Raw genomic sequence first — 41,771 nt, forward strand, 5'->3', positions numbered from 1 at the left:
ATTTTCCCGGCTTTAAGACCATAGGCGACAAATTCGGGCCATTCGACTTAACGTTCATTGAGACAGGTGCCTACAACGATGATTGGCCGGACGTGCATATGACACCGGAGCAAAGCGTACAGGCCCATATCGACTTAAACGGTAAAGTAATGATGCCCATTCATAACGGCACCTTCAATCTGGCTTTTCACCCTTGGTACGAACCACTAAACCGAGTCAGCGAAGCCGCCGCTGCTCAGCAAGTAGAACTCACCACTCCAGTAGTCGGGGAGGTACTAGCACTAGGCGATCAACTTCCCAGCACGCACTGGTGGCAGTCGCTTGAATAAGCGCCCTTGTTCCACATAGGCTATTAGCCTTAACCATTTATCATCCGATTGCAGGAGGTTACGTTTGGCATACTCTGTCACCTAACGATGGGTTCATCCCCTTTTGGCTGGCGGCCCTGTCGTGTTATCCGGCTGGGCTACCATCGTTCTGCGCGCTGGCATCGAAAACTGTGAGCAGTTTCAAAATTTGTTGTGTATATTCGTTTTGTATTTGAATCAAATCGTCGGCAACCTCTGCACTGTATATTAACCCACAATGTTGCTACTCCGCTTTCACACTGTATTGCGCTCCGGGCCAGAACTCATTAATCTCATCCGCCTGTTGCTGCGCACTAAAGCGCTCCCAGACGACACCATTGATGTCTTTATCATGGCTAAATCTGCTTGCCGTATTGTCTTCCCAGCCTAAGTGTCTAAGTTCTCCCGGCTTGCATTGCGTATCTTGACGAACAGATATATTTAAACTGTCTGTGCGCCACAGAGCATACTCACCCTTTACATGCACGTCGGGAGAAGCGCCTATACGGGCGCTGTAATCATCTACCGTTGCGTCTATATTGTCGGTTGACATAGCAACATGGAATTTTTTCATATCGTCTTTCTCATAATCGTCTTGTTTTGGCATTTGGGTCTATAATACCAAACCGGAGGTGTCACTATGCGAGTCTTTTTAATACTTTGGTTATGTGTATTCAGTACCGCCCGGGCCAACCAACCGGCTAACACACTAAATGCACCCATACACTCGGCCAGCGAAGTAATAGAGGCCACACTTAACCACTTCAATACGTCCACAGATAAGGTGATAGTTTTTCATGTAAGCTTTGATTACATAAAGCAAATTTGGCATATCGAATTAACCCCAAAAGACCCACCTTGCATTGATTGCTTTCCGAGTATCTACATCAGAAATAAAAATCCTATTAGCATAGAGACCATTCCCCATGGCTAGCTTGATCACCCTAATTGCAATTGCAATAGTAGCGTTTGTTTTTCTAAAACGACTAGGTATTATACAAACGCCAGCTCAGCGCGAGCACTTAATTGCTACCTATCGCTTCCCTCCACGATTACATAAAAAAGTGTTAGACACTTATCCGCATTTGTCTGACGATCAGGCCAACAAAGTTATTGACGGGTTGCGGGAGTATTTCCAACTGTGTAACACCGCCGGCAGGCGCAGCGTGGCTATGCCATCACAGGCGGTGGATGTCGCTTGGCACGAATTCATTTTGTTTACGCAAATGTACAGCTATTTCTGCAAAAAAGCACTGGGGCGTTTTTTACATCACACCCCGGCCGAGGCCATGCAAACCCCCACCCAAGCGCAAGCTGGTATTAAAACAGCCTGGAAAGTTTCCTGCCGGCGTGAGGGTATTAGTCGCAATAATCCTGAGCGCTTGCCTTTACTGTTCGCGATGGACGCCGAACTTAATATCGAGGACGGATTTCACTATTCGCTCAACTGCGAACAAAATGGCAGCGGCTACTGCGCCAGCCATATCGGTTGTGGCTCTGGTGGTTGCTCGGGCGGGTGTGGTTCAGGCAGCGGCAACGATGGCGGAAGTAGTTGTGGTAGCGGCTGCGGCGGTGGAGACTAGTCGCGCAAAAATACTCAAAAAAACGGGGGCCAGGCGCGGCCCCGTCTTTGTTTATTGATCTACGTTAGCTTTCACACTTAACGCAAATGGCATAAGTGGTAAGCCCGCGCTGTTATACACATTTGCCTTAGCGGGAAAGTCTGCCCACGCATAACGCACCTCTACAGGCTCTTTAACCTTATCGCTGCGCACGCGAATCGTATTTCCGTCTATCTCAGCCTCGGCCCAGACAAACTCGCCGTCGGCACCCGCTATGGCAAAACCGCAGGGCTCACCGCCTTTCGCGGTTAACCCTTTACCGGCGTAAGCCACGACAATCTCCACAACGCCATTTTCGTCAACGCTCATTTGAAAAGGTGCTGCGGCCTCTGCCAGCAATTTGGTCTCGCCGTAAACGCGCTCTCGAGCTAACAAAGCCAGACGTTCACCCACGTCTTTTTTATTCAGTGGATGAATGTCATTCCAGTCTCCCAAATCGATCGTGACTGCCATAGCGGTGTTGGGCTCGGCCAACACTTTAGCCTGTGCCGCGCGCATGGCCGCCCACCCCTCTTGCACTGGCTCGTCAACCGGCTCACCAAAGCCTGGTAACTGTGCGTATATAAACGGCAGCGTGGCTTGGCCAAACTCTTCTCGCCACTGGCGAATCATGGTGGGCAAAAGGGTGGCATACTCATCGGGCTTGCCTGCGTTCGATTCACCCTGATACCAGAGTACGCCCTTAAGCGGCATAGGTGTGATGGGTGCCAACATTGCGTTGTACAATCCAACCGGCTGACTCATATCCCAAAACTGACGCGAAGGAGCAGGTTCTATTGATGCCCCCACACGCGCCAACCATTCGCCCTGCAGCGATATTTCCAGGTCGGCCACTTCCAATTGGTAGGGTTTATCTTTTACCAAACCGCCGCCACCTGCGTTTGTCACTGCGCGAACCACCACGGTATTTGCACCGGCTTTTAGTACCCCTGCGGGAACTTTATAGCGGCGCTGTGGATATTTGTAAGTGGTATTACCCACCTGCTCGCCATTGACAAATACCGTATCGGCATCGACCACACGGCCAAGACGCAACATGGCCGCTTTACCCGCCGCCCGATTCGGTAACTGAATGGTTTTACGCAGCCACATTACGCCGTTAATGTCCGGCAGATTATTTTCCACCCAGGAGCCTGGCATCGTCACCTTGGTCCAGTGACTCTCGTCGACATCAGTGGAGGACCACGTTGGCTCCGCGTGCATGCCTTTATCCTGTTTGTGCAGGCTTTCATACCAGGGCGCGCCACGGGCACTGTCTTCGGCCTTAATATTGTCCACATACCCAGGGGCGGCGTTGCGTTCGGCTTGCTCAACATAATGTGGATAATTTTTCAGAGCCCGCATACTCATCCATGCCTGCGCACCAGAGCCGCCATAGGCATTCAAAATAATACCGACGGGTACATCTTGCGTCTTTTCAATATGACGAGCAAAAAAGTAGCCCGCGGCGGTGAAGTTCAACGCATTATCGGGGCCCGCAGCCAGCCACTCGCCGCCGTCCAGGTCCTGTTTGGGACCATCGTAAACCGCGTTTTTAGGCACCTGAAAATGGCGAATACGAGGATTGTCTGAACTGGCCAACTCACTGGCGTACACTTCGTTAACGTTGGACATCTTCATTTCCATATTGGATTGTCCAGCCGCCAGCCAGACATCGCCAAAGTAGATGTCGCTCAACTCAATACGATTGTCTCCCTCCAGAACTAACCGATGAGGTCCACCGGCGGCATAGCTTTCGCCTTCCCAGTGCCAACGGCCGTCGCTTTTAGCGCTAATGCTCGCCAGCACTTCACCATTCAACCGAATACTAATGTCTTCCCCAGGCGTTGCACGGCCCCAAAGGGTGAGCGGCATTTCTCGCTGCAAGACAGCGCCACTACTGATTAATTTAGAGGGGACGATATCGGCAATCGTTGCCACGCTTACGGTTGTGAGCGTTATGCCCAGAGCGAGAGAAGATAATATTTTCATAGCGAGTGGTACCGCAGGTTATGATTTATAGTCCTAGCGACTATAAATACACGTTATGTGTATTGCAAGGGCAACTGTAGCCACCTACAGCAACCAAATACCCAGCGCGCTGATCAACACCCAAGCCATTAAGTTCAGTACCAGGCCGGTCCGCGCCATATCGGCCACGGTGAGTCTGTCGGCACCAAACACGATTGCATTCGGTGGTGTCGCCACCGGCAACATAAACGCACAACTGGCGGCGATGGCCGCGGGCATTATCAACACCTCAGGCGGCAACTCCATACTCAGGGCAAGCACGCCCATCAAGGGTAAAAACACCGCCGTTGTCGCCGTGTTACTGGTCACCTCGGTGAGAAAAATTATTAACCCAACCACCATGAAGATAAGCACGATAACGGGCCAGTGTTGAGCGATCTCCAGCATTCCCGCCAGTGCCTGCGCCAAACCGCTGGTATTCATTAAACTGGCGAGAGCCAGGCCGCCGCCAAACAAGAGTAAAACGCCCCACGGTAAACGCTGGGTATGACTCCAGTCCATTATCGGGCCTTTGCTATCGCCACCGGCCGGCACCAAATGCAGAGCAACGGCCGCAGCAAGGGCAATGGCTGTATCAGACAAGCGGCCAGCGAAAACCGCCTCATTGATCAAAGGCCGGCACACCCAAAGCAAAGCGGTGATCATAAATATTGTTGCCACTCGCAACTCAGCGCTGCTAATCGGGCCCAGTAGTTGCAGCTCATGTTGTAAACCTTTGCGCGAAGCCGACACCGGATCACTGTCGCCACTGCTCACAGTTTCAGGCTTTAATCCTCGACTCAACCAAAGCCAGCATGCGCAGAGTAGGAGCACACTAAAAGGCAACGCCATGGCCATCCAGCCGACAAAACTTACGGTGATGGCATATTGCTCTTGTAGATAAGCGGCCATTAACGCGTTGGGCGGTGTTCCTATTAAGGTAGCAACACCGCCAATACTCGCGCTGTAGGCAATACCCAACAGCAGTGTCTTGGCAAAGTGCGTGGAGTGCGGAATGTCCCTGTCATTGGCGCTATCACCAACCACCGAAAGCGCAATCGGTAATATCATAATCGCCGTAGCGGTATTACTCACCCACATGCTTAGCAGTGCTGTCGTCACCATAAACGCAGCGAGCTGCTTTTTGGGACTCTGACCAAAAACAATCAATAAGTACAGAGCCACCCGCCGATGCAAGCGCCAGCGCTCCATTGCCAGCCCTAAAACAAAGCCGCCAAGAAACAGAAAAATAATCGGGTGCCCATACTGAGCGCCCACCGTTTTAATCGTCGAGATTCCGAGCAGTGGCGCAACCAATAGCGGCAGTAAAGAGGTCACGGCCAAGGGCATAACCTGGCCAATCCAAAAGGCGGCCATGGCTGTGGCAAGGCCGGCCGTGTACCACGCTTCAAGCGTTAAACCCGCAGGTGGGGATACAATTAGTACCAGTAAAAAACTGACAAGCCCTATTACTGTTGCCCAAACTTTGGAGGTATTGCGCACGTTTTCTCCACGTTGCTAGTTATTGCTTTAAAAGAATAATAACACGCTGGCTGCTAGCCTTAATTCTTCCAATCAGGAGCAGCCACTTGCCGATTAGACCTCAGAGCAAAAGTGCTCTGGTAGAATTAAACTATTCAGCCTGTGCCTTCAGGTTCATTTTCTCAAACTGACTCGGCCCTTCGGGTCGCCGATCTGCAAATGCCCAGGCTAAGGCACGAATAAACCCTTCAAACTGCATGCCTACGTGCCGCATCCCCTCTACCTTTGCCAATGAGAGTTCAAGGCCGTCATAATCCCTGGCTTCAAGTTGCTTTGTGTAGCGCTGAAGGGCTCGCACATACGGCACGTACTCATCCGAGCCATAGGTAATGTACGCCTGAGCCTTAAGATTTTTATTTTGCTTAGCATAACCCGTGTCGATTGAAGCCAATGTTTCATTAGCCCATAGCGCCGATGGTGAAATCGCCGCGTAGTGACTAAATGTATTGGGTTTTTGATACATAGCATACAAAGTGAAAAGACCGGCCAGCGAATGCCCTGTAAGCACCCTTCGACTTGCATCAACCCGGTAATTATTCCCAACCATAGGCACGATTGAATTCGAGATAAGATCAAGCAGAGAGCTTGCGCTACCGCCAGCTTTAAAACCTGAATCGTAGGCTGGCGTTAAGTCCGTCAAACGCTTTTGTTCAATATTTTCTACCTCCCCCGGATAGCCAATACTGACAAAAATCAACTCAGGCAGCATGTTGTCAAACCGCAGATTAACGTACATACGGGTGACAAGGTCCCGAGTCCAATAACCATCAAGTAGGTACACAGCCGGGTACAAAGCACTGGATTCGCTGTCATAGGACTCGGGCAGGATAACATCTACCTTAAGCGATATATCGTCTCGCTCAAAGAAGTATGTATTGCCCTTCGCGGCAGGTTTGGCAAAGCTCATTAAGGGAAGCAACAATAAGCCAAATACCACCATTGTCCACTTACCGTATTTCATCGAGCCTCCAAAATAGCTCATAATTACAAGAAAAGCCTTCATCCGCTCACCTCTACCAATACTCTGTCTACAATATCGAGCGCAGTGGTAAGATTGCTTACGTCTTTATAGATAACACCATCATTACCTGAGTGATGGCCATGCCCAACCAATTCCATAACCGTTACCGTTTCCGCTTTCGATAAGTCAACGCGCGCCCGATAAATTACCGAGGGCTGAGCGCTGAATCCGTTGCCAGAGTAAATCAAGTCATCAGGAAAGCGATCGCTGCTGTAGTACTCATTGAAATCAAACGATTGATTCACTTCCAGATAAACGTCAACCAGACGGTGGCTTGAATTTTTTAGTGAACGACCAACCATAAAATTATCCGCAAGTGTTGCTCCGGTATAGGCGTCCAACTCAGCAATTTCGCCCGGCGACAAGAAACGGTCGCTGTCTTTATCGCCTTTCAATTTGTGCAAAAATACAGGCAGTGACTCTTGCCTGAATCGGTCCGGAGCTTTGCCATCAGACTTCCGTTCTGAAAAAATACTAAAAAATTCTTCGTCACTGTAATCCAGCACATTGCTGTTCAGTTGGCCACTGGAGTCAATTTTTTCAACCGTATTGTCGAACCGATTCGTTGCAACACTTTGGCTGACATATAGTGGCTGTATAAACTCACCCTCGACAGATTCCAGCCAAATGGCATACTGCGGCCAGCGCATTGCGGGGCCTTTTTTAAGCTCTACGCTTATTTGACTGTTGTTATAGTCACCCACCACCTGATAGTTTATGGAATCCGGAGGACGGCCTTCGAACCTGTCGTTAATCCGAAGTTGAATACCCCACTGATGAAAACGTTGCATTGGTGTGAACTCAATCCAAGACAAAATCAAAATCAAACTCATAACGACTATGGAGATCTGTGGTGCGAGACCATACTTGTCAGATTTTTTCAAAAGACCAACAGGATTAAGATACTTCTTAATGGAAGTGAAATTATTGAACAAGTGCCAAAATGCACTCGCCAGGAATACAAACCCTATTACACTATGAATAATGGCCGTTGTGTTGTTATAACTCTGGCTAAACATAAGTAATGACGTCACCAGAATGACAATCAACGCAAATGCGATGCTGGTGGTAGCAACTATTCTTCTATATACAACTTTGCTCATTCCATTAACCACGCAACATTCTTTTGAGAGTGTTATCCTTGTCCACCATATGATGCTTGAGCGCACCGGCAACGTGTAAAACAACAACGCCCGACAAGATCCAACCCGATAAACTATGAATCTCTTTGCCAATATCAGACCAATAGGCGCTGTAAGCTTGAGCTTCACCATTAATATAGTTGGATGGAATCACTTCTAACCCAAACACCGGCACACCGAAACCACCCAAACCCGAATACATTATTCCAGAGATGGGTAGCACCAACACCGCCACCAGAAGCAACCAATGCACAACACGTGCAGTAACTTGCTCGAATTTTGTGTAGTCACCAGAGGCTTCCGGCCAACCCTGTATGAGTCGATACAACACGCGAAACACCAATATAACGAGCAAAAGCATACTAATGGTTTTGTGCCAATCGTATAGCCAGTACGCATGGCCATCGGACATATAAAACCCCATAGGTATTAGAAGCAATATGGTGAATGCGACGCTCCAATGCAGTACGCGTGCACTAAGCGTCTTTTTCGATGTACTAGGATTCATGACTTGTCTCCATTGCCGATTCTTTACGGATTAAAGGGTTACCACGCCAAAGTACCTGACTTTCATTAAGCTCGATCAAATACGGTGTAGCGTAAACCTCAAAATGGTCGTGCAGTGCCATATCCCCGTCGATAATGATTGGAATTTTTATGTTGTGTTTTGACACAAACGTCTTAATTGACGCTTTATCGACATAGAGCGTATTGAAGACCATAAACGTTTTAGGGAATTCACTACTCACTTCGCTATTTACGTTGCTTAAGTATTCTTCACAACCGGGAAATTGAGGCATTGGGCATAAAGCGTCAAAAAATATCAGCTTCACCTTGCCTTGAGACAGATCATCGGGCAAGTTATGTGAATGCTTAGTCTCTTCACCCCCAATTGCATTGAACGAAAAGGTTAGGGCATATAAAGCGATTAAAACTAACTTAAAAATATTCACTACTTTTCTCCTTTCTCGTTGAGATGCAGAACTTCCTCTGTACTTCCCTTAAACAAAATCTCACCATTTTTCACTAGAATGTGGGTAGGTGTTTTTCGCACTTTAAACTGACGCATGACCGAAAGATTTTCATCAGCGATAAACTTCTTGATTTCTGATTGGGAACTCAGAAAATCTTGAATTTGTTGATCGGTAATATTGAATTTTGGTGCAATCCAAATTACGTTCTGGCCGCCCTTCGATAGCGCAGAAATATTTTTTGAGTTCGCAACCGGCCCTTTATCACTGTAACCATCTTGCCAAACATCAAAAAATACCAAATGTACAGTCTGATCTTTTACAGCCAAAGCGCTAGTGAGATCATCCTTGTGTAATGGCTCTATTGCCACTACAGGGAAGGTTACAAATAAACTCAACCAAATAAGTAATTTCATTGCGCAACCTCCTCGATTGTTTTGCTAGCGGCGGCTTCGATTCTTGCATCGAGCTCATCGGTCGCCAAAAACGATCGGTAAACCACCCTACCCTCAGCGTCAATCAATATGTGATTCGGGGTACCCATCACACCGTAAGCCGCAACAATCTCTCCGGACTCATCGATGATCGTAGGTAAGCTGATATTGCGATCGCCATACAATTGATTAATATTTTCCACCGAGTCATTAATACCTACGTTAACCATCACGACTTCGACCTCATCACCAAACTCGTTGAATATGGACTGAGCGTGAGGTAGCTCCCGTTTGCAGTAGCTGCACCATGTGGCCCAGAATTTTAGATATATTGGCTTTTTGCCAAGAAAGTCATTCAACTCAATCTTTTCCCCGGTAAGCGTGGTACCGCTAAACGGTATTGCCTCTGCCCCTGGTTGTAGTGCGCTAGCCGGTGCGGCTATTGCAGCGTATAGACTGATAGCACCAACAGCGCGAAAAATAGCGTTTGAAATATTCATTAAAAAATCCTCCAGTTTTGAATACTTAAGAAAGCTAGGTAGAGACCGGCGGCCACCATCAGCAGTGACAGGATCGTTTTGATGGCGAGCATCCAAGACCCGGCTTTTGGTAATCTGCCTAAGGCACCCGAGCAGGTGCCTGCCACCAGCAACAGTGCGCTCATACCCAGCGAGAAAAGAAACATTAGGGTTCCACCTGCGAGCCAATCGCCATTGGCTGCCACGTACATAAGCAACATACCCAGCACCGGCGAGGTACATGGCGCCATCACAAGACCGCTCAGGGCGCCACCCCCGAATAGCGAAACAGGGCCTTTAGCCGATGTAGAGAAACTCGGCGCAAAACTGGGTAATACCAACCAGCCCTGCATCCAAGCTGCGAACAGCCAACACACTAGCGCCATTAAACCGAGGGTAAGTGGGTGACTGGCGACAGCGCCAAACAGTTGCCCAGAGAGTGCCGCCAGTATCCCCAGTAGTGCGTAGGTCGCCGACACCCCAATAACGTAAATCAGTGCATTTATGAAAGAGTTACCTCGCTCCATACTTGCGTTGCCGACCATAGCGACCGTGATAGGTAATAAGGGATACACACAAGGTGTCAGGCTGGTTAATAAACCAGCAACGAAAACCAGGGCAAAAATACCGATAGATAGATCACCACTGGTCAGTAAATTTTGTATCTCGAATTCCACGAGGTTTGTCTCCGCCAGTAACTGTTGAATAGATTTATACCCAAAAGCCCGATGAGACTTATCAAATTCAGGTAAAATCGAGGTCAAATCGTCGTTTGGCGGGATTATGTGAATAAATTCAGAGGGTTATAATGCTCGTATGAAATGCTACGAGCTTCTTTGATATGAGTATTTGGCAGTTTGAACCCTTTACCTACGACACACGCAGCGGTGAACTCAGCGCGCGCAACCAGTCGGCCGTCGTACTCCGTCATAAAGTGGCACAGCTGATTTCCTACCTGATCGAGCATCGTGAACGGCCTGTCAGTAAAGAAGAACTGCTGGATAAATTGTGGCAACACGGTGACTACCGCGAGCGTTCGCTCACCCAAAGCATTCGCGAGTTGCGCCAGGCACTGGGCGATAACGCGACGAACCCCGAATTTATCCGCACCCTACCCGGGCGCGGTTACCAATGGATTGCCAATGTTAGTCCGGTGCGTGAGGCGCAAACTCAAGCTAAAGCGAAACGGACGATACCCATGGTGGCGGTGGCAGCCTTGTGCACTGTCATTTTTGGAGTGGCACTATGGTGGTATCAATCCACGCCGAAAGAAAACAGCAACCCCTCGTCAACGACGTCGTTGATAGTATTGCCATTTACCAACCACACCGGCGACGCAGCACTTGATTGGCTGCAGCTAGGCTATGCCGATATGCTGGCGAAAACGCTGGCGCGCACCGGCCGAGTACAAATCACTCCGCCCTCAACCGCCGCTGAACTATTGGCCGGAGCCGGTCTCGACTGGCCAACGCTGCCTGTGTACATTCAAAGCTTATTGCAGGAACAGGGCACAGATGCGGCACTGATCGCCAGTGTCCGCCTGCACAAGCAAACCCAAGTTATCGATTTTCAAGTTCTGAATCGCAGTGGCAAGGTTCAGCAGGGTTCTTTGACCTACCCATCGTTGACCGACGCAACAGCGGAGGTCGCGGGCCAGCTGTTACAGCTAATTGCGCCCGACAGTGGCAACATCGTACCTAAGTTGACTCTCGCCGGGGATTCACCCGAGATCGCACTGGCCAGACGAGTGCTTGCCGAAGGCATTAGTGCACTGCAGACTGATGGCCCGGCCCGTGCCGACGAGCTTTTCCAGGCCGCCGATTTACTGGTTAAAGGTGACCCCTGGATTACCGCCTGCCGCGCGAAATCTGAACTGCTTAAAGGTCAATGGCAGAGTGCTCGCGAACGCTTACAGGACTTGCGAGCCCAGCCTAACCAAGCACCGCTCAAAGCCTTTGTTGAGTTCTGGTCGGCACAGTTAGCGTTTCGCGAAGGTCGGGTAGACAGCGCGGATGCGCATCTGGAAGTTGCGATCAATCAGGCTTTAGACTCGCACACCATAGATATACTTGCCGACGCCTACCACCTCAAAGCGGAAATCGCCTGGCTGCAACAGCGTTGGTCGGACTACCAGCACTGGCGTGACCTCGCTTCACAGGTGCTACCGAATAACGATGATATGGCAGTGGAAGCCAATCGCTTGCTGTACCTGGGCAACCCGGTGGGCGAGGGGCTGGAGCGGCCAGAAATCAGCGCTCAGCAACAACAAGCTCGCATAAAACAACTTAAACGTGCACTGGCGTTTTACCAAGCGCTGGGCAACAAACCGCAAACGGCCACCAGTCATTTGGCCCTGGCCCGCAACTACACCCTTGCGCTGGAGCAACGTGAACAGCATCTCAACCGGGCGCTTGCCCTGTTTAAAACGCTCGGACAACCTTACGAGCTGGCCGAAGCGCAAATTTACGCTGCGTTTTTCTATCTGCAAGAGCACCGCGGTCAGGAGGCGTTTGATGTTATCACTCAGGCGCAAGCCACCACAGCACCGCTGGAGAATTACCGCAACCAGCACACGCTGACATTTTATCGGGCTTTTGCACTGCTTGATCAGGGTCTGGATCAATCCCATCGCGGCCTCCATACCGGTAACGCGCAAATACTGGAACAGGCCGTGGAAACATTCGACACCTTGCTGCAAGCGCCGGTCACTTCGATGCTGCGTGCACAGGCATTGGTACTGCAAGGGTGGGGGTTTGCCGACCTAAAGCGCCACTCACAGGCACTGACTAACTATCGCGAGGCCATGACCCTGAGTGAGTCAACCAATCTAACAGCCACCTTTGGCTACGCCGTTTACTCGGCCATGCACTCGCACCTAATGCTGGGCAATTATGACGCGGTTATTGCGCTCGGCGATGAACCCGTTTACACACGCCAGCAGCTTGCCTATCTAGCTCGCGCCAATTATGAACTCGGGGACTTCAAAGCGGCGACAAACACCCTTGCGACCATGAAGCGCGACTTCGCGGACCTTTGGAGCAAAACCGATGAAAAGCGGCTGAGGCAATACGGGCAAGCCGATGCCGCCAGTGCGCGGGTAACCCTTTCGGCCGAGTTGCCGGCGCACGGCATTTACTGTGAATCTGATTGGCTGGTGGCGATGAATGAACCGTAAGGAAAGGCGGCAATTTTATTGAATGGCGCTGGCGTCTTCTAGGTTTGGGCTCTGCACCAGCTGGGGCTGAATAGTATTCTCTAACCGATAGACTTGTGACCAATGCTGTTGGATCAGCGCAATTGCCGCATGCTTTTGTTCAGAAAAAAAGCGTTGCATCTCTCCACTTTCGACCATGTTTGCCAATCCCACCTGCAAACGCTCAATCAGATCTGGACGGCAGGAACACACCATAAAGTGAACTGAGATTGGGTAAACCATCAAGATGCTCTCACTCGCCACTATATTAGGGTATTTATCCTGATACGCGACAAAGGTAGGCTCAATCTCCTCGACGCCCAAGGGGATGTAGTCGAAGCGCTTAGCCATCAACATCGGAAACAGTGCGCCGAAGGTTGGTGCCTCGAGCACCCTCAATCCGTTGGCTCGCAGAATTGCAGCATCGGGCCAATCGCGCCCCATTCCCGCCGTTAGCCCCTGTAAGTCGTCGAGCGACTTTAGCGCTTCAAAACGATCTTCATCCTGTCTTCGAATCAAAAAATTGCGATAGCCCAATAAACCGTACTGTAATGGCTGTCGAATAATGGTGATTTTGGGATTGGCTATCTCTTTATGCCAGATAGTGGTCGCCTGAAAATCGAATTCCCCTGTTTGGGTAGCGTGACGGGCACGCAAAGTGGGAGTTTCCCGATCAAATCGGGTGAGACGCCAGGGGCCAAACTCGTCCTCACTAGCCGTCAGAGCATGCTCAGCGAGGCTTAGATAGTATTCCGCTCTGCCTGGGGCGCCGTTTCCGGTCCAGAATTGGTAAGTCGATTCCTGTGCACTCCAAGCGAAATCAGACCCTAGTAACCACAGCACAATGCAGAAAGCAGCCCGCGATCTGACGCTGAATGTATTTTGCGTCATACAATCAGTTTAGTTCAAAAAGAGCGGGCCTCATATTAGAAATATAGTTTTTAAGCAGCCTGCTAGGGAACAAAATTAACTTCTACCGACTCCTTATCAATATCAAAGTGTGTCTGCTGCGAGTTTGTCGCTCGCATAACAAAAGACCAGGGCTCACTGATTTTCTCAATAGCCGGGCCTTTAAACTGGGCAAAGAGCGCGTGCAAACGGCCACTAGAGTGGATACGCTCAAGCCCCAAGGCCAACCGTTCTGCCAACTCTGGGCGACAACCGCATACCAAAAAATAAACAGGCAATGGGTAAACCAACATAACCGCGTGAGACTGGACTATATCGGGGTATTTGGGTTGGACACTTGTTAAGGTCGCGTCTATTTCCTCAACACCCAGGGGTATATAGTCAAACCGCTTGGCGACCAGCATCGGAAACAATTGCTGGAAGGTTGCGGATTCCACCACCGCCAGCTGATTTTCCCGAAGTACCTGTACATCGGGCCAGCCTTGCCCCAAACCTGCTTTGAGTTTTCCGAGTTGTGAAGGCGATGTGATTTTCGCAAACCTCGCCTCATCTTCCTTTCTGATCAACAGGTTACGATAACCGAGCAGGCCAAACTGGAGAGGATGCGGTACAATCAAGCGACCACTTTCGGTAAATTCGCTGGGCAGTACCGTAGTGGCATGAAAATCGAACTCACCACGATCCATTGCTCTGCGCGCTCGCAACACCGATATTTTTCTGTCGTATTGCGCGACTTGCCATGGTCCGTACTCTGGCTCGGTAAGTGCCAGAGCCTCTGCGGCGACTGCAAGATAATAGGCTTGGCTGCCGGGTACACCATTGCCCAACCAGTAGCGGTAGGTGGACTTTTCAGCCAAAGCGTACGTACTGCCCACAAGCAACAGCAGCAATAAATAGGTATGCAGCGGTATAGTTCTTGTTATGGTACGTGCCATATACACAGTCTAGTAGAAAGTGAATAATGCGCCAGTGATTATTACTCTGTTAACCCACCCGCATGAATTTAGCAAAACCACCAATACCGGTCGGCTGGCTTGCACACGCTTAACCATCCAGGCAGCAACGGCTTGCTACCGGGTACCGTGGCAACGTAAGCAACCAAACCAAGATTTGCTGGCACGATTGAAAAAACACTCTAGCGGGCTGATGTATCCCTCTCCCGACGCCATTAAATTAAGTACTAAAGCAAGTCCGTCGCTGCCAGAACATATAGTCATAATTGACAGCACCTGGCAGCAGGCAAGGAAGATTTACAATCACAGCCCGTATATACAGGAGCTGCCATGTTACGCATTGACTGATACGGAAGCGTCGCGCTTTACAATGAGGCGAAATCAGCTGGAAGGAGGTCTATGTACTCTGGAAACGGTTGCTGCGTTGGCAAAATTGAATAACTTACCGCAGCTGGCCGAGTCGCTGTACCGTGATCTCGACCAGCTGCAAAGCTGAAATAATAACGTTAGCGAATGCGGCGCCAGTGTTCACGCTCAACCACTTTGCCGTCTTCTTTACGCTCTGTATACCAGTCATCCCCTTCTAGCCGAAAACTAAAAACGTAGGTGGTACCTTCGGCAACATCGTAAGACAAAAGCTGCGGTATTTCGGTATATTGGTTCCCTACAATTTGATACTCACCTGTACTGGCCGCCCAAAATTCACCTTGCTTTTTTGACACGAACGCAAAGTCGGTGCCGTTTAGCATCTTGCGTGAACGAATGCCGTCAATGTCGTATTTAATCTCTTCGTCTTTGGTAATGACCCAACCGTCGACCAACTCCCACGTACCCGCTAACGTGTCAGGTGCGTCTTGTGCCGCCGACCAGGAAGAGAACAAAATAAATACAGTAAAAATAAACCAAGAAAAATGTAGCTTTGTCATAAATACTCCTAAGTAATATTCGGCTTGGCTTAAATAACAATCCGAATCCATTTCCGCGCAAAAGCGGTATTGTTAAGTTTGGAGTATCTCTATCAGGCAAAATAATTTTATTGTTTTACGGGCAAGTCCCGCTTTATAGCCGGGCCAATTCTGGCACAGAGGAAGGTAAGCCGCCACCAAGACTCGCAAGCTTTACATTTTATGACAGAGCCGGCTTGCGACTAGCGGAAAAAAACCGCCGGGGGTTAACCCGGCACAAGGGGGATGGGACATTAAAAAGTACTGATGTTACTGGCACCACTGGTGTGAATATCCGTACTCGGCGCGCCACCATAACGCAAGTTTGATGCACCCGATAAATTCACCTTAAGGTGGTCTGATGCGTTCAGCGTCATATTGGAAGCACCAGAGGCATGAACACTCACATCACTCGCCACAACATCTTTAGCCACGAAGTGACTGGCCCCGGACGCCTCAATGCGAAGCGACTGAGCGGTGCCCGTACCGTTAGCCTCAATACGCGAAGCGCCGGACAAGTGAGCTGACATCCGCTCAATAGCGACATCGCCCAGGGCAACATTAGAGGCTCCGGACAAGCCAATATGCAGCTCTTCAGCCTCTATAGACCCAATGTTAAATTCTGAGGCACCAGATGCTTTAACGCGCAACTCTTCGGCATTAATATCACCCGCTCGCACTTTGGTTGCACCGGATATCTCCATCGAAGCGAGATTCTCAAGCTCAGCGACAACGGTAACTTTGACACTGTCGCTGTGGCGCCAAAAATCCCAGAAGCCGCTATTGCGCTTAATAACAAACTTACTTCCGGAAACGCTTATATCGACTTTATCTTTGTCTTTCTCATCAAACTCGACAACGGCTTCATTGTTGTTCCCTTGCGTCAGCACAACCTCAACATCACCCGCAAAATACAGATCATCCACACCGTCTAAATCTACGGTTTGCGTCGAGGTAGCCGCGTGAATGCTCGTTGTTAAAAGCAATATTGCCGTAGCTGTCAGTCCCGTTAAGGTCTTCATAATCGTTCTCCATACTTACTCGTTACTGAGTATTTCGCTCTTATCAACTAGACGCGAGCTAGAGCCATAAAGTTGCAGTACAGAGATATTTATTCAGAAGGGATGAGGTCTGGGTTGGCAAGTTCAAAGATACGCACATCGGCGGCGTTCACAATCTCGAGATATTCTGACTTATGGCGATTAAATAAATCTCTCAACTCACCTTCTTCACGCAATTTAGCCAAACCCCACTTTAGGCGCTTGGCCAACTCTGGTTGATTTGCACTAACCACCAGATACACTGGCAATGGGTACTTAATAAGAAGATTGGGGACAACCGAAATCCCGCTGTATTTTTCCCCGTAACGCGCCATCGTTGGCTCGATTTCTTCGATACCCAAGGGCACATAATCAATACGCCCGGCCAACAGGTTGGGGAACAGATGAAAAAATTCAGAAAAACCTTCAACACTGAAATTATTTGCCTGATATATCCCGATCTCAGGCCAGCCACGACCTTGTCCTGCCACCAATTTGGCGAGTTCTTGGCGGCTAATATCTTGAAACTTTGCCAGGTGTTGAGTTTGAACCAGCAACTGGCGGGTACCCAACAGGCCAAATTGAATAGGCTCACGCACTACAATAACGCCCAGGGCATTCTCGCTGGCGGAAAAGGTGGTGGCTACAAAGTGAAAACGCTTGCCCTCGGCCAATACCCGTCGGCTGCGCACCGCGGGAAGGTGGGTCGTATCGGAGATTAGCTTATAGCCTCCGAATTTTTCCGTAGAGCGGCGCAAAGCCGCGTCCGCCACGGCCATTTGATACTCATTGCGCCCGGGGGTATCGGCGCCCATCCAAAAGATGTACTCGGGTACAGGCTGTGAATCGCTATTTTCAGCGTCAGCAAATGGCGCCCCAAAGCACACAAGCGGCAAAAGCCAAAATAGACGAGCGTACATTCAAATCCCCAACCCACAGCACTGTAGGATCTAAGTATGGTCAGTTTTTATCGCGAGTGCCAACCGATGCCTCCAAACCTAGATAAACCGGCGTAGCGAGCGCCAGGGGAAGTAGGTAAAACACACAGCGATAGGCAAACAGGCCACCTAATATTTGCGCTTTATCCAATTTGGCCGACAACAAAGCGACGAACACGGCCTCAAGCACACCAAGCCCACCGGGTATATGCGTAACGGCGCCGGCCACTGCGCTGACCAACAGCACTGCATACACTAATGCAAAGGATACTTCGCCCCAGAAAAATGTATAGATGACCGACGCCATCAATGTCCAGTGCAGGCACGCCAGCAGCAACTGAACCGCGGCCAAACGAACCGACGGTACGGTGACGTTTAATGACTTTATCCGATACTCATGCCCCTGCCGAAATACACACAAGCCAAGGTAAGCCAGCACCACAACCACAAAAACAACCCCCAGAGCCTGTAGCATCTGATCGGATATAGCCCAGTTGGCTGGCACATCAATCTGCCCGGAAGAAAAAAGAATGCCCGCTAACAATAAGTAGCCGAGCCAGTTAGTGGCAACACTAATGCCTATTATTTTAGTGACCTCACTGGCGCGAACATCAAAGCGAGAGTACAACCGATAGCGAAACGCGACGCCTCCGACAAGCGAGCTCAAATTGAGGTTAAACGCGTAGCTAAGTATAGAGACCAACCAGGTTTTGGCCGGATGCAGCTTTACACCGAGTAAATAGCGCCCTATTAAATCGTAACTGGCATAGGCGCTGAAGCAGCATAAAGCAAGTGCAGCGGCGATCACAAAAGTTACCGGTTCGTTGGAGCGAAACGCCTCAAGTACTTTACCCCACTCAATGGTCATTGCCTGCTTACCGATCAAGTAGGCCAGCAAGCCAAAGAACGCAAGTGTGAATAACTTTTTAAGAACTGGCCACGTATTTGAGTCGCGCACGCTGGAGGCTACATTTTGCAACGGCTGTACCACAGTTCTCGCTAACACACTCATTATTCAACCTCTGCTTTGCTGTCATACTCAGTGGATTTAACAACACGCTTGGCCCGTTTTGACTCCGGATATTGACGTTGTAGATCCGGGTCCTTAGTGCGGCCATTCGCCGTATCGTGATCCACTTTAAGCTCTCTAATCTTTGGCGTATGGGCCGGGAATAAACCCGACAGTGCAGGAAAGCGGCGCAAAGCATGGTAGGTTAAAAAGTCCTTCACCAACCAATACCATGGACGGTGTTTTACCCAACTTTTTTCTATTTTTACACTACGTTCAACTAAGTCATTGAGTTTATCCGATAGCTGCCTATTGAAGCTGGCACTGTCAACCAGAATATTTGCTTCTAAATTAAACGCTAAACTTAAGGGGTCGAGATTACTCGAACCAATAGTTGACCAGGTGTCATCTATAACGGCAATTTTTGCATGTAGGGGGCGCTCTCGAAATTCGTAGAGCTGAATGTCATTACGCAGAATAAGATCGTAAAGTGTGCGCGCAACGCTGAGCGAAAACGGAATATCCGGGTCACCCTGAATGACCAATCGCACATCTACCCCGCGTTTACGCGCCTTAATAAGGGCGCGAATAAATCGATACCCTGGAAAAAAGTACGCATTGGCTATCCACACTCTATCTTTTGCTTTGCCAATGGCTTGCAAATACGATTTTTCAATACTGCGGCGATTGCGCCGATTATCGCGCGATACAAAACTAACCCTATGACCATCTTCGACTTCAACTGGTGGCCAGATCTCTACACCTTCCAAATTTTTGTCACTGGCATCGCGCACATAACTTTTACACAGCTCGCGTATTGACGCTATAACAGGCCCTTGCAACTCCACCGAATAATCTTGTTTGCCTTCCGGCCCTGATGTCACCATATGCGTATTACAGTAATTAATACCACCGATCATGGCGTATTTACCGTCTATGCACGCGAGCTTGCGGTGTAAACGACGAAACAATTTGGGGCGGCCGTTATACCAGTGCGGTTGCGGATCATATATTTGAAACACAACGCCCGCCGCCGTAAGTTCGTCAATAAAATCGGAATCTAAATAGTGACTTCCCCAGCTGTCAACGGTAAGGCTTACCCAGGCACCGCGACGCAATGCCAACAAAATAGCTCGCTTTAGCGCACGGCCAATGCGGTCATTTTCCAAAATAAAGGTTTCGAGTAGCACCTCGTGCCGGGCATGTTTAATTCGACGAATTAATTGCGGGAAGAAGGCTTCACCATTTTCCATTAGGTGAAAGCTATTACCCTCGACATACGAACCCTGCCTTTTGTGATAGCCAAACATTGAAGTACCTATATTGTGATGCTCGCCAGAAGTGGCGTGTGATCCGACAGCTTATTCCAGGGAGTTTTGGGTAAAGTAATCGGGTGGTGCGTTTGCACCGAACGAACGTAGATTCGATCCAACCGCAGTAACGGAAAAAATGCGGGGAAAGTACGTGGCGGCGCGCCCAGGCCACTGACATACACTTCGGCCATATTTGATTTGCGCTCTAAGATCGCGTGCGAGCGTTGGCGCCAATCGTTAAAGTCACCGGCGACAATAACCGGCTCGTCGCGTGGGATTTTGTTCACCAGATCACTCAATTGCGCCAGTTGAATGCGCCGGTCATTCTCGCGCAGGCTCAAATGAACGCACACCGCATGCAGTCGCTTGCCGTGCGGCAAATTCATCTCGCAATGCAACAAGCCGCGCTCCTCGAGCTTGCCCACAGAAGCGTCGTAGTTTTCCCATTGCTCGATAGAGTACTTGCTCAACAACGCATTGCCATGATGCCCCTGCTGATACACCGCATTGCGGCCATAGGCAAAGCTTGGCCAGAGGGTATCGGCCAAAAATTCATATTGAGACTCACTGGGCCACACTGCGCTGTGGCGTTCTGCCCAGTGATCATGCTGACCGATAACTTCCTGTAAAAACACCAGGTCGGCCGACACTTCGCGAGCGGCATCGCGCAGCTCGTGCAGCACAAAGCGCTTGTTAAAGGTAGAAAAACCCTTGTGAATATTAACTGTCAGTACTTTTAGTTCCGTCACCTGATCGCCATTTTTGCAGCTTTTACAATACTGCCTGTAATTTTGGGGAAGGAAACGACTGTTTTGCTCAACAACCGCCCCTGCAACTTAGAATAGTGCAGAAACAGTGCCGGTTTTTACGAAAAAGGGAATCGGACGGGAAATGAATGTTTGTTAAAGGACAACAAGCGCGCTTTTAAACGGGTGCGCGCTCGCTCCACACACCGCCACCAATAGCCGCAGCGGTAAACAGTGCGCCGGTAGCGGTAGCGATGATCATCCAGGTTTCGGTACTTAAGCCAGTAACGACACCTGTCACTTGCGCCCATGGAAAAAAGGCCGCGACAACAGCGGTAGCCAAAGTGCCTGCCAACCAGTTCCAGGTTCTAATCCGCCGCTCGCTCAACTGAGTTTGCGGCAAACGCGCCATCACTGACTCGGTAAAGCCATCATCATCAAGGTACATTTCTTCGGCCAGTACATCGTCCAGCCATTGGTCAAATTTATCCGAACTCATTGGGTGTCTCCCCTTGCCACTCATGGAGAATCTCTTTCAGTTTAGCTTTTCCGCGCAGGATATGCGACTTGATCGTGCCGACGGGCAAATGCATTAAATTGGCCACCTCTTCGTTGCTGTGTCCCAGTTGGTAGGTAAGGTGTATGGCTTCGCGCTGATGGGCGCTGAGCTGTGCCATGGCCTGGCCCAGGTCGCGCTTAATCATTTCGCCGCTGCCAGGTGCTACGGTACTTGCGCCTGCCCGCTCGACCGCCTCACTGTCCACTTCAGGGAATTTTTTGCGCAGGTGGCTCACCAGTTGATTGCGGGCAATTTGGTACAGCCAGGTAAAGAACTGGGATTCACTCTTGAAGCCTGCCAACGCTTTATACGCCTTAATAAACGCCTCTTGGGCAATATCATCGGCCAACGCCTCATCGCCATTGCACATCTGGCGCAGCGCGACACGCAACCGGGACTGGTAGCGCCGAACGAGCTGGCTATAGGCGTGCTGATCTTGAGACTTAACAGTGCGCTCAATCAGGACGTGGTCACTGATATCCATTAGGGCGTATTACTCTGAATCCGTTACCTTTTCCTTCTCGCGCTTTACGCTCTCTTCCCAGAGCTTGTAATTGACCCCACCGATGGCGAGAGGAATCAGCGCAAGAGTTGCGATACTCAAACCGGCTATAAAGAACAGCGCTAGGAATATAGCGCCCCCAACCCATAGTAAGTACATACTGCGCTTATAGAGTTGGTCCGACTGATTGGCGCTGGTATAGCCCCCGGTAAACAGCGCCTCCGGTACTGGCTGGCCCGCTTCAATCAACTTATTTACCATCTCCATTTGCATCTGCTTACGTCTGTGCAGGCTGTTCATCAAAATGGCCAGGCACGCGATAGGTGTTCCAAACACCATGATGATGGCAATGATCGGCACTAGATCGAACATATTGGCTTCCTCTCGGATAGAACTTCTCTTAGCCTTAAGACGCGGTAACGCTCAAAACAGATGCACATCGCAGTCACAAAAAAGCCACCCGAAGGTGGCTTTAGTGCAAGGAGAACCGCGAAGGTTTAGCCTTTCATGTCCTCAAGCTCCATGCCTTTGGTCTCGTGCACCATAAAAATTACGAAGAACACGGACAGAGCGGCGAAGAAGGTATAAATGCCGTAGGCGGCTGATAAACCAATACCTGCCAGCATAATAGGGAAACTCCAGGTCACCAAGAAGTTAGCCAGCCACTGCGCCAAACCTGCAATCGCCAGACCCGAGCCGCGAATTTGATTGGGGAACATTTCGCCCAACATCACCCACATTACCGGCCCCCAGGACAGGTTGAACAAAAATACATAGATATTCGCCCCATACAAAGCCAACAAACCCGACTCCTGCGACAGATTCAGGTTACCCGCGGCATCCACCGGAGCTCCGGCAAACGCGTAAGCGACAATACCCAGGCTAATGGCCATACCGGCCGAGCCGAACCACAGCAGTGGTTTGCGGCCTATTTTGTCCACCAAAAAGAAGGTAATTAAACAGGCGGCAATGCTGATAGTGCCCGACAACACATTGGTCTGAAGCGCTTCACTCTCGGTAAAGCCAGCGGCTTCCCAAAGTACAGCGCCGTAGTAGAACACCACATTGATACCCACAAACTGCTGCAACACGGCCAGCCCAATACCCACCCAAACAATAGGGCGAACACGACCTTTGACCTTATCGTATAGGTCGGAGAAACGCGGACTGTGGTGATCAGAGGCTAATGAGTTGGCAATTTCGGTGTACTTAGCAATGCCGTCGACATCACCGTAAAGGCGAACCAGGACCGCTTTGGCTTTCTCTTCTTTACCGCGTGCCACCAAGAAACGGGGACTCTCTGGAATCACCAATAGAGCAAAGAAGAATATACCGGCGGGAATAAGCTCGACCCAGAACATCCAGCGCCAGGTTTCGTAACCGGCCCAAAACATTTCTGTAGAGCCACCTGCGGTTTCGGCGAGAAAGTAGTTGGAGAAGAACGACGCGGTAAGCCCCGAGATAATGGCAATTTGCTGCACTGAGGTCAGCATACCGCGATATTTGGCCAGCGCCACTTCACTAATGTAAGCGGGGGCCATAACAGACGCGGCGCCAACCGCCATCCCTCCCAAAATACGATAGAGCACAAACTCGGCGGTGGTAGTGGCAATACCAGAGCCCCAGGCCGAGACAATGAAAAATGCCGCTGCAACCACAAGCAGTGCTTTACGGCCGTACTTATCCGCTAGACGGCCTGCAAACAGCGCACCTGCCGCACAGCCAAGCAGCATAGAAGAAACACTAAAACCGGTACCGGCCGAGTCGGAATCAAAGGCGATTTGCAAACCTTTTACCGTACCGTTGATAACACCACTGTCGTAACCAAACAAAAACCCACCGATAGTGGCGATGCAACTGATAAAGACAATAAAAGCTGTACTGCCCTGATTTGGGCCCGATGTGTTGCTCATGGATTTTCCCTATTATTGATTATAGTTAAATCGTTGATAGCCGAGCAGACAGGCCATCGATTAGGCCTTGGGATCATATACGTAAAAAGGCCACGTAAACAAGCAACTGCGCATTTACGTGGCCAGCCGGACTATGGCTCTCCCGACATGAATTGGGCAGTTCCGTCTGTGCGGCTAAGGCCCTTATAGTCAATTATACCCTCAGATTGGTCGCATGAGTAGCGTTTTACAGCCCGAATACGAATCGACGCCCCAGCAGGAAGTTGGTCAGGGCCACTGTTGCCATGGAGGCACCCTTAGCCATTAGGGGTACTGCCGACAATGCCAGCACCAATTGCAGCACACCGCTGCCCAAGGCCAAACTAAGCAAGAAGATGGCAAGATACTTTTGTGCCGACTGACGGCACATCGAATGATGACAGCGAAAGGTAAAACTGTGGTGGAGAACAAACCCCAAGGCATAGCCCAGCACTAAGCCGGCCACATTGGCCCACTCATAGGCCACGCCCACCGCCACTAAGCTCACAAACAGCGCCAAATCCGCACTGCCGAGCACGGCACCGGTAATGGCAAAACGCGTAAGCTGTGGCCCCCACTGGCCCAAGGGATTTATCATTGCACCTAAGGATACAAACCAGGCGTGACAAATGAGTGACAACTGCACCATCAAGACCCTCGCTTTTATTGGCCTGCTGCTTTGTATGCGCTGTGCTCATAGCGAGGAACCCAGCGAGGCCTCGACTGGCGGCATAGCCCTTTTTACCACTGACGGCTGCAGCCGCTTTCCCGATGGCACCTGGGCCGATCAACAGTTGTGGCAAAATTGCTGTGTGCAACACGACTTCGCCTACTGGAAAGGGGGCAGTTACAGCGAACGCGCGGCAGCCGATCGCGAGTTAGAAGCCTGCGTGGCGCAGTTGGGTGAATCCGAAATTGGTTTGTTGATGTTTCTTGGCGTGCGGATCGGAGGAACACCCTTTGTGCCCACTGATTTCCGCTGGGGCTATGGATGGCAACAGTGGCGCGGCTACCAAGCGCTGAGCGAAGAAGAACACTCAGAAATTAATAAAGCCCTGCAGCAGATGGACCCACTGCTAAAAGCGAAGCTACCGAAGGGGTTAACACAACCCGAACACGCCAAGCTCGCGAGCCCCGAGCAGCCCATCACACAATAAAAAACGACCTCTGTATCGGCCAATAGAGGTCGTTTCAGTCAGCGGCCTACATTCATTGCTCCGCTTACTTAGGGCAGGCGCCGTATTCGTTATCGCCGGGCTTGCTGTCCATCACCATAAACACCAGCAAAACAATAAAGCCGATAACGGGTACAAATGCGATCAGCAGCCACCACCCCGTTCGACCGGTGTCGTGTAAGCGCCGCGCGGCCACCGCTATACCAGGAATAAGAACGGCCAACCCATAGACAAGGCCTAATAAGCCCCCGGTACCGACGACCCGATCAATCACGCCTAGTAAAATGGCAATAATTAAATTGATCAGCACAAACATCCAATATTCGGTACGTCGCGCTCGCCCGGTAAACTCTGCGTATTTCTTTAAGACTCCCAGGTACCAGTTCATACTGTCTCCTTGTCACCCCTAAAGATTTGGTAGCGGCTCCAGCGGGGCATAACTGCAGCTAAACGCCGAAGGTCTATAGTAGCGTTATCCGACCTACTCTGGTCAAGCAAAATAGCGTGCTACTTTGCGCTTAAGTATCGCTATCAACTCGCTGTCCATGTACTCGTAGTTATCTGGAATGTCCAACGATACAACCGACCGGGCTTTAATGGCCGAACCAAATTTATGTGCCAACTTCTTTTTGTGGGACTTTTCCATCACAAATATAAAATCGGCCCATTCAATATCTTCCCGACCCACGTGCACAACAGCATCATTGCTGATCCCTGCGGAATACACCTGCTAACCGTCGATGTCAGAAAATACGGCTTCGGCCGTGGGGCTGCGCAGTTGGTTTTTGCTGCATAGAAACAGAATGTTAGGCACTCGCATCTCCTACTACCGACACATACTTCAACACGCAACTTTTAGGCTACGGCAACAGACTCTGTGGCGGTGAAGCGCTAGCTATCGGCATAAAGTAAATATAGTCGTGATGCACCAGCTCACCACTAACCAAAGTACCCGCATTGGGCTGGTTATCGGGCCAGGGCTCAAATTGTTGCTCCTTACAAGGGCCCTGATAGCAATTCCATGCGGTGTACGCCTGCACCGAAGCCAGATAAATATTCAATACTCCCGAACCCACATACGCTCCGACCGGCACCGGCGCACCGGCACCAAAAGGCTGCTCTGCGGAGTGAGCATTGCCACTTAGGGCAATGAGCTGCGTGTTTTTTGCTAAGACTTTTATGGCCTGTCCCATTTGCCGCTCACGAACACTCTGAGACGATTCGAATTTATTATAATCATCATGTTGATAGTGTATTGATAAGGCATAATCCTTAGTCAATACTTGCAATTTTTTTACTAATTCAAACATCGCTTGAGAGTGCCGACCATCGGTGCCAGACCACGCAAAACCCAGCAAGCTTTGCGCAGAGCTATCCAGCTCCAAAGACACCGTAACCCGTTCCGGGTGTTGGTCACTGAGTGCCGCCGTAACCAACTCATAAACAAGCTCTGGAACTTCCCGCGTGCCGTGTATTTCACCAAGGTAAATGTCGCGACCGTCCTGCACAAGCTTATGCAGCGGCGCTGTTAAGTTGGTAACCTCGGCGTAAACAGCACTGGAAAGAAGAAAAGCAAGTACAAACATCCATATTTTTTTCATTGGCATTCCATTAAATTAGGTGGGAATTCGCGAAGAAGCCTTCATAGACTCGACGAAGCTATTCAGCCCACGCTGTAACAATTCCTTAGGCTGTTTATCCCTTAGTATCCCATTGGAGTCCAGCTCACTACCCAGCAGCGGTATTGCAACGGAGGCCTCCTCAACGATACTGCCCGACATGGTGGTAAGTACTTCGCGCAAGGATGCTTGTGCATGAGTCGCTCTGGGGGATGTATTAATCAGCATAATAGGCATGCCCGGGAACTCCACCCCACTGACCAACCAGTCAAGGGCGTTTTTCATCGGGCCACTGATGCCATGGGCGTACTCCGGGCTGGCAATAATGAGTCCCGAAGCCTCCGCTAGCTGAGCTTTTAAAATATCAACAGAAGCGATACCGCTATCTTCTAAATCGGGATTGAATAGGGGCAAGCTACCCACGTCGCCTAACGTGATTGAAACATTGGCAGCGGCAAGTTCACGTATAGCTTCAAGTGCACAGGTGTTATACGACTGCCGCCGCAAACTGCCGGACAACGCCAGAACCTTCAACACGGCTTACAATTTCTCGCGGTACATGGACACCACTTTATCGACCGCAGGCCGGATCATAATAGAGCCGTTTACATCAACTACAGGCAAATTGTATCTTCGGACCTTTATTCCTGAAGCCTTCATTCGACTGTGCAACTTATCGGCAACCTGAGAGTTATCGACGCTGTAATATTGATAGTATGTACCGGCTTGGCGAAGCTCCTTGAGAGTTTTTTGCGTCCAGCCACAACTATCGCGACCGTAAACAGCCACGTATGAATAATCCATCAGCGGCTCAACGGTGTTACCGGGGCCGAAACGCTCCCAGCCTTTGTAACCTGCGAAGACAATCAGTGCCAAGATTATTAGATTCTTCATTGCTAACTCCTTTTATTAATACCATCCTAGCCGCCCGACATTCTAGTTCAAACTACTCAACACACACAATAAGGCGACGCCGAGCAATCCAATCCAGCCGGGGTGTTTCGCTTGGGTCGCCAACAGAACCAAAACTCCAGAGGCCGCCATAGCGACAGCAATTGTGGGGATTAGATGTGTTCTTTCAATACTTCCGGTTATCGCTAGCACCAAAAGCATGTACCCCACCATCCAGCCGAAAATACTCGATATATGCCAGGTAGCCCAAAGAATTCTAATGTGTTTTTCCCGGAAGGGCTTAGGGGCAAGTGTTGGAACAATCGAATTTATTCTGAGCTTTTTAAAAATAAGCCATTCCCCTAACAAGGAATGCACAAATCCAACTGTTACGCTGAGAATACCAGCAATCAATACCAATATATCCACGATTCAATTCCTTTTAGCCAGCGTCGTCACCTAGTGAACAAATTTTCCTGTCCGCAAAAAATTCTTAGCTTGCTGAATTACATTAGCGTTTCTCATTAAAAAGGGGTGCGATACAGGAACCACAATATGATCCACCATGCCATCGACTTTGGTCCGCGCAACGGACACCTTACCATCATCCGGATTGGGTAGCATAAGCGATAACAATAGATTAATCGTAGAGCTGCCGGCAATCACACCAACCTCATAAGTTACTGGCCCCAGAGAATTTGGCACACTAGAGCTCTCAGTACCCAACTGACTACCTGCTGGTCCGTTGATAAGAGCAAAGCCCGGTATATTTTTGAGATTATCGACAACTTCGCTACCCTTATTAGGCGGCCCCAACATCACCACACGCCCTAGATTTTCGATAGAATTTTCGGCTAGATACTTTCTCACCACAATTCCGCCCAACGAATGGGTCACAAAGTGGACGCGTGTATAATTACCACACAGCTGCAAGGCTTTAGGAATATGATCGCGGGATATTTCTTCAATCGTAAGCTCGGTAGAGGGGTAGCCATAGTTTACGACGGCGTAACGATCCTTAACCAATGCATCTTCCATTTTGCTCATCGAACGCTCGGTTCGCGCCATGCCGTGTAAAAGCACGACGCAGTCATCGGCCCAAACAGGAGAGTAAAATGACAGAAAATAGATGACTAAAACGGACGGGAAAACACCTATGCGCGAACGCGCGTGAAGCAATATGCCTCGCTTAGACATCAACTTGGCTTATGATTTGAATTTATTGACGAACACTTCATACTTGCCTATTTGAACCTACGACATTTCGTCAAGTCGCTTATTGGCGCGAATCCCCAGAACCATACCTGCGACGCCAAAACCAAAGCCCATAGCACCAAACAAAAACCCCAGCATAGAAAATGAATCCATAATTGTCGTCTCTATTACGCTATGACCAGAAAAATATCCTTAGTACCAAAATGAAAAATACAATCGGATCACGTTTGCATCAAAGTTATACATAGGCTCTTCGCCGACAACGGCATCTTCAGCCAGCACGTTGCGGAAATTTTCGTAGTCAAACTGAAAATTGTCCCAGTACAAGTTAACGGTACTTTTATCGAACACCCACAGCCATTGCTCCGGCACATAGTAGGTGACACCTAAACCAATAGTATCGGAGGTGTATTCACTAAGCTCTTTATCACGGGCAAGAAAGTTTTGCGCATCGCGGTAGGGGAATAAATCCGAGTAGAAATCGGCCTGAGTTTGCTCGTAACTGCGATACTTCAATTCAAACAACCAGCGCTCACCCCAGGGGTGGGTATAACGCAGCTCCCAGTTGCTAGCCTCAATGCCCCAGCTGTCTTCGTACAAACGGTAATCGGCACGCAGGCTGGCACGATAGGGCAAATAATAAATTGCCCGCAATGCCGCTGCGTCGGAATTGCGGGTCTCCGGGTACAGTTCTTTTTGATAACTGTAGCCCTGCGCGGCATTGGGGTCCAGGTAGCGAACTTGCCGATAGGGATTGTTCAAAAAGCCTTCATCCACAGCGGATTCAAAATTAAACGCCGCGATCAGTGATTTGGTCAGAATCTGGGTGAGGTTTAGCTGGTAACGGCGACGAGCGACATCCTCTTCGAATTCCGTATTGCCGTTTTGACCCACCGTGTCTTCCCCGTAGCTCATGCCAAGAGTCAGCGTGGTGAGATCGCCAAAAAAACTCTGGCTTATGTTGATGCTACCGGTTTGCGCACTGTAGTCATTCTCTTCACTGCTGGTGTAACCGGCGCGAATAATGGTGCGGTCATTTAAATATTCCGCGCCTATTGAGTACTCGGTGCGCTCCTCGGTGTATTCGCTGGCGGTGGCCAACACATCAATCGATGCACTGGAAACCATATCCACATAGTAGTTGGCAGACACCGCAACGCTGTTGCCAATATTTTTGCGAATTAAAACGGATGGCCCGTCAATGGTGGCTCCGCCGCCATCGTAACTGTGGTACATCACATCCAAGCGGTCGGGCGCCAGCACTTCTGCCTGAACAATCAATGGCAGCAATAGGGCAAAGGCAAGCAGTAGTCTTTTAGTTGCAGCCACAGCCACCTCCGCTGGCACCATCGGCGCCGCGCGCTGCTTCACGCGCCTCGTACACATGGTGTAGATAACCGTTGGCAATGGGGTCGCGGTCAAAACTCATTACCTCGTCGGCCAAATGCGCGCGCTCATAGGGTTTTACCCAAGGCGAACACGCCGACAACAATAAAGGCATTGCGAGCAATAACATACCGCGACTCAAGTATTTCATTCGGCAAGCAGCTCCCGCACCTCGGAGCGATACTTTTCTTCGTAGCCTTTGGGTAAACCGCGATGCTTGTAACGAACGTTGCCGTCGCGATCAATCAAAATGGTGGTGGGCATCGCATCAATCCCATAGGCCTGACTGGCTTTGCTTTCAGGGTCAAACACAATCGGGAAGGTTACGCCTAAATCTTTAGCCATAGCTGCGGCCGCTTCACTGTCCTCTTCTACATTAACGCCCCACAGTACAAATCCGGCCGCGCCATAACGTTGGTGTATTTCTTCCAACACTGGCATTTCTTTGCGACACGGTGCACACCAGGTCGCCCAGAAATTCAGCATAACCACATTGCCGCGCTGTTCTTCCAGACGCAGGTTTTCGCCGCCGTTGCTCTTGAGCGTAAAGTCGGGTGCAATATCTTTGGCGCAGGCACTGGTGGCCGAAAAAACGCCGCATATCAGCACCAAAGACAATAGTTGTTTAATCATGCTTACTCCTATAATGAGTATTTAAACAGGTCATTCTGACCGGTTTGAATGTCGCCTAACGCCGATGGCGGTACATCCCTGCTCCGCACCAGTAACCCGGCACATTAGATCACTGGGTTACTAAAAATATACAGAAAGGCCCATGCGTCCTTCAAAATTGTTGGTGTTGCGGGTCTCACCGAACAGCTCGTGGCTGAACATATGATCGCGCATACCAATATCCAGCGCGAACCAATCAGTCATATAAAATTTATAACCCGCGCCAAAGGTATAGGTCGCATAGCGGTTGCCGGCAAATTCGGTATTGCCGCCGCCAGCGGTAATATAAAAGTGCGTATTAAACGCGGTGTTGGAGCCAATAAATACCTGACCCGGAAATAACTTGTAACCAATCGATAGAGCGTAATAGGTAAATTCGCGCTCCTCATCGTTTAACAATTCAACGGCGCCGCTGAGCAGTTCATAGCTGGTTTTATTGGCTTCGCTGATCCCGTAAATTGCCTCAACAAAAAAGTCTTCGGTGATATGGTAGGCAATGTTGGCCCCGGTGACGGCGTTACTGCCGAAATCCTCAATGCCGAGCACGCCACCATACACGCCGATTTCGAAATTTTCCGAATCGAGCATATCTTCGCTAATGGCGCGACGCTCTATGTCGGTGCCAACAATCGGCTCCAGCGGATCATCATCCTGCGCGCTCACCATGAGCGGCACAAGGCAACAACCTGTTAAAAGAAAACGTTGAATCCAACTCGCCATTCGTTAACCTCATCGTTGTTCTCACGGGTGGTGAGCAGGTAATGATTGGTGTAGTCCAATCTTAAAAAGAATCGACGCGACAAATACACGTACGCACCCACACTTGCCTGCAGTACCGAGTCTTCGCGATCTTCGGTGTCCACCAAGGTGGCGCTGGGGTGAATTTTTATGCTGCCGGCTCCCATACCCAAATAGGGCGATACCCACCAATCCGGAAAGGGCTGATGGGTAATACCGCCGGCGATAATTTCACTGTCGGAAAAACGACCGGCCTGCTGGGCGTAGCGCGCCTCTATGGTTAAGTTACGGGTAAAACGATAACCCAGTGTCAGGGTAGTAGAGTCGGCCCCGCCGAAACCGCCGAAGCCCGCCCCCAATTCAAAACTGCCGTCCACTGCATCGGCGCGGGAACTATCGGCAAAGTCCGGGGTGGTACCGGTGGCATCGATTGTTGCCAACATGGCGTCGCGTTTTATCCAGCCCTCGGTGCCTTTGTCGGTCAGCACTTTAATCCACTGGGTGCGGCTTTTTAGCAGCGTAATACGCTCGCCTTTTTCCAGCGCATGGAATATTGGATAACCGCGACCGGGGCCCGAGTAAACATCTATGTAGGCCGTATCGACCGTAACCACCAGAGGCTCATCGTCGCCAAACCAGCCCGCGTTAACCGGCAGTGCTAGCACGGTGCTGAAGGCCAGCACCAGAGCTGATAATGTTTTGCCAGTTTTTGTCATTAATCGGGTACGTCAAAGGGGTCGTTGTAATACTGAGCACCGATGTCCAACCACTCGGAAATCAGCTTTTGCTCGCTGGCGTTGAGCAGGCCGCGGTGATCAAAGGTAGCATCTTCCTGATCAAACTGGTTCATGCGATTGAAAAAACGGCCACTGAAGATGGCGCCGGCCGGGGTCATTAAGCGTCCCACCGGTACGCGAACCAAAATCGGAATAGGGTTACCCTCGGCGTCCAATATCAGCTCACCTTCCTCGTCGCGCTCAAATTCTCCGCTTTCAATCAACACATCCTGTAGAACTCCCTCAACCACTTCCTGTTCAAAATGCGTTGCCAGCAACTTGCGGTACGAGGTGATGTGGGGGCTGTTATTCTCAGTTGCGGTTAAGTCTAACTGGCCCGCCGGAACCTGCACAAGGCCATCCACGTCCACCGTGTTATGACAGCTGGTGCAAGTATTGTCCGCAAGGATAGCGCCGGCGTCATCTAACACAACTCTTGGCTTTTCCCACAGCGGCTGAATATGTTCCGGGTAATGAATCACCGTGCGGCACTCGGCACTCCAGCTTTGCTGACACAACTCGCTGGCCGGTAGTTTGGTCGGGTCCGGTGTGTCGTAAATAGCGGCGTAGCGATAGCTGAAAGATTCATCTTTGGCGCGCACGGCGGGGTCGGTCCAGTCATCGGTATATTCAATATCCACCGAGGGCGTGCGAATACCGGCTATGCGGGCATACACCTCGGCCATGGTTTCACCCATGTCGGCGAACAACGCGGGCTCGGTATTGGGGAAGGGTACACCAGTAGTGGTAGCGCCGGTGTTAAGCTTCTGCGGCCCCGCGTTAGTACGGCCGTGTGGTATTGGCGAGCCATCCTGGTGGCAGCCCTGACACTCAAAGGTCTCGCCCGGACGTACCTGCAACCAGTGCTCGTGCCGGTCGGATATACGCTGCCCATTGGCGTCTACAATGGAGACTGTAAAAGCGACATCGGCCGGCACCAATGTTTTAACCGAGCCGTCTGGTTCAATGGGCACATAACCCAGAATCTCTTTAAAGCGCTGACCGCCGCTAAAGCCAAAGGCGCTACCGGGAAAGTCGAGAATATCATCGGGCGGCAGCGACACCGCTTTTAGCAAACGCAAGAATCTGGCCGGGCGCTCGGCGGCGGTGAACTGAGCCGGATCACGCAAATTGTTGTAGCCGGCGTTGCTGCTATCCTCACCGTCCATATCGTAGACACTGCTGATATGCAGCACCCCAACGCCTTCTTCGGCAAGATCCGGGTCCACGTCAGGTGCGAGATACTCCACCGGCGCGCGCGGCTCCAGGGTGACTAAATCAGTGTAGTAGACATCCTCTTTGGGCACAATCACCGGCTGCTGCAGGTTGTCATCGAGGTTATATAGCCACAAGCCATACACCGGCGGTGCTGGCTCCAACGGCTCTTCCAGAGCGAGGTTAGCCTCGGTACAGGGCACATAGCGCTCCTCGCTGCCATCCACCTCCGGGTTGGCCGGTTCAATCAGGCGGCACTGACTCCAACTCACCAGCAGGCGATTGGTACCGTCATACAGCGGCGCCAGCGCTGAAAACTCACCGTGGCGAGAGACACTGCCGTCGATCATTACCGGCAGCACAGTCAGGGTATCGAGCGCGGCAGCATCCGCTTCGGTGTCGTCTTCACTGACTGACGCGATCGAGCGATTGCTCTCGACATAGTCAGTGTGGTTTATCGCCACCAAATCGCCACCAAGCAAACTTTCGCGCGGCTTGTAAATGCCCACCAAACGGCCATCGGGCATTAATTCCGGGTTAAACAACCAGGGGGTTTCCTCGCCCAGCAGAGTATAAAAACCGTAGTGACGGCGCAGGTCGGTGCCGTCGGGGCGAGCGGTGTAGTAGCTAATGCGGTTGTTGTTGTAATTGTCAGAGCGGGTAAACAGCAGGCGCCCATCGGCCAACAGTAGCGGCTCCCACTCGTGGCTCTGGTTGTAAGAGAGCTGGTGAATATCAGAGCCGTCGTCGTTCATGGAGTGCAGCACAAAGGCCGGACCGTCACCACTTTCGCTTTCGGCGGCGTACTGAGCTTTGTCGTCATCCAGCAAAATAGCGCGGCTGCGTATTTGCCGGGTGGAGGAAAATACTATGCGGCCGTCGGGCAGGTAGCGCGGGTTAATATCGTCGGCCTGTTCGGCCACAATATCCGAGCTTATAACCCGACGCAGCTCGCCCAACTCAAGGTTGTACTCCCAAATATTCCAATTGGGCTGATCGTCTTCGTCGACATCTTCGAGCTCGGGGGCACGCATGGCGAACAGCAAGCGGTCGCCATCGGGGTGGGCACTTAAATCTTTGACATCGTATTCGCCGCCCGCGAACGCCTCGTCACTGATGTTTATGGTGAGGGCATCATCGGTGGCGCGCTCTTTCAAAAACAATTGCGCGCCGGGGTTAAAGTCACTGCGCCGAAACGGCTCGGGGGGGAGTAATTCGCCGGCCTCATCGCGCGGCAAGGCGCGCTCAATGTAGGCGATGGGTAAGTCGACCACCACCGGATCGGGCTCCTGGCCACCACCTGACAAACCGCCACCACCGCCGCCACCGCAAGCGGCCAAACCCAGCGCAGTCGCCAGTGCCAATGGCAGGGCGCGCCAACGCAATTGTCGACTGGGAGTTGTCATCTGGCTCTGCATATCCGGCCTACCCCTGGCATTGGCGAAAGTGTATTGTTATTGACGCTAGCCGCTATTCTATCCGCATGAAGGGCTAAACCTGCGCCTAATTAATGGTTTTGTGAAGGGGTAGACACCCGTTAGTGGCCTGAACACTCAGGTTTAGCCTGCGCAACCGCCTATAATGTGGCCAATCACAATCATTATTCTATAAACCGTGGAGCCAGGGGAATGTCCCTCACGCCTATTATTATCAAACGGGCTTTATGTGCCGGGCTGTTGCTTTGCAGTGTACAAGCTCTGGCAGGTGCTCGCGAGCAGGCCATGCAAATTCACTCGCGGGTGGCCGGTGTTCCCCCCTCGCAAGCCGTGCTGCTGGCAATGACCGATCACATTAACAATAACGATGTGGCCGCGGCCGTGCGCATGGCCATGGAAAACGACGGCTTTTACCGAGCCACGTTAAAAGCCATGGCCACCCCCTGGACCAATCGCGACTTCAGCCCGTTTGCCCCGCTCAACGACTACACCGCCACCGTTATGGGACTGGTGCGAGATGAGCGCGACTTTCGCACCTTGCTCTATGGCGATGTGCTCTACACCGGCGCCGGCAACCTCGGCCTGCCGCCTTACAGCCTAAATAACAATGAACACTATCAGGCGCTGGAAGCGGCCGACGTCGAATTGATTGATGCACTTACCGAGCAGCCGCAATCGACGTTAACTGGGCTGCCCAGTGCCGCCACCGCCGGGGTTATGACCAGCCGCGCCGGGGCAAAGGCCTTTTACTACGCCGGCACCAACCGTGCCATGTTCCGCTTTACCCTGCTCAACCACTTGTGCCGGGACTTAGAACAGGTGCACGACACCACCCGCACCCCCGACCGTATTCGCCAGGATGTGAGCCGCTCCCCGGGCGGTGACAGCCGCGTGTTTCTCAACAATTGCGTGGGCTGCCACTCGGGCATGGACCCTATGGCGCAGGCCTTTGCCTACTACGACTACGAATACGACATGGAAACCGACCCGGACGCCGAGTTTGGCGCTCTGAATTATAACGGCGAAGGCGAAACCGACCCGGCCACCGGCACCCGCGTTGAGGCCAAGTACCATATTAATGCGGGCACCTTTGCCCCGGGCTACATCACCGAAAACGACCAGTGGGACAACTACTGGCGCGCCGGCCCCAACGCCATTCTCGAGTGGGACCCAACCCTCGCCGGCGAAGGCGCGGGTGCTAAAAGCCTAGGTATGGAACTGGCCCACTCCGGCGCCTTTGCCAGTTGTCAGGTAGAGAAGGTCTTTACCAAAGTCTGCCTGCGCCAACCCGGCAACAGCGCCGACCGCGCACTGGTAGAAACGGCCACCAGTAACTTCGCCAGCAGCGGCTACAACCTGAAACAGGTGTTTATCGACACCGCCGACTACTGCAAGGGCCAATAGAGATGGACACCATGGCGGTGCTTAAACAGCACATCAGTAAATACTCACTCACAGCGATCGCGCTGGCAGTATTGGCCGGCTGCGGTTCCGACAGCGGCGAACCCACCACCAACAACGTCAACCCGGACACCGGTAATGGCGGTAACTCGGGTGCTGAGTACGACGGCCCGGCACCGCAAACCGACGATATTCAGCTGTTTAAATTGCATGTGTGGGACAACCTGGCCGTGCCCGAGCGCTGTGGCGACTGCCACGGCACCAGTGGCCAGCAACCGAGCTTTGTGCGCAATGACGACATTAACGAAGCCTACCGCGTCGCCGAGCCGCTCATCGATTTAGGCACACCGCAACTGTCCACCTTAGTGAGTAAGGTCGGTGGTGGCCACAACTGCTGGCTCGACAGTGCCACCGCCTGCGCCGATATTATTGAAGGCTATATCACCAGCTGGGCCAGCAGCGTGGGCACCCTCACCAATGAAATTGTCCTGTTGCCGCCCGAAGACAAAGAAGTGGCCGACAGCAAAAACTTCACCGCAGACCCGGGCGCCTTTAGCTCAACGGTATACCCCTTACTGGCGCAATACTGCAGCGCCTGCCACGCCGAAGACGCACCGCTGCAACAGCAGCCCTATCTCGGCAGTGACGATATTCAGGTCTCCTATGAGGCGGCGCGCAGTCGCATTCGGCTGGATGCCCCCGACAACTCCCGTTTGGTGCAGCGCCTGGCACTGGAAAGCCACAACTGCTGGAGCGGCAGCTGCGCCAGTGACGCGGCCAGCATGACCCAAGCCATTGAAGACTTTGTCGCCAGCTTGCCCGTCACCGAGGTGGACCCCAATCTGGCTATCAGTAAAGCGCTGCAATTGGGCGACGGCATTATCGCCAGCTCGGGCGGGCGGGTAGAGAGCGATGTAATCGCCAAGTACGAGTTCAAAGCCGGTGAGGGCAGCATCGCCTACGACACCAGTGGTGTGGAACCGGCGGCGGACCTCACCATTAATGGCAACGTGGAGTGGATGTCGAGCTGGGGCCTGCGCATCAACGATGGCAAGGCTCAGGCGTCTACCGCCACCAGCCGCAAACTTTTCGACCTGATCACCTCCACCGGTGAATACACCATTGAAACCTGGGTCATTCCCGACAACGTCACTCAGGAAGAGGCCCACATTGTCGGCTACTCCGGCAGCACCCAGGTGCGCAACTTCACTTTGGGCCAAACCCTCTACAACTACGATTTCTTTCACCGCAGCTCCACCACCGATGGCAACGGCATGCCCGCGCTGTCCACGGCGGACGCCGACGAGCGTCTGCAAGCGAGCTTGCAACACGCGGTGATCACCTTCGACCCGGTCAACGGGCGGCGCATTTACGTCAACGGTGAATACACCGGCGATGTCGACGAGGTGGAGTCCGGCAATCTCAACGAGTGGGACTCCAGCTACGCACTGGTGGTGGGCAACGAAGTCTCCTCCGACCGTTTGTGGATGGGCAGCCTGCGCTTTTTGGCGATTCACAACCGCGCTCTCAGCGCCGAGGCGGTGGCTGCTAACTACGAAGTGGGCGTGGGCCAAAAATACTTCCTGCTGTTTAACATCAGCGAACTGATTGGCCTGAGTCAGGCCTACCTAGTATTTCAGGTGCAACAGTTTGACGATTACAGCTACCTGTTTAGCGAGCCCTTCTTTGCCAACCTGGGCGATGAGGCCATCCCCACCGTACCGGTGGAAGGCATACGCATCGGCATTAACGGCCGCGAGGCCATCGTCGGGCAAGTGTTCGCGGCACTCGACACCGAAATAAACGCCGCCAACTATGTCGAGGGCAAGCAAGACTTATCCCGCCAGGGCGCGGTGATTGGCCTGGAGCAGGGCGCCGAGCTGGACACCTTCTTTCTCACCTTCGACCGCTTGGGCGAGCACGAATATGTGCGGGTAGAGGCCGAGCCACCGGCGCCGCAGCCGGCGGCAGATATTGACGACCAACCGTTAATTGGCATTAAAACCTTCGCCGAGATTGACGCGTCACTGGCCGCCATGACGGGCGTACCGCGCTCCACCGCGAGCGTGGCCAGCACCTATCAAAAAGTAGAACAGCAGCTGCCGGTTATCAGCCAAATGGACGGCTTCCTCGCCGCCCAGCAAATGGGCATTACCCAACTGGCGGTGTCTTACTGCAGTGCGCTGGTGGATGACAGCAGCCTGCGCGCAGACTTCTTCCCGGGCTTTAATTTCGCCGCAACTGCCGGCAGCGCCTTTGATGTGGGCGATCGCAATCAAGTCATTGAGCCGTTGCTCTCGGCCATGGTAGCGGGCGAGGTGAGCGGCAGCGCGCTTGCCAGCCAGCCCAATCCGGACACCATTCGCACCGAGCTCAACAGCCTGATAGACACCATGACCGCCTGCGGTGGCAGCTGCGATACAAATCGCACCGCCACCACCGTCAAAGCCACCTGCGCCGCCGCCCTCGGCAGCGCGATTATGTTGGTGCATTAGAACTTGGAGCTTTTAACGTCGAATATTTAACAACCATGTTGGGTTTGCGGAGGTTTTGTCCGATTGCAGATGAGCCGAATGGAGGGCTCTTTTAGGGGGTAAGCAAACAGGAAGTTTGCGCAAGTATCGTCAGGCCAAGGACAAGGTGAATGCTGTGAAGCAGCAGAGAAGGTGCCCTGGGGCACGGTGCGTCTTTGCGGCCCTCTAAAATTTGTCGGAACGAGGGGTGAGGCCTAGCGCTTGCAAAGCGCTGCTTTGCGCGTAGCCGAACGACGGCAAGCTGCGCTTGCTGGCCGGACGCTTAGCGACCAAAGGGGCCAGTTGTTGGGCACAGTTTTGACGTGAAGGGATTCACTAATGTCGCGTGCGCACGGACAAGGTGAATGCCGAAGGCAGAGAAGGCAGCCTGGGCTGTGCGCAGGAGCGACGCGGTTACTTTTTTCGAAAAAAGTAACTCGCCTTCGAGGCGAAAAATATACAAAACAAGCAACAAACCGGTCAGCAGGGCTGAGAAAAACATGAAACACAAACAAAGCAAACTTAACAAACAGCCCCAGCTGAACCAACGCACTCTGGCTCAGGAGCCAACCCATGCCTAAACACAAACAACCCCTGCACCCGGACGCGCCGCTCAAGCTCAACGATCACGCCCGGCCCATTACCCGGCGCGATATGATTTGTCAGGGTTTTCAAAAAGGTGCCGCCACGGTGATGGGCGCCTCTGCGTTTAGTTTGTTTACCAACCCGCGTCAGGCGGAGGCGGCGCTGTCGTCCGATCTCGCCGCTATGCGCAACGCCTGCGGCATTGCCACACAGGGCGCGGGTAAAATTCCGTTTATCTGTTTCGATTTGGCCGGCGGCGCCAATATTGCCGGCTCTAACGTGCTGGTGGGCGGCGCTGGCGGGCAGATGGATTTTCTCTCCACGGCCGGTTACAGCAAGCAGGGCCTGCCCGGTGACATGACACCGCAAAGCGGGCAAGGCAACTTTATTAATCAGGATTTGGGCCTCGCCTTTCACTCTGACAGCCAAATGCTGCGCGGTATTTTGGAGCGCATCGGCGCCGATCGTGCCGCCAACATTAACGGCGCGGTGATTCCCGCCCGCTCAGAGAACGACACCGGCAACAACCCGCACAACCCCATGTACGGCATTAACCGCGTCGGCGCGGACGGCTCGCTGCTATCGCTGATTGGCTCGCGCTCCAGTGACTCCGGCGGCAACTCGATGGCACCGGCGATGTTAATGAACCCGGAAGTGCGGCCCACCAAAGTGGACCGGCCCAGTGACGTGTCGGGCTTAGTGGATGTGGGCGATCTGGTGGGCCTGCTTGAGCAGAGCGACACAGTCGCGGTCATGGAATCCATGTATCGCATCAGCAACGCTAAGTTGGGCGCGGTTAATACCGGCAGCGTGCGCGACACGGTGCTGAAAGATTTAATGCGCTGCGGTTATGTAAAAAGTGCGGATCTGGCCGATCGCTTTGGCGACCCCTCGGCCATCGACCCCATTGCCGACCCGGACATTGTCGGCCCCGCGGGTATTTTCAGCTTCGAGGAGTTCGACGGCGACAGTGAGTTTCGCAAGGCCGCCTCGGTGATGAAGTTGGTCATGAACGGCTATGCCGGTGCCGGTACCATTACCATGGGCGGTTACGATTACCACACCGGGGATCGCTCCACCGGCGAGCTGCGCGACCTGCGCGCCGGGCGCTGCATCGGCGCCTGTTTAGAGTACGCGGCGCGCATCGGCGTGCCAGTGATGATTTATGTGTTCTCCGACGGCTCGGTGTTCTCTAACGGTATGTTGGACAATTCCGTCGAAGGGCGCGGCAAAGGTGTATGGACCGGTGACAATCAACAAACCGCCGCTTCCTACTTTTTGGTGTACAACCCCACCGGCCGCCCCGGTATTGTCGGCGGCACCATGGAAGAGCAAGCGCTGCATCAACAGCTGGGCTATATGCGCCAGAGCGGCGATGTGGAAACGGCATCGAGCCCAGCGGCCAACAATGTGAACTTGCTGGTGGAGACCTTGGTGCTGAATTATATGGCACTGCACAACGAGCAGCATTTGTTCCCCACGCTGTTTCCTCAGCATGGGTTGGGGACGGCGGCGTTGATGGATCGGCTGACGGCGATGAATCCGATTGTGGATGGGGGGATTGGGAATCCGGTTTAGGTTTTTGCCTGCGGCGGCTTGGCGTCTTTGACGCTTGGGGTTCGCCTTTTGGCGGTGGGGTTTTGTAGCACTAAGCGAGCTCTGTGTTAAAACGATAATTTTATATTTCTTTTTTGTTTTTGCCCTCTGTCGCCGGGCGGGGCGAATAACTTCTTTTTACGTGAAAAGAAGTCATCAAGAAACACGCCCCGGAGATCCCGCCCCTGTGGGGTGCCCTCGCTCCAGTCTATTTTAGGGGCCGTCTCGACAGGGCGTCCATGCCCTGGCGATACTTGCGCAAACGTCCTGTTTGCTTACCTCCTAAAATAGACTTCCGCTCGGCTGGATCTAAGGGGTTTAGAAACCCGGTGCTTCGTAGTATAGTTAAGATCCAGTTTGAAATAAGTAAACTGTCCTCGGAATTCTCAGCACGCCTTAAGTAGACGATCAGAAGAAATTCGAAAAAATAGTTTCTAGAGAAAATATTCAGCTGCCTATACCCAATAGCAGCTCAATATTTTTGGAATTATTTTCATGTTTTTCTTGAAAATGCTTATAAGCATCAAATCCTGCTTGGATATACTCTAACGAAAATGCCCCTTTTGATTTCAAGGTGTCAACCATTATAGGGGTTCTATACGTCATTTTTTTTGTTTCATACCCAACTTCTTCTTCAGTGCTACCATATTTTTCATACATATCCTCAAGGTGCTTCTTAAAATATTCCTGATGCGGAAATTTATAACCTTCATGATGACGGACTGCCCAATGAACTAAATCACTATAATTTGCATCAAAGCTATCCATAGTGGCAGATAACCTGTCAGGCCCGAATGGCACTTACTTAAGCCTAAGCAATTGAAATACTTATAAAAAGATCGGCTCAATGGTAGGCTGTAAATCGCCAAACTTACCACCTAACCAAAGAGCCGATCCATATGCATGCTATCCAGTCTTGCCGACACTATC

Annotated in this window: 45 protein-coding genes (1 of these 45 cut by a window edge); 8 read left to right on the plus strand and 37 right to left on the minus strand. The window is 51.7% G+C overall.

Going from position 1 to position 41,771, the window contains the following annotated elements; genetic code table 11:
- Window positions 1-329: the 3' portion of an MBL fold metallo-hydrolase gene (locus tag QWI17_RS02205; RefSeq protein WP_302720855.1), read on the plus strand. The gene continues 778 nt to the left of window position 1, outside the view; the window shows 329 of its 1,107 coding nt (coding positions 779-1,107); the start codon falls outside the window, past its left edge; it ends in the stop codon at window positions 327-329.
- A gap of 262 nt (window positions 330-591) precedes the next feature.
- Here the strand turns inward: QWI17_RS02205 and QWI17_RS02210 are convergent, their stop codons facing one another.
- Complete coding sequence (locus QWI17_RS02210; protein ID WP_302720856.1) at window positions 592-954, minus strand: VOC family protein; 363 nt, start codon at window positions 952-954, stop codon at window positions 592-594.
- A gap of 319 nt (window positions 955-1,273) precedes the next feature.
- On the opposite strand from QWI17_RS02210, the gene QWI17_RS02215 reads away from it, so the two are divergent.
- Window positions 1,274-1,930 carry a glycine-rich domain-containing protein gene (locus QWI17_RS02215; protein ID WP_302720857.1) on the plus strand — a complete coding sequence of 219 codons (657 nt, stop codon included), beginning with the start codon at window positions 1,274-1,276 and terminating at the stop codon, window positions 1,928-1,930.
- Between the two features lie 51 nt (window positions 1,931-1,981).
- Here QWI17_RS02215 and QWI17_RS02220 read toward each other — a convergent pair whose 3' ends face one another.
- The 9 genes from QWI17_RS02220 to QWI17_RS02260 all read right to left on the minus strand — a co-directional run bounded on the left by QWI17_RS02220 (window position 1,982) and on the right by QWI17_RS02260 (window position 10,263).
- A complete protein-coding gene (locus QWI17_RS02220; RefSeq protein ID WP_302720858.1) occupies window positions 1,982-3,940 on the minus strand; it encodes a sialate O-acetylesterase in 1,959 nt (652 codons plus the stop codon).
- Between the two features lie 84 nt (window positions 3,941-4,024).
- Window positions 4,025-5,461 (minus strand): SLC13 family permease, encoded by a 1,437-nt coding sequence (locus tag QWI17_RS02225; protein ID WP_302720860.1) that lies wholly within the window; start codon window positions 5,459-5,461, stop codon window positions 4,025-4,027.
- A 130-nt stretch (window positions 5,462-5,591) separates the two neighbouring features.
- Window positions 5,592-6,461 carry an alpha/beta hydrolase gene (locus QWI17_RS02230; protein ID WP_302720861.1) on the minus strand — a complete coding sequence of 290 codons (870 nt, stop codon included), beginning with the start codon at window positions 6,459-6,461 and terminating at the stop codon, window positions 5,592-5,594.
- 38 nt (window positions 6,462-6,499) lie between these two features.
- Window positions 6,500-7,624, minus strand: coding sequence for a hypothetical protein (locus QWI17_RS02235; RefSeq protein ID WP_302720862.1), 1,125 nt, complete (start codon window positions 7,622-7,624; stop codon window positions 6,500-6,502).
- 4 nt (window positions 7,625-7,628) lie between these two features.
- On the minus strand, window positions 7,629-8,171 hold the full coding sequence (locus QWI17_RS02240; protein WP_302720863.1) for a cytochrome b: 543 nt from the start codon (window positions 8,169-8,171) through the stop codon (window positions 7,629-7,631).
- Complete coding sequence (locus QWI17_RS02245) at window positions 8,161-8,616, minus strand: thioredoxin domain-containing protein (protein WP_302720864.1); 456 nt, start codon at window positions 8,614-8,616, stop codon at window positions 8,161-8,163. The genes QWI17_RS02240 and QWI17_RS02245 overlap by 11 nt, the downstream gene beginning before the upstream one ends.
- Window positions 8,616-9,050: a thioredoxin domain-containing protein gene (locus QWI17_RS02250; RefSeq protein WP_302720865.1), complete on the minus strand. Its 435-nt coding sequence runs from the start codon at window positions 9,048-9,050 to the stop codon at window positions 8,616-8,618. The genes QWI17_RS02245 and QWI17_RS02250 overlap by 1 nt, the downstream gene beginning before the upstream one ends.
- Entirely contained in the window at window positions 9,047-9,568 is a 522-nt protein-coding gene (locus QWI17_RS02255) for a TlpA family protein disulfide reductase (protein ID WP_302720866.1), read from the minus strand. The genes QWI17_RS02250 and QWI17_RS02255 overlap by 4 nt, the downstream gene beginning before the upstream one ends.
- Window positions 9,568-10,263 carry a cytochrome c biogenesis protein CcdA gene (locus QWI17_RS02260; RefSeq protein ID WP_302720867.1) on the minus strand — a complete coding sequence of 232 codons (696 nt, stop codon included), beginning with the start codon at window positions 10,261-10,263 and terminating at the stop codon, window positions 9,568-9,570. The genes QWI17_RS02255 and QWI17_RS02260 overlap by 1 nt, the downstream gene beginning before the upstream one ends.
- 164 nt (window positions 10,264-10,427) lie before the next feature.
- On the opposite strand from QWI17_RS02260, the gene QWI17_RS02265 reads away from it, so the two are divergent.
- Window positions 10,428-12,761 carry a winged helix-turn-helix domain-containing protein gene (locus QWI17_RS02265; protein ID WP_302720868.1) on the plus strand — a complete coding sequence of 778 codons (2,334 nt, stop codon included), beginning with the start codon at window positions 10,428-10,430 and terminating at the stop codon, window positions 12,759-12,761.
- A 15-nt stretch (window positions 12,762-12,776) separates the two neighbouring features.
- On the opposite strand, the gene QWI17_RS02270 is transcribed toward QWI17_RS02265, so the two are convergent.
- Both QWI17_RS02270 and QWI17_RS02275 read right to left on the minus strand, forming a co-directional pair.
- Window positions 12,777-13,670, minus strand: coding sequence for a transporter substrate-binding domain-containing protein (locus tag QWI17_RS02270; protein ID WP_302720869.1), 894 nt, complete (start codon window positions 13,668-13,670; stop codon window positions 12,777-12,779).
- Between the two features lie 62 nt (window positions 13,671-13,732).
- On the minus strand, window positions 13,733-14,623 hold the full coding sequence (locus QWI17_RS02275) for a transporter substrate-binding domain-containing protein (protein WP_302720870.1): 891 nt from the start codon (window positions 14,621-14,623) through the stop codon (window positions 13,733-13,735).
- Window positions 14,624-14,657: 34 nt separating this feature from the next.
- Here QWI17_RS02275 and QWI17_RS02280 point away from each other — a divergent pair, with 34 nt between their 5' ends.
- Window positions 14,658-15,137 carry a tRNA-uridine aminocarboxypropyltransferase gene (locus QWI17_RS02280; RefSeq protein ID WP_302720871.1) on the plus strand — a complete coding sequence of 160 codons (480 nt, stop codon included), beginning with the start codon at window positions 14,658-14,660 and terminating at the stop codon, window positions 15,135-15,137.
- 10 nt (window positions 15,138-15,147) lie between these two features.
- On the opposite strand, the gene QWI17_RS02285 is transcribed toward QWI17_RS02280, so the two are convergent.
- The 11 genes from QWI17_RS02285 to QWI17_RS02335 form a co-directional block, all read right to left on the minus strand.
- Entirely contained in the window at window positions 15,148-15,567 is a 420-nt protein-coding gene (locus tag QWI17_RS02285) for a hypothetical protein (RefSeq protein WP_302720872.1), read from the minus strand.
- Window positions 15,568-15,839: 272 nt separating this feature from the next.
- Window positions 15,840-16,607: a GIN domain-containing protein gene (locus QWI17_RS02290; RefSeq protein ID WP_302720873.1), complete on the minus strand. Its 768-nt coding sequence runs from the start codon at window positions 16,605-16,607 to the stop codon at window positions 15,840-15,842.
- An 89-nt stretch (window positions 16,608-16,696) separates the two neighbouring features.
- Window positions 16,697-17,545, minus strand: coding sequence for a transporter substrate-binding domain-containing protein (locus QWI17_RS02295; protein WP_302720874.1), 849 nt, complete (start codon window positions 17,543-17,545; stop codon window positions 16,697-16,699).
- A 40-nt stretch (window positions 17,546-17,585) separates the two neighbouring features.
- Window positions 17,586-18,575 (minus strand): lysylphosphatidylglycerol synthase domain-containing protein, encoded by a 990-nt coding sequence (locus tag QWI17_RS02300; protein WP_302720875.1) that lies wholly within the window; start codon window positions 18,573-18,575, stop codon window positions 17,586-17,588.
- The gene (gene clsB, locus QWI17_RS02305) at window positions 18,575-19,882 is read right to left on the minus strand and encodes a cardiolipin synthase ClsB (protein ID WP_302720876.1); all 1,308 of its coding nucleotides are present in this window, start codon (window positions 19,880-19,882) and stop codon (window positions 18,575-18,577) included. The genes QWI17_RS02300 and clsB overlap by 1 nt, the downstream gene beginning before the upstream one ends.
- An 8-nt stretch (window positions 19,883-19,890) precedes the next feature.
- The gene (locus tag QWI17_RS02310; RefSeq protein WP_302720877.1) at window positions 19,891-20,634 is read right to left on the minus strand and encodes an endonuclease/exonuclease/phosphatase family protein; all 744 of its coding nucleotides are present in this window, start codon (window positions 20,632-20,634) and stop codon (window positions 19,891-19,893) included.
- A 175-nt stretch (window positions 20,635-20,809) separates the two neighbouring features.
- A complete protein-coding gene (locus QWI17_RS02315; protein ID WP_302720878.1) occupies window positions 20,810-21,130 on the minus strand; it encodes a DUF5056 domain-containing protein in 321 nt (106 codons plus the stop codon).
- Window positions 21,117-21,674, minus strand: coding sequence for an RNA polymerase sigma factor (locus tag QWI17_RS02320; RefSeq protein ID WP_302720879.1), 558 nt, complete (start codon window positions 21,672-21,674; stop codon window positions 21,117-21,119). The genes QWI17_RS02315 and QWI17_RS02320 overlap by 14 nt, the downstream gene beginning before the upstream one ends.
- Before the next feature lie 9 nt (window positions 21,675-21,683).
- On the minus strand, window positions 21,684-22,064 hold the full coding sequence (locus QWI17_RS02325; protein WP_302720880.1) for a DUF6249 domain-containing protein: 381 nt from the start codon (window positions 22,062-22,064) through the stop codon (window positions 21,684-21,686).
- Between the two features lie 125 nt (window positions 22,065-22,189).
- Window positions 22,190-23,605, minus strand: coding sequence for a sugar porter family MFS transporter (locus QWI17_RS02330; protein ID WP_302720881.1), 1,416 nt, complete (start codon window positions 23,603-23,605; stop codon window positions 22,190-22,192).
- 226 nt (window positions 23,606-23,831) lie between these two features.
- The gene (locus QWI17_RS02335; RefSeq protein WP_302720882.1) at window positions 23,832-24,221 is read right to left on the minus strand and encodes a GtrA family protein; all 390 of its coding nucleotides are present in this window, start codon (window positions 24,219-24,221) and stop codon (window positions 23,832-23,834) included.
- A gap of 31 nt (window positions 24,222-24,252) precedes the next feature.
- Here QWI17_RS02335 and QWI17_RS02340 point away from each other — a divergent pair, with 31 nt between their 5' ends.
- Window positions 24,253-24,780 carry an FAD-binding oxidoreductase gene (locus tag QWI17_RS02340; protein ID WP_302720883.1) on the plus strand — a complete coding sequence of 176 codons (528 nt, stop codon included), beginning with the start codon at window positions 24,253-24,255 and terminating at the stop codon, window positions 24,778-24,780.
- 64 nt (window positions 24,781-24,844) lie between these two features.
- Here QWI17_RS02340 and QWI17_RS02345 read toward each other — a convergent pair whose 3' ends face one another.
- The 13 genes from QWI17_RS02345 to QWI17_RS02405 all read right to left on the minus strand — a co-directional run bounded on the left by QWI17_RS02345 (window position 24,845) and on the right by QWI17_RS02405 (window position 34,716).
- On the minus strand, window positions 24,845-25,186 hold the full coding sequence (locus QWI17_RS02345; RefSeq protein WP_302720884.1) for a DUF805 domain-containing protein: 342 nt from the start codon (window positions 25,184-25,186) through the stop codon (window positions 24,845-24,847).
- 102 nt (window positions 25,187-25,288) lie between these two features.
- On the minus strand, window positions 25,289-25,525 hold the full coding sequence (locus QWI17_RS02350; RefSeq protein ID WP_302720885.1) for a hypothetical protein: 237 nt from the start codon (window positions 25,523-25,525) through the stop codon (window positions 25,289-25,291).
- A 133-nt stretch (window positions 25,526-25,658) separates the two neighbouring features.
- Window positions 25,659-26,399 (minus strand): hypothetical protein, encoded by a 741-nt coding sequence (locus QWI17_RS02355; protein WP_302720886.1) that lies wholly within the window; start codon window positions 26,397-26,399, stop codon window positions 25,659-25,661.
- A gap of 15 nt (window positions 26,400-26,414) precedes the next feature.
- Window positions 26,415-26,954, minus strand: coding sequence for an NADPH-dependent FMN reductase (locus QWI17_RS02360; RefSeq protein ID WP_302720887.1), 540 nt, complete (start codon window positions 26,952-26,954; stop codon window positions 26,415-26,417).
- Between the two features lie 3 nt (window positions 26,955-26,957).
- Entirely contained in the window at window positions 26,958-27,311 is a 354-nt protein-coding gene (locus tag QWI17_RS02365) for a thioredoxin domain-containing protein (RefSeq protein ID WP_302720888.1), read from the minus strand.
- Between the two features lie 42 nt (window positions 27,312-27,353).
- On the minus strand, window positions 27,354-27,737 hold the full coding sequence (locus tag QWI17_RS02370; protein ID WP_302720889.1) for a hypothetical protein: 384 nt from the start codon (window positions 27,735-27,737) through the stop codon (window positions 27,354-27,356).
- Between the two features lie 30 nt (window positions 27,738-27,767).
- Window positions 27,768-28,505 carry an esterase/lipase family protein gene (locus QWI17_RS02375; protein WP_302720890.1) on the minus strand — a complete coding sequence of 246 codons (738 nt, stop codon included), beginning with the start codon at window positions 28,503-28,505 and terminating at the stop codon, window positions 27,768-27,770.
- A 210-nt stretch (window positions 28,506-28,715) separates the two neighbouring features.
- Complete coding sequence (locus tag QWI17_RS02380) at window positions 28,716-29,852, minus strand: DUF3570 domain-containing protein (RefSeq protein ID WP_302720891.1); 1,137 nt, start codon at window positions 29,850-29,852, stop codon at window positions 28,716-28,718.
- On the minus strand, window positions 29,839-30,060 hold the full coding sequence (locus QWI17_RS02385; protein ID WP_302720892.1) for a DUF4266 domain-containing protein: 222 nt from the start codon (window positions 30,058-30,060) through the stop codon (window positions 29,839-29,841). The genes QWI17_RS02380 and QWI17_RS02385 overlap by 14 nt, the downstream gene beginning before the upstream one ends.
- Window positions 30,057-30,542 carry a TlpA family protein disulfide reductase gene (locus QWI17_RS02390; protein WP_302720893.1) on the minus strand — a complete coding sequence of 162 codons (486 nt, stop codon included), beginning with the start codon at window positions 30,540-30,542 and terminating at the stop codon, window positions 30,057-30,059. The genes QWI17_RS02385 and QWI17_RS02390 overlap by 4 nt, the downstream gene beginning before the upstream one ends.
- Before the next feature lie 120 nt (window positions 30,543-30,662).
- Window positions 30,663-31,301, minus strand: a complete 639-nt coding sequence (locus QWI17_RS02395) for an outer membrane beta-barrel domain-containing protein (RefSeq protein ID WP_302720894.1) — start codon at window positions 31,299-31,301, stop codon at window positions 30,663-30,665.
- Window positions 31,271-32,035, minus strand: a complete 765-nt coding sequence (locus tag QWI17_RS02400) for an outer membrane beta-barrel protein (RefSeq protein ID WP_302720895.1) — start codon at window positions 32,033-32,035, stop codon at window positions 31,271-31,273. The genes QWI17_RS02395 and QWI17_RS02400 overlap by 31 nt, the downstream gene beginning before the upstream one ends.
- Complete coding sequence (locus QWI17_RS02405) at window positions 32,035-34,716, minus strand: HzsA-related protein (protein ID WP_302720896.1); 2,682 nt, start codon at window positions 34,714-34,716, stop codon at window positions 32,035-32,037. The genes QWI17_RS02400 and QWI17_RS02405 overlap by 1 nt, the downstream gene beginning before the upstream one ends.
- A 222-nt stretch (window positions 34,717-34,938) precedes the next feature.
- Between QWI17_RS02405 and QWI17_RS02410 the strand changes: the two genes are divergently transcribed.
- From QWI17_RS02410 to QWI17_RS02420, 3 genes are all read left to right on the plus strand, one after another.
- A complete protein-coding gene (locus QWI17_RS02410; RefSeq protein WP_302720897.1) occupies window positions 34,939-36,150 on the plus strand; it encodes a hypothetical protein in 1,212 nt (403 codons plus the stop codon).
- An 11-nt stretch (window positions 36,151-36,161) separates the two neighbouring features.
- Complete coding sequence (locus QWI17_RS02415; RefSeq protein ID WP_302720898.1) at window positions 36,162-38,642, plus strand: LamG domain-containing protein; 2,481 nt, start codon at window positions 36,162-36,164, stop codon at window positions 38,640-38,642.
- Window positions 38,643-39,233: 591 nt separating this feature from the next.
- Complete coding sequence (locus QWI17_RS02420; protein ID WP_302720899.1) at window positions 39,234-40,823, plus strand: general secretion pathway protein GspF; 1,590 nt, start codon at window positions 39,234-39,236, stop codon at window positions 40,821-40,823.
- A gap of 465 nt (window positions 40,824-41,288) precedes the next feature.
- On the opposite strand, the gene QWI17_RS02425 is transcribed toward QWI17_RS02420, so the two are convergent.
- Window positions 41,289-41,642: a hypothetical protein gene (locus QWI17_RS02425; protein WP_441294577.1), complete on the minus strand. Its 354-nt coding sequence runs from the start codon at window positions 41,640-41,642 to the stop codon at window positions 41,289-41,291.
- Between the last annotated feature and the right edge of the window lie 129 nt (window positions 41,643-41,771).

It is taken from the genome of Gilvimarinus gilvus, assembly GCF_030518155.1.
GTDB lineage: Bacteria > Pseudomonadota > Gammaproteobacteria > Pseudomonadales > Cellvibrionaceae > Gilvimarinus > Gilvimarinus gilvus.

Excerpts from the sequence above, each read along its gene's own strand:
- QWI17_RS02210 (WP_302720856.1), bottom strand. The coding sequence starts at position 954 with ATGCCAAAACAAGACGATTATGAGAAAGACGATATGAAAAAATTCCAT.
- QWI17_RS02215 (WP_302720857.1), top strand. The coding sequence starts at position 1,274 with ATGGCTAGCTTGATCACCCTAATTGCAATTGCAATAGTAGCGTTTGTT.
- QWI17_RS02220 (WP_302720858.1), bottom strand. The coding sequence starts at position 3,940 with ATGAAAATATTATCTTCTCTCGCTCTGGGCATAACGCTCACAACCGTA.
- QWI17_RS02230 (WP_302720861.1), bottom strand. The coding sequence starts at position 6,461 with ATGAAATACGGTAAGTGGACAATGGTGGTATTTGGCTTATTGTTGCTT.
- QWI17_RS02235 (WP_302720862.1), bottom strand. The coding sequence starts at position 7,624 with ATGAGCAAAGTTGTATATAGAAGAATAGTTGCTACCACCAGCATCGCA.
- QWI17_RS02240 (WP_302720863.1), bottom strand. The coding sequence starts at position 8,171 with ATGAATCCTAGTACATCGAAAAAGACGCTTAGTGCACGCGTACTGCAT.
- QWI17_RS02250 (WP_302720865.1), bottom strand. The coding sequence starts at position 9,050 with ATGAAATTACTTATTTGGTTGAGTTTATTTGTAACCTTCCCTGTAGTG.
- QWI17_RS02255 (WP_302720866.1), bottom strand. The coding sequence starts at position 9,568 with ATGAATATTTCAAACGCTATTTTTCGCGCTGTTGGTGCTATCAGTCTA.
- QWI17_RS02265 (WP_302720868.1), top strand. The coding sequence starts at position 10,428 with ATGAGTATTTGGCAGTTTGAACCCTTTACCTACGACACACGCAGCGGT.
- QWI17_RS02270 (WP_302720869.1), bottom strand. The coding sequence starts at position 13,670 with ATGACGCAAAATACATTCAGCGTCAGATCGCGGGCTGCTTTCTGCATT.
- QWI17_RS02275 (WP_302720870.1), bottom strand. The coding sequence starts at position 14,623 with ATGGCACGTACCATAACAAGAACTATACCGCTGCATACCTATTTATTG.
- QWI17_RS02285 (WP_302720872.1), bottom strand. The coding sequence starts at position 15,567 with ATGACAAAGCTACATTTTTCTTGGTTTATTTTTACTGTATTTATTTTG.
- QWI17_RS02290 (WP_302720873.1), bottom strand. The coding sequence starts at position 16,607 with ATGAAGACCTTAACGGGACTGACAGCTACGGCAATATTGCTTTTAACA.
- QWI17_RS02295 (WP_302720874.1), bottom strand. The coding sequence starts at position 17,545 with ATGTACGCTCGTCTATTTTGGCTTTTGCCGCTTGTGTGCTTTGGGGCG.
- QWI17_RS02300 (WP_302720875.1), bottom strand. The coding sequence starts at position 18,575 with ATGAGTGTGTTAGCGAGAACTGTGGTACAGCCGTTGCAAAATGTAGCC.
- clsB (WP_302720876.1), bottom strand. The coding sequence starts at position 19,882 with ATGTTTGGCTATCACAAAAGGCAGGGTTCGTATGTCGAGGGTAATAGC.
- QWI17_RS02315 (WP_302720878.1), bottom strand. The coding sequence starts at position 21,130 with ATGAGTTCGGATAAATTTGACCAATGGCTGGACGATGTACTGGCCGAA.
- QWI17_RS02320 (WP_302720879.1), bottom strand. The coding sequence starts at position 21,674 with ATGGATATCAGTGACCACGTCCTGATTGAGCGCACTGTTAAGTCTCAA.
- QWI17_RS02325 (WP_302720880.1), bottom strand. The coding sequence starts at position 22,064 with ATGTTCGATCTAGTGCCGATCATTGCCATCATCATGGTGTTTGGAACA.
- QWI17_RS02330 (WP_302720881.1), bottom strand. The coding sequence starts at position 23,605 with ATGAGCAACACATCGGGCCCAAATCAGGGCAGTACAGCTTTTATTGTC.
- QWI17_RS02335 (WP_302720882.1), bottom strand. The coding sequence starts at position 24,221 with ATGATAAATCCCTTGGGCCAGTGGGGGCCACAGCTTACGCGTTTTGCC.
- QWI17_RS02340 (WP_302720883.1), top strand. The coding sequence starts at position 24,253 with ATGAGTGACAACTGCACCATCAAGACCCTCGCTTTTATTGGCCTGCTG.
- QWI17_RS02345 (WP_302720884.1), bottom strand. The coding sequence starts at position 25,186 with ATGAACTGGTACCTGGGAGTCTTAAAGAAATACGCAGAGTTTACCGGG.
- QWI17_RS02355 (WP_302720886.1), bottom strand. The coding sequence starts at position 26,399 with ATGAAAAAAATATGGATGTTTGTACTTGCTTTTCTTCTTTCCAGTGCT.
- QWI17_RS02365 (WP_302720888.1), bottom strand. The coding sequence starts at position 27,311 with ATGAAGAATCTAATAATCTTGGCACTGATTGTCTTCGCAGGTTACAAA.
- QWI17_RS02375 (WP_302720890.1), bottom strand. The coding sequence starts at position 28,505 with ATGTCTAAGCGAGGCATATTGCTTCACGCGCGTTCGCGCATAGGTGTT.
- QWI17_RS02385 (WP_302720892.1), bottom strand. The coding sequence starts at position 30,060 with ATGAAATACTTGAGTCGCGGTATGTTATTGCTCGCAATGCCTTTATTG.
- QWI17_RS02390 (WP_302720893.1), bottom strand. The coding sequence starts at position 30,542 with ATGATTAAACAACTATTGTCTTTGGTGCTGATATGCGGCGTTTTTTCG.
- QWI17_RS02395 (WP_302720894.1), bottom strand. The coding sequence starts at position 31,301 with ATGGCGAGTTGGATTCAACGTTTTCTTTTAACAGGTTGTTGCCTTGTG.
- QWI17_RS02400 (WP_302720895.1), bottom strand. The coding sequence starts at position 32,035 with ATGACAAAAACTGGCAAAACATTATCAGCTCTGGTGCTGGCCTTCAGC.
- QWI17_RS02405 (WP_302720896.1), bottom strand. The coding sequence starts at position 34,716 with ATGACAACTCCCAGTCGACAATTGCGTTGGCGCGCCCTGCCATTGGCA.
- QWI17_RS02410 (WP_302720897.1), top strand. The coding sequence starts at position 34,939 with ATGTCCCTCACGCCTATTATTATCAAACGGGCTTTATGTGCCGGGCTG.
- QWI17_RS02415 (WP_302720898.1), top strand. The coding sequence starts at position 36,162 with ATGGCGGTGCTTAAACAGCACATCAGTAAATACTCACTCACAGCGATC.
- QWI17_RS02420 (WP_302720899.1), top strand. The coding sequence starts at position 39,234 with ATGCCTAAACACAAACAACCCCTGCACCCGGACGCGCCGCTCAAGCTC.